The organism is Nocardia coubleae NBRC 108252 (assembly GCF_001612805.1).
Lineage (GTDB): Bacteria > Actinomycetota > Actinomycetes > Mycobacteriales > Mycobacteriaceae > Nocardia > Nocardia coubleae.
The window spans coordinates 1-57,671 of sequence record NZ_BDBD01000029.1; the positions used below are offsets into that span (position 1 = coordinate 1).

Sequence of the window (57,671 nt, forward strand, 5' to 3'; positions counted from 1 at the left end):
CCCCGTCCGTGCGAGAGTGCGGCAGGTACACCCACCAGCACCGCCCGCAACAACGACCACTCCCCCCAACCTCACGGCGCCCAATCCAAAACCTTTCCCAGCGAACGAAACTGAGCACCGGCCGGAGTCATCCGCAAAGCCGCATCACGAACCGCGACCAACGGCCGCGCGGACAATTGAGCGACAACCCCGATCGCCCCCGACCGCCGAGCGATCATCTGCGTACGAGGCCGACGCTCGCAGTCATAGCGCCTCAACCCATCAGTCGTACCGGCCAACCGCGAAAGAACAACCGCATCTTCGAGCGCCTGACACCCACCCTGCCCGAGATTCGGCGTCATAGCGTGAGCGGCATCCCCGAGCAGCGCGAGGCGACCTGCGGTGAACGTCGACAGCGCGGGAAGTTCATAGATGTCATTGTGCAGCACCGTATTCGGATCGGCAGCCGCGAGCAGCGCCGGAATGGGATGGTGCCACGCGGCGAAGCGGGCACGCACGTCGGCGAAACTACCGCAGGCACCTTCCTCCGCGTCGTAGACCGCGAAGCAGTAGATGCGCCCATCGGGCAGCGGCGCCATCCCGAAACGCGCTCCCCGACCCCATGTTTCACCGAACTCGGTCAACGGCTCGGCGATACCGACCACCGCACGCCACACCGTGTACCCCGCATACCGCGGCGCGACCTCCCCACAGACGGCCCGCCGGACAACGCTGCGGATACCGTCTGCGCCGACGACCAGGTCGGCAGTAGAGCTGACCTGGCCCATGCCCCGCCCCGAACCGGCCGAATGCACCACCGTCCCGTCCGGGTCGACCCGATCCACCGAAACCCCGGTTTCGACAACCCCTTCCGGCAGAGCACCCCGCAGGATTTCCAGCAACGCAGCCCGATGGATCATCACCGGCGCCCCGAACCGACGCCGCATGGTCGCCACATCGGTCCGCGACAACCATCGCCCCCGCTCGTCCCGAATCCCCGCCGATACATCGTCCAACCCCTGCGCCCGCACCGCCTCGCCGACACCGAGTGCGTCCAGCGCCCGCAAAGCATTGGGCCACAGCGAGATTCCCGCCCCGACCTCGGTATACCGCGCCGCTCGTTCGAGCACCCGCACCGACCATCCGCGTTCGATCAACCCGAGGGCGACCGCCGTCCCCCCGATTCCGCCGCCGACAACAATCGCTGTAGCCATTCCGAACCCTTCGTATCGAGTGACAATCCCTGTCCGGGTACCACTTGCGGACCGGAGAGGCTCGCGCACGGAGCCTCCCCGGTGCGATGCCACCGTACTACAGCTGTAGTGAACTACACTACGGGTGTAGTGACCATCACTACGCCCGTAGTATCGATCTGTGGCAACCAAACGCGAACAGATCCTCGACGCGGCCATCGAGGTATTGGGCACGCGCGGCTCACGTGGCCTTACCCACCGCGCCGTAGACCAAGCCGCCGAACTACCCGCCGGCTCCACGTCCAACTACTTCCGTACCAGGGAAGCGCTGCTGTGCGGGGTGGCCGAGCGGCTCGAGCAGCGCGATCACGCCGACTGGACCGCCCTGCACCGCGTCCTCGGGCCGCCGACCGTCGACCACCTCGTCGACGCACTCGCCCGATTCATCACCCACGCGACGACCACCGACCGCGTCCGCACCCAGGCCCGCCTCGCCCTCTTCGGCGAATCCCAAGCGATGCCGACCGTCGCCGAATCGCTGCGGCGCGGGCACGGCCGACTACGCGAGCAGGCGGTCGACCTCGCCGCTCAGGCGGGCATCGGTCCGATCGATGCCGGCATCCTGGTCGACTACATGGACGGCGCGGTCATCCACCGCCTCACCGGCGCGGAGCCCGGCAAAGATCCCCGCGAGGCACTCGAACGGCTGACTCGAACACTCTCGCCGACCCGAAAGGCGCGCTGACACACCTCCTGACCGACGACGCCGACTACCCGAACAGCGCGCCGTGGCCTGCCGCATCTTCGCGGCTGAACCCGACACACTCCGAACATTCATCGACGATCGGGTGTGTACAGCGCAGGACGTGGGTCAGGAAATCGATGGTGCGCGTGAGATCACGCACGCGCGCACCCAGTTCGGCCTGCTTGCCCGCGAAGAGTTCGACCCGCTCCGCACGGGACCGCGCCGCGAACAGGTCCTTGATCTCGGCCAGTGAAAGCCCGGCGCGCTGACAAAGCAGCACAAGACGCGCACGAACCACCAGTTCGTCGCTGTAGACCCGATGACCGCCCGGCGCCCGGGGCGGGACGAGCACCCCGACGTCCTCCCAATGACGCAGAACATGGGCGGCGACACCCAGTTCGACGGCGACATCACCGATTCGGCGCGGTTCGGCGGTGTTGGTCACGTTCGCCTCTTTACTTCAGGTCGACCTGAAGTTTTAGCGTAGCTCCATGACAACCGAACACAAGCTCGCACAGGTGGGCGAGCGAGTAGCGACGCCGGATGTGTGGCAATGCTGCCGCGCCGCGACGACGGCGATCACCGGTGCTGTGCTGCCGCGCCGACCCGATCGCCGATTCCTTTCCACACTGCGCGACAACGGATTACCGCGTGGCTCGACAACGGTCGAACTGGTCGCCTTGGCACAGAACGCCCGCAGCGTGCCGACCGCCGCCGTCGTCGAGGGTGTGTTCACTCCGCGCCGGATCGAGTCCGCGATGACGGCCTTCGTTGTGCGGCACCCCCGGGCGACCTTCCTCGTCGACCCGGGCATCTGCGTCGACGTGCGGCGCCGGGCGGTAGCCGAACTACCGCCGATACTGCGGCTCGCGGTGAACCCGCCGAGCGATGTGCTCGATATCCGAGAGTCCTTGCAGCGCAGCGGCATCGATGCCAGTGACATCGACTTCGCGCTGCCCACTCACCTGCACTGGGATCATGTCGCCGGACTGCTCGATCTGCCGGACCTGCCGCTGCGGCTGCATCGACCCGAACACCGGTGGGCGATGACCGGCCCGGTTGCCCCCGTCGGCGGCGTGCGGCAAGCCGTCCGGGATCGCCCGCTCGACTGCTACGAACTCGACGGCCCGCCCGTCCTCACCTTCGCCGCGAGCCACGACGTGTTCGGCGACGGCGCGGTGGTGCTGGTCGATCTGTCCGGCCACACACCGGGCAGCATCGGAATTCTGCTCCGCACCGTACGCGGACCCGTCCTGCTGGCGGGCGACGCCGTCTGGCACAACCTCCAGACCACCGAGCTGCGCCAGAAGTCGGGCTACCCCGGTGCGCTGGCCGACGACGACCGCACCGGGGCCTGGCGAACAATCCATCGCCTGTACGCCGTTCGTGATGCGGTCCGCATCGTGCCCAGCCATGACCACCGGGCCGCGTGCGCATGGACCGAACACAGCGCGACCGGGCTGCCCGCGCAGGACAGCCCGGTTTCCGCCGAACCGCTACACGATCGAGAACAGCAGCGCCGCGACCGCGAAACTCACCACTGACAACACGGTTTCGAGCACCGTCCACGTCTGCAGTGTCTGTTTCACCGTCATGTTGAAGTACTTCGCGATGATCCAGAAACCACCGTCGTTCACGTGGCTGAGGATGATCGAGCCCGCGGCGATCGCCATGGCGATCAGGGCGATCGACATCTGCGAGTAGTTCTGCTCGGCGACCAGTGGGGCGACGATGCCGCCGGTGGTGACGATGGCGACCGTGGCCGAACCCTGGGCGATACGCAGGCCGCAGCTGATGAGGTAGGCGAGCACGATGACGGGCAGGCCGGCCGCCGACATCGTGTCGGCCAGGGCGGTGCCGATACCGGTGGCCGAGATGACCTTGCCGAAGAACGCGCCCGCGCCGACGACCAGCAGCACCATGCCGACCGGTTTGAGCGATTCGGCCGTGATGACGCTGAGTTCCTGCACGGTGGAACCACGCCGGATACCGAGCAGGTAGAACGCGACGAGCACGGTGATGAGCAGCGCCACGGCGGGCGTACCGAAGAAGGTGAGCACCTGCAGCAGGGCCGAATCCTTGTCCAGCAGTTGGTATCCGAAGGTGGCGCCGAGAATCAGTACCAGCGGGATGGCGATGATGGCGCCGATCAACGCCACCGAGGGTGGGGCCTTGGTGACCACACCGGTGGCGACGATGCCGCCCTCCTCGTCGTCGGTGTCGGGTTCGAGCGGCACGAATTCCTCCGGTACCGAGACGATGACCCGCTTGCCGATGTAGGTGCCCCAGAGGATGCCGGAGGCGATGAAACCCGGTATGCCGCAGACGAATCCCATCACGATCAGCCAGCCGAGACTCACGCCGAGCAGTCCGCCGAGCGCGACCGGTCCCGGATGCGGCGGCAGGAACGCGTGCGTCATGGACAGACCGGCCAGCATGGGCATGGCGTAGAGCACCAGCGAGCGCCCACCGCGCTTGGCCGCGACGTAGATCAGGGGTGCCAGGACGAAGATGCCGATGTCGAAGAACACCGGGATGCCGAAAATGAGGCCGAGGATGCCCATCGCGACGGGCGCGCCCTTCTCACCGAACACCCGCAGCAGCTTGTCGGTGAGAACATCGGCGCCACCGGATCTTTCGAGGATCGCACCGAGCACGGTGCCGAGCCCGATGATCACCGCGATGTGTCCGAGAATATTGCCGAAGCCGGTTTCTAGCAGCGACTCACCCGCCTTGAGCGGAGTGCCGACGATCTGGGAGACCGGTAATCCGGCGGCCAGTGCCAGCAGCAGACCGGTGAGCAGCAGCGCGACGAACGGCTCCAGTTTGATCTTGATAATAGCGATGAGCAGTACGGCGATCGCGAGACCGCACAGCACCAGCAACCCGGGGGTGGTGGTGCGCAGCCAGTCGACTGTGGCGCCCATGGACAAACCTCTCAATCCAGCGAATGAACGAAACGTGCGGCCCGCGAGCCGATCTCGGACCAGCGCGAGCTCGCGACGTCCAGGGGCGCGACCACCTCGGTGCCCGCGGTGACGGCGATGGCGCCCGCCTGCAGGTATTCCCGCGCGTTGTGCGCGTTGACGCCGCCGGACGGAATCAGGAACACATGCGGGAACGGGCCGAGCAGGTCTTTGAGATAGGCGGGGCCGAGCGAGCGGGCGGGAAAGATCTTCACCGCTGCCGCACCCAGGTCGACCGCCGCCAGTACCTCGGTGGGCGTGAAAGCACCCATGATGACCGGAATCTGGTTCGCTACAGCGACTTCGGCGACTTCCGGACGCACCGCAGGGGTGACGAGGAACTGCGCGCCGACGTCGACGGCCGCCGCCGCCTGGTCGCGGGTGGTGACGGTGCCGACGCCGATCACCGCGTCGGCGGCGCGGCGCGCCTTCGCGATCGCGTCGAGCACACCGAGGGTGGTGAAGGTGAACTCGACCGCACGCAAACCCGCCCCGGCCAGTGCCTCGGCCAGTGCGACGGGATCGGGGACGGCGGGCGCGCGGACGACGGTGAGCGCCCGGTCGGCCCGGATCACCTCCATCGCCCGTGACGACGAGCTCAGCAGTGGATTCATCGGGTCTCCTCTCGCGTGGCGTCCATGCGCAGGGCACGACCGGCGCGGACTCCGGTCGCGGTGCCGTTCTCCACGGCGAATTCGCCGTTGACCAGCACGTGCTGGATACCACGCGCCTGCTGACGTGGCTGCTCGAACGTGGCCGTGTCGTGGATCGTCGCCGGATCGAAAACCACCAGGTCGGCGGCGAAACCGGGCCGGATCAGGCCGCGCTCGGCCAGCCGCAGCCGAGCGGCGGGACGGCCCGTGAGGTGGTGCACACAGTCCTCGAGACCGAGAACACCGAGCTCACGGACATAGCGTGAGAGGTAGCGCGGGAAGGTGCCCCACGCGCGCGGATGCGGGCGGGCGCCGACCAGCAAACCGTCGCTGCCGCCCATGTGCCCGGCGTCGACCATGATCGCGCGCACGTTCTCCTCGTGGCCGACGTGCTGCAGGATCGTGGTGGCCAGCTGGTCGCGTTCCAGCAACTCGAAGAACACCTCGACGGGCGCGGTGCCGCGCTCGGTGGCGATCTCGGCGACGGTGCGGCCGACGTGCTCGGCGAGTTCGTCGTTGCCGACACCGCTGATCTGGATGGTCTCCCACTCGACGGTGACTCCGTGACACCCGTCGGACCCGTGCACGTCCACATCGGCGGCGATGCGGCTGCGCGCGGCCGGGTCGCCGAGCCGTTCCAGCGCGGCGTCGGGACCGCCCGACATCGCCCAGCTGGGCAGCAATGCCGACAGGGTGGTCGAGCCGGGCAGGTACGGGTAGGTGTCGAGGGTGATGTCGCAGCCGTCGGCGCGGGCCTGGGCGATCATGGCGAGCAATTCCGGTGCGCGACCGCGGTTCACGCCGAAGTTCATGGTGGCGTGGGTCAGGTGCAGGGCGCAGCCGGTGGCCTTCGCCAGACCGATCATCTCGGCGTAGGCCTCCAGCGCGCCTGCGCCGTAGGAGCGGGTGTGTGGGGCGTAGAAGCCGCCGTAGGAGGCGACGACGGCGCACAGGGCGGCGAGTTCCCCGGTGTCGGCATACATGCCGGGCGTGTAGGTGAGCCCGCTCGACATGCCGACCGCGCCCTCCTCGAGCCCCTGCGCGAGCAGCGCGCACATCCGGTCGATCTCGGAGGTGGTCGCCGCACGCTGATCGGCGCCGACGACGAGCAGACGCAGCGTCCCCTGCGGCACCAGATAGGCGGCGTTGGGAGTGATGCCCTGGTCGAGCCGGTCCAGGTACTGGCCGACGGTGCGCCAGGAGAAGTCGAAGTCGGCGGGGTTGCCGTTCCAGCCCGCGATCTGCTTGCGCACCAGCGCGAGTGCGGCGTCGTCGATCGGCGCGTAGGACAGCCCGTCCTGGCCGATCACCTCGGTGGTGACGCCCTGGGTGATCTTCGGGATGTGCTCGGGGTGGGTGAGCAGGTACAGATCGGAATGGGCGTGCATATCGATGAAGCCCGGCGCGAGGACGGAGCCCGGCCGCACATCGATCACGGGGGCGTCGGTGTGGATCGAGTCGGCGATCTCGGCGATGCGGCCGTCGCGGACGAGGACGTCGCCGTGGGTGCGTGGTTCGCCGGTGCCGTCGACGATATCGATGTCGTGAAAGAGCAAGGAGGTCATGGTCGTCCGTCAGAAGTAGGTGCGGATGAGGTCGACCACGCGCGGGTGCGCCGTCTCGGCGGAGTCGATCACGGGAATCAGCCGCCATTTGTCGAAGGCGGTACAGGGGTGCGAAAGCCCCAGCCGCACAACACTTCCCACGGGCAGATCCGCGAACGAGGCGCCGGGCAGACGCAGGAAGGTGTGCTGGTCGTTGAGCGCGCTCACATGCGCGCCCGACGGGAGTGCCGACCCGCCGACCACGAGTTGCGGTGTCGGCAGGCCCTCGTCGAAGGGGAAGTCGCGTTTGCCGCCGTCGAGCAGGGCGAGTTCCGGCTCCGGACGGGAGACGACCCGGGCCCAGCCGTGCATCGCCGAACGCAAGCCGGGGTCGGCGGCGGGGGCGCTCAGCGGGGAGATGCCCGCGTAGAAGCCGTCGTCGTGCACGAGGTACGCGCCGCTGCGCAACACCACGGTGGTCGATCCCGGCGCGGTCGGCAGCTGATCCGAGGCGAGACCGGCCAGTTCTTCGACGACCAGTTCGGGATAGGCACTGCCGCCCGCCGAGACGATAGCGGGCCCGGAGTACAGCTCGCCGAGTTCGCGGTGCAGGGCGGCGAGTTCGCGCAGGTAGTCACGAACCGCGGTCAGCGCCGCGGGGGTGCGATCGTGGGCCAGCGCGCCTTCGTATCCACCCACGCCTGCCAGCACGAGACGTTCGCTGCCGACCAGGGCGTGCGCGACCGCGAGCGCCTCGGCACGGGTCCGTGCCCCGGTACGACCGTGCGCGCCACCCAGTTCGACGAGCACGCGGACCCGCGGACCGGGCGCGGTGTCGCGCAGGATCTTGTCCATCAGCTCGACGGTGGCGACGCTGTCGGCCCAGCAGTAGAACTCGAAATTCTCGTCGCGCGCCGACTCCTCGGCCACCCAGGCCAGCCCGATCGGGTCGACCAGCGCATTGGCCAGCAGGATCCGGCCGACCCCGAAGGAGCGGGCGAGCTGTGCCTGCCAGGCGGTGGCCAGGGTGATCCCCCAGGCACCTGCCCGCAGCTGTGCGCGCCACAGCTGCGGCGCCATGGTGGTCTTGCCGTGCGGGGCGAGCGCGACACCACCGGCACTGCTCCAGTCGGCCATCAGCGCCCGGTTGGCGTCGAGGGCAGCGCGGTCGAGGGTGAGCAGCGGCGTCTGCCAGTGCGTGAGTTGCGGTGTGCCCGTGAGGTATTCGCGGACCGTGTGACCCCACGCGGCGGGTGGGGCGCTCTTGATGTGCGGGCCGAGCAGCTCGGCGGCCAGCGCGTCGACGACATCGTTGTCGATGGTCACAGCATCCCTTTCCCGGTGGGTACACAGCCGGATCGGACATGTCCGGCGGCTATTGCATTATATGCAACGTGAGTTGCACTGAATGTTTCTGCTCGTTATTGTGCATGCAGACAGCAGTGACCGCAACCACGAAAGGTCCGACGAGGTGACCCACGCAACAAAGGCACAGCCCAGGGCGGTCACCGTCGGCGAGGGATTGGCGGTGCTCGTCGCCGAGCCCGGCCCGCTCGAACGCTCCGGGATGTTCGAACGTTGCGCCGGTGGCGCCGAGGCGAACGTGGCCTCGGTGCTGGCCCAGCTCGGGATATCGGCGGCGTGGCTGTCGCGGGTCGGTGACGACGGGTTCGGGCGCTACCTGACGGCCGAGCTGGCCAGTGCGGGGGTGGACGTGGCAGCGGTCGCGGTCGACCCGATGCGGCCGACCGGCATCTACATCAAGGAACGCGGCGGCGGCTCGGACGCGGTACACGACCTACCCCGGGGCGAGAGCCGCATGCATTACTACCGGTCTGGGTCGGCCGCCAGCGCCCTCTCGCCCGCCGACCTCGACGCACCGCCACTGGCGCGAGCCGACCTCGTGCACTTCACCGGCATCACCCCCGCGCTGTCCGAGTCGGCGTGTGCGCTCACCCGTGGCCTGCTCGACCGCCCGCGACACGGTTCGCTGGTCAGCTTCGACCTGAATTACCGTCCGGCCGTGTGGGGTTCGCGTATCGGTGCGGCCGCCGACGAACTCGCCGCGCACGTGCGTGGCGCCGATGTCGTGTTCCTCGGCGCCGACGAAGCCACCGAGATCTTCGGTACCGGTGATCCGGCGGCCCTGCGTAGCCTGTTCCCCGAACCCGGGCAGCTGATCGTCAAGAACGACAAGCACACCGCGATCGGCTTCGACGGTGATCACGTGGTGGAAGTTCCCGCGCTGCACCTCACCGTCACCGAACGCATCGGCGCCGGTGACGCTTTCGCCGGCGGCTACCTCGCGGCGCTGCTGCACGGCGCCGACCTGCGCACCCGTCTGCGCTACGGGCACCTGTGCGCGGCCGCGACTCTCACCGCCTCGGGCGATTCGGCGAAACTTCCACCGTCCCAAGAACTCCGGCGGCTGGCCGCGCTTCCTGACGACGCGTGGACGGGGCTCACCTATCCACCGCGAGCAGATGGGACGATCGGGCCATGAGTCAAAGCGTGTCGCGAGCCCTGTCCATTCTGATCGCGCTCGGCGAGAACTCCCAGTCCCTCGACGAACTGGCGGGCCGGCTCGGGGTGCACAAGTCGACCGTGCTGCGGCTGCTGCAGACCATGCAGGCCGAACGATTCGTGGTCCGCGACGCCGCGCACCGCTACTCGCTCGGCAGTCGCATGTTCGAATTGGCAAGCCACGCACTGGAAAACCGTGACGTGCGCACGGTCGCCCGGCCGCATCTGAGCGCCCTCGGCACGACCACCGGCCAGACGGTGCACCTGGCCGCCTACGAGTCCGGCGACGCGGTCTACATCGACAAGGTCGATGCCGAACAGTCGGTGCGGATGTACTCGCGCATCGGCAGGCCCGCTCCCCTGCATTGCACGGCCGTCGGCAAGGTTCTCGTTGCCGCGCTGCCGCGGACCGAATGGACCACGGTGGCGGCACGTTTGGACTACCACCCGTTCACCCCACGCACCCTGCGTACGCCGGAGCGATATCTCGCCGAACTGGAAAGAGTTGCCGCCCAGGGCTTCGCCGAGGACCACGAGGAACACGAGAGCTTCGTCAACTGCATCGGGGTGCCCGTGCGCGACGGCATCGGCAATGTGGTCGCCGCCGTGTCGGTCTCGGTGCCCGATGTGCTGCTCGATCACGACCAGGTGCTCGCACTGCTCCCCCAGGTGCGCGCGTGCGCCGATGCCATCTCCACCGAACTCGGCTGGGATCCCCGCCGAGCCGTCCCCGCGAGGAAAGGCTGAACCATGTCCGACAAGATCGCCGTCCGCACCTCCGATGCTCCCGCCCCCGCCCACACCTTCTCCCAGGGCGTGCGCAAGGGACCGTTTATCCAGGTCTCCGGGCAGGGTCCGGTCGATCCGGAAACCAACGAGTACCTGCATCAGGGTGACGTGGCCGCCCAGACCACCCGCACCCTGATGAACGTGAAGGCCATCATCGACGCGTCCGGCGCCACCTTCGACGACGTGGTGATGTTGCGCGTGTACCTCACCAAGCGCGAGGACTTCGCGATCATGAACGAGGCGTACGGCGAGTTCGTCACCGAGCACACCACCGACGGAGTGCTGCCGTCGCGCACCACCGTGTTCACCGGTTTGCCGCGCGCCGAGATGCTCGTGGAGATCGATGCCGTGGCGATCGTGACCGATTGAGCGACTGCGTTTCCCGCGATGCGAAGGACACCGGAGCGAGGCTCGTGTTGAGATGGGTCGGGCCCCGCCTGGGGCCTGTTCGACCCGTCCTACCCGAGGATCAGCCTATGTTCGTCAAGACCGCCCGTCCGCTCGCCGTCGCCGCACTCGCCCTGTTCGTCACCGCCACCGGTGCGGGCACCGCCTCGGCCGCCACCGCGACGCCCGTCGTCGGTTCGGTGTCGATCTGCACCGGCATCCCGGTCGGGCCGCTCACCATCAGCGTCTGCCTGTGACCTAGGCCAGTCGAAGCAGCAGGCGGGGTGGCGCCGTACAACGGCGCCACCCCACTGTGCGTTCCGGTTCAGTGTTCCGCGTCGCGAACCAACAGTGCGATTTGTACCCGATTGGCGAGGCCGAGCTTGGTGAACAGGTTGGTGGTGTGTGCCTTGACGGTGGCGACGGTGACCTGTAACCGCGCGGCGATCTCCGGGTTGCCGAGCCCGTCCGCGATGGCTCGCGCGGTGTCGAGTTCGCGTTCCGACAGGGCGGCCAGCCGTTTCCGCGCGGCGTCGCGGGAGTCGCTGCGGGCTTCGGCGGAACCCGGCCCGGTCGCCGCGGCGATCACCCGCGCCGTGACGGTGGGAGACAGGACGGGGTTACCGGCCGCGACGGTGCGCACCGCCTCGGCGATCCGGGCGGGCGGGGTGTCCTTGAGCACGAAGCCGAGGGCCCCGGCGCGTAGTGCACGCAGTACCAGTTCGTCGGAGTCGAAGGTGGTCAGCATGAGTACCGCGGGCGCGGCGGGTTCGGCGCGCAGGGACCGGGTGGTGTCGACGCCATCGCGGCCGGGCATCCGCACATCCATCAGCACGACGTCCGGCCGCTGTTCTCGCACGACCTCGATCGCGGTGTCCCCGTCGGCGGCCTCCGCGACGACGGTCAGATCCGGTTCGCCGTCGATGACGAGTCGTAGCGCCATCCGCACCAGCTGGTCGTCATCGACGATGACGACGCGCACCGTCTCCTGATCACTGTGCACTCATGCTCTTTTCTCGTGATCGTGCTCCGGCCAGGGAAGTTGGGCGGTGAGGACGTACCCGTTGTCGGATGTGTGATGGTGGTCGAGTGTTCCGCCTGCGAGGGTGATGCGCTCGGCGAGGCCGAGGAGACCGAAACCCGAGGCCGGTGGCCGGGCAGCGGCGGTGGTGCCCGCCGAATTACGTACGCTGACGTGTAATTCGCCGCCGGGCGCCCCATCCACGGTGACGCGGACCTCCGCCGCCGGCGCATGCTTCGCGGCATTGGTCAGCCCTTCCTGGATCACCCGATAGCCGGTCCGTCCCACGGTCTCGGGTGGGGTGCCGGTCACCGTGCCGGCGAGCGTGACGTCCAGGCCCGACGACCGGGCGTCGGCCACGAGTTCCGGGATCCGGTCCAGGGTGGGTTGCGGTGGTTCGGGGCGGTCTGGGTCGGCACGGAGCACGCCGAGGACATCCCGGAGTTCTTCCAGCGCTTGGCGGGAACCGTCGGCGATCCCGCGGATCAGCATGCGCTTCTCCTCGGCCGAGAGGTCGTCACGGTGATCGAGGACGCCGGCCTGCATGGCGACCAGTGAGATCCGATGGGCGAGCACATCGTGCATTTCACGGGCGATCCGGTTGCGTTCGGTGGCCCGAGCCTGGGCCGCCCGGGCACCCTGTTCGCGTTCCGCGCTGTCGGCGCGTTCGCGCAGCGATCGCACTTCGACGCGACGGGCGTCGATGGCCACGCCGGTGGCCACGGCGATCCCCGCGGTCGAGACCGTCAATGCGAGTTGCAGCCAGACCGGGGCGGGCGGGGCGTCGACCGGGTAGAGACCCTGAGCGAACTGCGCCGCCGTCACATACGCCGCGACGACCACGGCGATCTCGACCGGACGGCGACGGGTGGACAGCGAACACAGTGCCAGCAGCGCGGCACCGGTGGCGAGCGCCGACGCGGCCGAGGCGATCACGACCACCAGGGCGACGGTGAACGGGAACCGGCGCCGCAATGGCAGCACCGCCAGGCAGCCGAGTGCGATCAGCGGATCACCGGTCACCAGCCAGGAACATGTGTCGGCCGTACAGCCTGCGGGCAGTACGGCGGCGACGGAGAACCAGAGGGCGGCGCCGATTGCCGCGGCCGCCGTCAGCCGCCAGGTCTGCTGCCATGCCCCGAGTCGTGCCGGGCCGTCGGTGTCCACCCGGCCATTATCGCGACGACGACCGGCCTCGAGCACCCACCCAGCGGCTGAGATGTGCTCGACCCGGGGCGAATGGCCGACTCGACTTTCGTCGAACACGGTCGCCGCCACCGGAGCGATGTGCCTGCGGCGCGGACTCGACAGACTCGATCATGTACCAGCCGGACACGAGCCCCCGCTGACGGTCTGCTCGTGGTAGGCGCCATTTCGTCGGGGAGTAGCAGCGAATGAATCGACAACGGACCTGGAGCCTGCTTGCCGTGCTCGGTCTCACCGGAGCGCTGGTCGGGTCGCCCATCGTGGTCGCGCAGCCGACCGACGATCCCACAGCGCAGGTGCGGTGGGGCGCATGCCCGGAGGGGGTCGAAGATCCCGCGGCCGGGCCTGCCCAGTTGCAGTGCGCCACCGTGGCGGTGCCGTTGAACTACAACGAGCCCGAGGGCGTGCGGATCGAGATCATGATCTCGCGGCTGGCGAGCAAGAACGCGGACAAGCGTCGCGGCGTGTTGTTACTCAACCCCGGTGGTCCAGGTGGTTCGGGCTTGGACCAGCCCAAGTTCCTGGCCGCTCACGGATTGCCCGCAGAGGTGCTGGACAGCTATGACGTGATCGGTATGGACACCCGCGGGGTAGGGCATTCGGCACCGGTGAGCTGCGGATTCACCGATGACCAGGCGTACTTCGGCAATATCCCGCCGTACGCGGTGAACGACGCGGCGGTCACCGAACGGGCCGGCGTCGCCGAGGGGGTTGCCGAGCAGTGCGCGGCCAACGACCACGAGGGCCGGTTGCGCCACATCTCGACGGCGAACATGGCTCGCGACCTGGACCGGATCCGGGCGGCGCTGGGTGAGGACAAGGCAAACTTCCTCGGTTACTCCTACGGCACCGCATTGGGCGCCGCGTACGCCTCGATGTTCCCGCAGCAGGCCGACCGCATCGTGCTCGACAGCAATATCGGCGACACCCACCTCGACCACGACGGGATGCGCCTGTACGGCCTCGGCATGGAACAGACGTTTCCCGACTTCGCGCAATGGGCCGCCGACCGCCACGACACATACGGCCTGGGCCGCACATCGGAAGAAGTGCGGCACACGTACTTCACCCTCGCCGAGCGACTCGACGCGAACCCGGTGGACGGAATGGACGGCAGTCTCTTCCGTTTCGGTACCTTCTTCACGCTCTATCGCCCGGCGCTGTACGCGTCGGCCGCCGAGAGCTGGAAGTCGCTGCTCGAAACCGGACATCCCGGGCCCGCGGGCGGCCGCCCGCCGGGTACGGGCGCGCCTTCGCCGAACGACAACGGCTGGTCGGTCTTTCTGGCCGTGACCTGCAACGACGTCGAATGGCCCGAAGACATAGGGACCTACCGGCGTGCCGTCGCCGAGGACCGGGAACGGCACCCGCTCTACGGTGCGGCCGCCGCGAACGTGATGCCGTGCGCCTACTGGAAGCTCGGGCCGTCCGAGCCGCCGGTGCGGATCGACAACACCGGCCCGGCCGATGTGCTGATCGTGCAGAACCAGCGCGACCCGGTCACCCCGCTACGCGGCGGCGAGCTGCTCGACGAGAAGTTCGGTCAGCGGTCCCGCTTGGTCACCGTCGACGGGAGTGGGCACGGGGTCTACCTTCTCGGCGACAACCCCTGCGCGACCGACGTCGTCACCGGCTACCTGGTGGACGGCACCATGCCCGGCCACGACATCACCTGTCACGCGGGCTAGGACCTAACCCGAGTTGCGCAGGGCGGTGGCGAGACCGTTCATGGTGAGCAGGATGCCCCGCTTCACCAGTTCGGAATCGTCGCCCCCGCGCAGCCTGCGCAGCAGGTCGACCTGGAGCTGGTTGAGCGGTTCCAGGTAGGGGAAACGATTGTGGATCGACTCCGCCAGCGACGGGTTGTCGCTGAGGAGTTCGTCGTGGCCGGTGACCGCCTTGTACATGCGGATGGTTCGCGCGTGTTCCTCGCGGATCATCCCGAAGATCGTGTCGCGCAGGTGTTCGTCGTCGACGAGGTCGGCGTAGCGGGCGGCGATGTCGAGATCGCTCTTGGCCATTACCTGCGCCAGGTTCGACAGCACGGTGCGCAGGAAAGGCCAGCGCCGGTAGAGATCGGTGAGCCGGGCCAAGCGCGCCGGATCGTCGCCTACCCAGTCCTCCAGTGCGGTGCCGGTGCCGTACCAACCCGGCAGCATGACGCGGGCCTGGCTCCACGCCATCACCCACGGGATCGCCCGCAGGTCCGACACCGAATTGGTCGGTTTGCGAGAAGCCGGGCGGCTGCCGATATTGAGGTCGCCGACCTCGGCGACCGGGGTGGACTGCCGGAAGTACTCGACGAAGCCGGGGGTGTCGTGCACCAGGTGCGCGTAGGCGGCGCGGGCCCGGGTCGCCAGGTCGTCGAGCAGTTCGTAGGCGGGTTCGGCGTCGTCGCCGAGGCCCTCCACGTCGAGCAGGGTGGATTCGAGGGTGCCCGCGATGAGTGACTCCAGGTTGCGATGTGCCGCACCGGATTCGGAGTACTTCGCGGCGATCACCTCGCCCTGTTCGGTGAGCCGCAACGACCCGCGCACCGCGCCGGCCGGCTGGGCGAGGATCGCGTCGTAGCTGCGACCACCACCACGTCCGACGGTTCCGCCGCGACCGTGGAAGAGCCGCAACCGGATTCCCGATTTGCGCGCCACCTCGACCAGGTCCAGTTCGGCGCGGTAGAGCGCCCAGTTCGCCGCCAGGTACCCGCCGTCCTTGTTGGAATCGGAGTAGCCGAGCATCACTTCCTGCCGCATCCCGGCGGCGGCGACGAGGTCACGGTACACCGGAACCTCCAGTGCGGCAGCAAGAGTCGCCGCGCCCGCACCGAGGTCCTCGATGGTCTCGAACAGCGGGACGATACCGACCGGGCTGTGCGGTGAACCGTCGGGCGTGCCGGGGTCGAGGATCCCTGCCTCCTTGAGCAGCAGGGCGGCCTCGAGCATGTCGCTCACCGAGGTGCACATGCTGATGATGTAGTTCGGCACGGCGGCGGCGCCGAAGGTGTCGATCACGTCCTTGGCGGCCCCCAGCACACCGAGTTCCTTGGCCGCCAGCTCGCTCAGCCGCGCGTTCGGGCCGAGAAGTGGCCTGCGCGTGCGCAATTCGGTGGCCAGCAGGTCGACCCGTTCGGCTTCGCTCAGGCTCGCGTAGTCCTGGTGCGCACCCGACCACGCGAGCAGTTCGGCGACGACCTGTTCGTGCACCTCGGAGTTCTGGCGCATGTCGAGACCCTGCAGGTGGAACCCGAAGGTCTCCACGGCGTGACGCAGGGCGGCGAGGCGGTCGTCGGCGAGCAGGGCGTCGCCGCTGGCGCGCACGGAGGCATCGATCGCGTCCAGGTCGTCGAGCACGGCCTGCGGGGTGGGGTACGGCGCGGCGTCTGTGGTGAGACCGTTGTCCGGGAGCCGGTCCAGCGCGCGGCGCGCGGTGGCACTGAGACGGGCCCGGATCGCGTGCAGGGCACGGCGATACGGCTCGTCGGCGAACACGGCCGGGTCGTCGTAACCGGCCTCCGCGAGCGCGGCGACCGCCGGGCTCACCCGCACCAGCCGCGCCGACTGCGACAGCGACTTCTCCAGTTCCACCAGCTCACCCAGGTAGCGGCCGAAGGCGTAGGCGGCGGCCTGCTCGGCGGCGGTGTGCACGACTTCGGCTGTCACATAGGGGTTTCCGTCGCGGTCGCCACCGATCCAGGACCCGGGGCGCAGGATCGGGCGCTCGAGCAGGTCGACATCGGGCCAGCGGGAACGCAGGGCCGCACGGACCTCGGCGTTGATCGCGGGGATCACGTCGTAGAGGGTCAGGTCGTAGTAGCGCAGGCCCACCGAGATCTCGTCCTGAATCCGCAAGCGCGCCAGGCGGATCAGCGCTGTGCGCCACAGGGTGAGCACTTCACGGCGAATGCGCAGTTCGGTGTCGTCGTAACCGGGATCGCCGGGCTCGAGCCTGCGCCGCAACCGCATCAGAGCGGTGATCTTGGCCTGCACGTCGAAGACCGTGCGCCTGCGCGTCTCGGTGGGGTGCGCGGTGATCACCGGCGACACCAGGGCGTCGGTGAGCTGTTCGGCCACGCTCGTGCCGTCCAGGTCGGCGGCGTCGAGCTTGTCGTAGGTCGCGGCCAGCGAGGAGTCCTGCGGCGGTTCGCCCGCCGCCACGTGCGCGGCGCGGCGGCGGTCGCGCTGGATGTCCTCGGCCAGATTGGCCAGCAGCACGAAGTAGCTGAACGCCCGGATCAGTGGCAGCGCCACCTCGGTGGGGGTGCCGTCGAGCATGTCGGCGACGGCGCTGCGCTCCACTTCCTCACGACGCACCCGGAATGCCTCGATGCGGACCCGCTCGATGAGGTCGAACACCTCGGGTCCTTCGTGGTCACGGATGGTGTCACCGAGGATGCCGCCGAGGAACCGGATGTCCTCGCGCAACGGCCGGGTGGCTTCCTGCTCCTGCACGACTCGCGATTGGCCCATGAACAGACAGTATTGCCGCCGACCCACCGAACGCGACCCGGCGACGCGCGGATCACACCTACAGCGCCCGGATCACCCTGGCCGGATTACCCGCCGCGAACACGCGGTCGGGCAGGTCGCGGGTGACCACACTGCCCGCACCGACCACCACGTCGTCACCGATGGTGACTCCGGGACACACGATGACTCCGCCACCGAACCACACGTTGTTCCCGATCCGGATCGGCGCCGCCGATTCCCAGCGCTGCCTGCGCTTTTCGTGATCCTGCATGGGGTGAAGCGCGGTGAGCAGCTGACAGCGCGGCCCGATCGAACAGTCGTCGCCGATGGTGATCGGCGCGCAGTCGAGCAGGATCGCGTCGTAGTTGAGGAAACTGTTGGCGCCGATCTCGATCAGATAGCCGTAGTCGCACTGGAATCGCGGCATGATCCACGACCCCTCCCCCAGTTTGCCGAGGAGATCGCCCAGCAACTCGGTCCGCCGATCGGTTTCGTCGGGCCCGGTGCGATTGAACTCGTCGCACAGCCGTTGCGCCCGTTGCCGTTCGGCCACGAGTTCCGGATCGTTGTCCTTGTACAGGTCCCCCGCCAGCATGCGCTGCTTCTGTTCGCCCACCCCGCCGAGTGTAGAGGTGGGCGAACAGAAAGCTCCGCGCCTACTTCGCCGGGTCGACGCCGAAGGTCGCGGCGATGTCGTCGAGTACCGCGTGCGCGCCGGTGAGACCGACCGAGGTCAGCCAGACCAGGTCGTCGACCGGGGTGATCTTGCCGCGCAGCTGGTTCCACAGCGGGTTGGCCTCGGCGGCCGCCTTGCGCTGGGTGGCGGCGTCCTCGCCGCTGCTGGTGAGGAAGACGTAGTCGGCGTCGGCGTCGAGCAGTCGCTCCGGGCTCAGCGTGATCGCGAAGTCGTTCTTCGGGTCGGCGGACTTGTCGGGCTGGTTCAGGCCGGTGTCGGCGAAGATGTCGCCGATGAAGCTGACCCGCTGCATGAGCCGGTCCTCCTTGCCCATGAAACGCAGCAGCGAGACGGTGGGCGCGGTGCCGCCGTTCTTCGCCTTGATCGCCGCGCCGATCGCGGCGGCACGGTCCTGGTAGGCGGTGAGTTTGGCCTTGGCGAGGTTCTCCTTGTCGACCGCCTTCGCGAGCAACAGCAGGTTCTCCTTCCAGGTGGCGCCGGTGGTCTGGCTGAACACCACCGGCACCGTGCCCGAACCGAGCTTGATGCCACGGAACTGCTCGTACTGCTTCTCGTGACGCACCTTCGCCGACACGATCAGGTCCGGGCGGGCGCCGGCCAGTTTCTCGATGTCGGGGGTCTGGACGTTGCCGATGTTGACCGCGCGGCCGCCGCAGGTCTGTGCCGACGCACCGAGGAACGCGGGCAGCTTGTCCCCCATGGACTGGTAGGTCGTGTACGCGACGAGCTCGGTATCGAGCACCAGGGCGGCGTCGACGAACGTCTGATCGAGCGCGGCGACGCGGACCGGGCGGGTGGCGATGGTCGCCGGGTCGACGACGGTGCCGACATCCGCACCCGCCGCGTCCTTGACCGCGCCCTTCTCGATGGTGCGCGGATAGGCGCCGCCGTCGAGATTGCTCGCGGTGTCGCAGTCACTGCTCGCGGCGCCGGGGTTCGCGCGTTCCTGGCCGCACGCGGAAAGACTCAGTACGGCAGCGGCGACTGCCGCGGCGGCGGCGAGCCGACGGCTCAGTGGGGTATTCATCGACGTCTCCCGGGTGGTTCGGTTGTCCTCAGGGTTGCTAACGTAGCGAAGCCTTACCTAATTACCAACTATGAAGAGGGAAAGTGACCGCATCGCCGCCCGGAGCCGTGTTCGCCGACACGCGGTCTCGCCGGTTGCTACTCATCGCGGGTCTGCTGGTCGCGGTGCTCGCGGCCGTGCTGCTCAGCATGGCCGTCGGCTCGAAATTCATCGCTCCCCTGGATGTTCTGCAAGCGCTCGGCGGCACCACCGACACCGAGACCGGTGCCATCGTCAACGGCCTTCGGCTGCCGCGCACCCTGCTGGGGATCCTCGCCGGGCTCGCGCTCGGCATCGCGGGCGCGGTGATCCAGGGCCACACCAGGAACCCGCTCGCGGATCCGGCGCTGCTCGGCATCACCCAGGGTGCGGCGCTCGGCATCGTCGCGGCGGTGATGGTCGGTGGCATCTCGAGCCTGTTCGGCTATGTGTGGTTCGGTTTCGCGGGTGCGTTGATCGCCACCGTCACGGTTTTCGTCATCGGGACGACGGGACGGGGCGGGCCGACCCCGGTGACTCTCGCGCTGGCCGGCGCCGCCGTCAGCTACCTACTGCAGGGTCTGATCTCGGCGGTGGTGCTGTTCGACACCGACGTCACCGATATCTACCGCTTCTGGAAGGCCGGGTCGCTGGCCGGAACCAGCCTCGACTTGCTGGGTAAGGCAACACCTTTCGTCGTCGCCGGGATCGTGCTCGCCCTGGCCAACACCTCCGCGCTCAACGCGCTCGGCCTGGGTGAGGACACCGCCCGCGCGCTCGGTCATCGCGTGACCCTGGCCCGCACCGTCGGCATCGGCTCGATCGTGCTGCTCACCGGCGCGGTGGTGGCGATCGCCGGGCCGCTCGGGTTCGTCGGACTCGTCGTTCCGCACCTCGCGCGTGGCATCACCGGACCCGACTACCGCTGGCTGGTTCCGGTCGCCGGGCTGCTCGGTGTGATCCTGGTGCTGGCCGCCGACATCGCGGGACGAGTGGTGCTGGACAAGGGCGAACTACCCGCGGGCATCATGCTCGCCTTCGTCGGCGTGCCGTTCTTCATCGTGCTCGTCCGTCGCCGGAAGCTGGTGACCGTATGAGTACCGTGCGGGCGGTCCGGCTGGGACCGGTGTCCTGGCAGTTGCGATTGCGCACCACGGCGGTCCTGTTGCTCGGCGTGGCGGTGCTCGGTGTCACCAGTTGTGTCGCGCTCGCACTCGGCACCTACACGATGCCCGACGGCGGCCCCGTCACGCCGCTGGATGTGCTCGCGGTGCTCACCGGTGGCGGCGACGACGGGCTGGCATACGTGGTGTGGGATCTGCGGCTGCCGCGGATTCTCACCGGTGCGCTGGTCGGCGCGGCGCTCGCGTTGTCCGGTGCGATCACCCAGGGCATCGCGCGAAACCCGTTGTCCAGTCCCGATATTCTCGGTGTCACCGCGGGCGCGAGCGTCGCCGCGGTCGCGGTGATCGCGCTGTCGGGCAGCCGGGGGCAGGTCAGCGGCGCGGTGGCCGAGATCGGGGTGCCGGTGGCATCCATGCTCGGCGGATTACTCGCCGCGCTGGGAGTTTTCGTGCTCGCCTGGCGCGGTGGGATCGAAGGCTATCGACTCGTCCTGGTCGGCCTCGGCGCCGGTTCGCTGCTGTCCAGCGTGACGTTCTGGCTGCTCAGTGTCGGGGAAGTCGATGTCGCGACGCGGGCGGTGACCTGGCTGACCGGCAGCCTCAACGGCAGCGGCTGGATCCAGGTGACACCGGTCGCCATCGCCCTGGCCGTCCTGGTACCGGTGGTGCTCGCGGGCACCCACCTGCTCGGCGCCCTCCACTTCGGCGACGACACCGCCCGCTCGCTCGGCATCCGGCTCAACACCGCCCGCCTGACCCTGCTGGTGCTGGCGGTACTGCTCGCCGGAGTCGCGACCGCCTCGGCGGGGGCCGTCATCTTCATCGCCCTCGCGGTGCCGCAGGTGGCGCTGCGGCTCACCGGTTCGGCCCAGCCACCGCTGCTCACCTCGGCGATCCTCGGCGCGGCCTTCACCGTCGCCGCCGATCTCGTCGCCCGCACGCTGCTGCCCTCGGGCGAGCTGCCCGTCGGGGTGGTCACCGCCGTGCTCGGCGCCCCCTATCTGATCTATCTGTTGATGCGGCGCAATCGCGCCGGGAAAGCGGGCGTGTGATGACCGTTCGGCTCCAGGCCGACGCCTTGACCCTCGGTTACGGGACGACCACCGTCGTCGACGGGCTGGATCTCGAGGTCACCGGCGGCACGATCACCGCGGTGATCGGACCCAATGGTTGCGGAAAATCCACGCTCCTGCGCGCGATGGCCCGGCTCCTGCGGCCCACCGGTGGTCATGTGCACCTCGACGGCAAACGCATCGACCGGATGTCGACCAGGGACGTGGCGCGCGTACTCGGCATCCTGCCCCAATCCCCGCTCGCCCCGGACGGTCTCACCGTCGCCGACCTCGTCGCGCGGGGCAGGCACCCGCACCAGCGGTGGTACCGCCAGTGGTCCCAGGACGACGAGTCCGCCGTCACCGAGGCGCTGACCTGGACCGATATGGTCGAGTTCGCCGACCGCTCGCTCGACGAACTGTCCGGCGGGCAACGCCAACGCGCGTGGATCTCGATGGCGCTGGCCCAGAACACCGACCTGCTGCTGCTCGACGAACCGACCACCTTCCTCGACCTCGCCCACCAGATCGAGGTGCTCGACCTGGTCCGGCGGCTGCACGCCGAAGCGAACCGCACGGTGGTGATGGTGCTGCACGACCTCAATCTCGCCGCACGCTATGCCCACCGGCTGGTCGCGATGCGGGCCGGACGCGTGGTCGCGGCGGGCACGCCCGCCGAAGTGCTCACCGAGGACGTGGTGGCGCAGGTGTTCGGGCTGCGCGCGAAGGTGATCGAGGATCCGGTCACCGGCACTCCGCTGGTGGTCCCGATCGGACCCGTCGAGGCGGCCACCTCGTAGGGTCGTGGGGTGACATCTGGGCGCACTCGGCACAATTACACCGGCACTTCGGTCGCCGAGCGGCAGGTCGAGCGTCGTGCGCTGTTCATCGAGGCCGGGCTGACCGTCTTCGCGGAGAAGTCGTACGCCAACAGTTCGCTCACCGATGTGTGCGCCGCGGCCGGTCTGTCGCGGCGGCAGTTCTACGAGCAGTTCGCCGGACGCGAGGAACTGCTGGTCGCGGTGTACGACACGGTGCAGGGTAGGGCGCGTGACGCCGTGCTAGCCGCGCTGGCGGCCGTCGGCACCGACGATCTGCGCACCCTCATCGAAGCCGCGCTGCGGGCTTACACGACAACCATCACCGACGACATCCGGGCGGCCAAGGTGGCGTTCGTCGAGATCGTCGGGGTGAGCGCCTCGGTCGAGGAACACCGGGCTCGGGTCCGGGATCAGTGGGGCGAGGTGGTCGCCACCGTCGCGGCCGCGCGCGACGGTGTGCGCACGCCGCCGGGCGGTTGGCGGATGGCGATGGCGGCCTTCATCGGCGCCGTCAACGGCGCCGTGCACCAGTGGAGTCTCGACGACCCCCGGCCGCCCGTCGACGATCTCGTCGATGTCTTCACCACCCTGCTCAATGCCCTGACCGCGCCTGCGTAACCCGCAGCTGATTGCGATCCACACCACACTCGTGCCATAGTAGCCGCCATTGAGACGAAGGCGTCTCAATTCCTGTGAGGACTGTGCACGATGAGATCTCCCCTGATTCCGCGTTGGCTAGCCCTGGCCACGAGCGTGCTCGCGGCGGCAACGCTGGTGGCGGCCGGTCCGGTCGCGGCCGAGCCGGCGGCGATCCCGCCCGCCCCGGTGATTCCGCTGCCGCCCGAGCTCGACCCGGATTTCTACCTCCCGCCCGCCGATGTGGTGGCGGCGACCGAACCCGGCGCGATCATCGCGGCCAGGCAGGTCACCATCGCCGACTTCGGCGTGCTGCCGGTCGAGGTCGACGCGTGGCAGGTGTCCTACCGCTCCAACAACAGCCGCGACGAGGCGATCCCGGCCGTGGCCACGCTGATCAAGCCACGTGGACAGGCGATCTCACCGCGCAAGCTGCTCTCGGTCCAGCTGGCCGAGGACTCGACCGCGGGCTATTGCGCGCCGTCCTATGCGCTGCAACATCTTTCGGTCGCGCCGGTCGCCGGGCAGATCGTGGTGCCCGCCGAATTCCTGTTCGCGCAGGCGGCGCTGGCGCAGGGCTGGGCGGTCGTCGTGCCCGACCATCAGGGTCCGTACTCGGCCTATGCCGCCGGGCCGCTGGCTGGCCGGATCACCCTCGACGGAATTCGCGCCGCAACGGGATTCGCACCGCTCGAGGTGGGGCCCGACGCACCGGTGGGCCTCTACGGGTACTCCGGCGGGTCGATCGCGACCGGGCACGCCGCCGAGCTGCACGCGAGTTACGCACCCGAACTGAAAATCGTCGGCGCGGCCGAGGGTGGGGTCGGCGCGGATCTGGGTGCCGCCCTCACCATGGCGAACAACCAGCTCACCTCCGGCCTGGTCTTCGCCGCCGTCCTCGGCCTCACTCGCGAATACCCTGATTTCGCAACCTATCTCGATCAACGACTGAACCCGCTCGGCAGGGGGCTGATGGCGGTCAAGTCGCCGCTGTGCGTGCAGTACCAGTCGGCGCTGCTGCCGTTCCTCGACCTCACCGGCATGATCGGTTCCGACGGCAACCCGCTCGACGACCCGCCGGTGGCGGCCATGCTCGACGACACACGCATGGGCAAGTCCGTCCCCGATATGCCGCTGTTCCTGTGGCATTCCGCGTGGGACGAGATCCTCCCCCTCGCCGCGACCGACACCCTGGTCGACACCTACTGCCGGGATCCGAACACCTCCCTGACCTACACCCGCGACCACGCCAGCGAACACATCGTCGCCGAGGTCGTCGGCGGCCCCGCCGCCCTGCTCTGGCTGCGCGACCGGCTCGACGGGGTCCCTGCACCGCAGGGCTGCACCACCTCCGACGCAGGGACCATGGCCGCCACTCCCGGCGCCCTGTCCTTCCTCGGCGACACCCTGTCCGCCAAGTTCGCCACCTTCTTCGGAGCCCCGCTGGGCAGCCGCTGAGGCATCGGATGTCGTGGCGGCGCGTGCCATACCGCACCATGCGACACCCTGCCCCACCGCTCCGCCGACCCTGCTCAGCTGACTTCCCGGCGGCGGGGCAGGGCGCGGTGCAGCAGGACCTGCTCGAGGAGTGCCACGAGGATGTCGCGCACGGAGTCGCGGTCGCGGGCGTCGCAGTCCAGGACGGGGATCCAGTCGTCGAGGCCGAGGGCTTCGCGGACTTCGGACAGGTCGAAGTGGGGTGTGTCCGGGAAGCGGTTGACCACGACGACGAACGGAGTGTTGTGGTCTTCGAAGTAGTCGAGGACGGGATAGCAGTCTTCGACGCGGGCGGTGTCGACCACTATCACCGCGCCGAGGGCGCCGTCGACGAGGTCGTCCCACAGGAAGACGAAGCGGTCCTGGCCTGGGGTGCCGAACAGGTACAGGATCAGCGAGCGGTCGAGGGTGATGCGGCCGAAGTCCAGCGCGACCGTGGTCGCGGTCTTCTCGGCGTGGCGGCCGGGGTTGTCGACGCCGATCGACACCTCGGTCATCGCGGCCTCGGTGACCAGTGGCTCGATCTCGGAGATGGCACCGATGAAGGTCGTCTTGCCGACGCCGAAACCGCCGCTGACCACGATCTTCACCGATGACGGCGGCGACGCTGCGCCGCGGATTTCAGAGTGCGCGGACAAGGTCGGTGATCCTTTCGATGGCGGCGGTCGTCAGCTCGGGCGCGTCGCGCACGGTCACCTGACCGGCTGCGGCCAGATCGCTGACGATCACCTTGGCGATACCGGCCGGAACCCGCAGAGCGGCACCGATTTCGGCGATGGAGTGGGGATGCTGGCACAACCGCACGACAGTGTGCTCCTCGAAACGCAACGGTGCCGACAAGGCCGAAGGTGCTGCCACGACCAGGGTTTCGAGGCGCAGGCCGTCGAGGACCGGGACCGTGCGGCCCGCGGTGACGACGAAGGGGCGGACGAACCGATCGTCGTCGGTGTCGTCGGCCGGCCGGCTGACTGGTGGCCCGGCGCTCCAGCTCGTCGGCTGGTTCAGCGGGACCATGCGTGGGTCGGGCAGGCGGGGGCGGTCGGAATCCCTCATCGGCGCAACGTCTCTCGCAGCTCACCGATCAACATCGGGTCCAGCAGAGCGCCCGCTCGTTCGGCGAGCACAGCCATCTCGTAGCCGACCAGACCCACATCGCAGCCACCGTCGGCGATCACGCCGAGGCAGCTGCCGTCGCCCAGCGCCGAGACGAGCAGGAAGCCGCGCTTCATCTCGATCAGGATCAACTTCAGGCCGTCGAAGTCGTAACTGCGCGAGGCACTTCGGGCCAGGCTGGACAGTCCTGACACCATGGCGGCGAGCCGATCGGCGCCCGTACGGTCGAGACCTTCCGACATAGCGATGAGCAGGCCGTCCGACGAAACGGCGACCGTGTCGCGCACCCCATCGGTATTGCGCACGAAATTGCCCAGCAGCCAGTTGAAGGTGTGCGGGTCGGCGGTCGGGAGGTGAGCGGTCACCGTGGCTCCTTGCTGTCAGCGGATCGGGTGGTCTTCGCTTGTTCCGCTACCGCTTTCGTGACCGGTGCGGAACGCGGCGAGCATGCTGCGGGTCTGGTCTGGAGTACGTTCGGTGACCGGCGGGCGGTCGCGCAGCGGGGCTTCGCGGCGGGGACGGTCCGAAGGTGTGGCGCGTTTGGTGCGCTTCACCATGCCGTTGCGGGTACGTTCGACCGACGCCTGACCAGGAACGTCGAGGTCACCGCCCACCCCCTCGCCCCGAGTGCCGCGCGGTTCTTGCGACAGGTTCAAACCGCTCCGGGCGGTCGCGCCTGTGCCGGTGAGGAATTGAATGTAGGGCGAGGGGACGGCAGGGGAACCCTGGTCGGCGCCGGGCGGTTCGGCGGGAAGAACGACGGGCTGCTGAGCCGCGTGGTGGCCGTTCAGCGGATCGACTCGTAGTTGTCGGCCATCATGCTGATCGAAGTTCGGCGGCGAGCCGTTCGGCGTCGGCATCGGCGTCGGCATCGGCATCGGCATCGAAATATGGGCACCCTGCTGGTCGAGGTCCGGCACACGGGCACCGTTCCGGCCCGACTCCGACCGCCGGCCACCCTGCTCGTCGAGGTCCGGCACACGGGCATCGTTCCGTCCTGGTTCGGGGTGACGGTCGTCGGGGCGACCGGCCCCCTCCCGGTCGGACGCGTTGTGGCGGGCGCCGCGTCGGGGGGGTTCCGGCACGCGGTCGACTCCGCTCGCCGCCAGCTGTCCTCGGCTGTGCCGCGCATCGTCGGGCGAGCCGTTGACGTCGTCATGGCTACCCGTGGACTGTCGCCCCATTCGGGCACCGCCGGAATCCCCACGCCCGGAGGAGCTTTCGTCCACGATCAGGCTCGACGGCAGCAACAGCCGGGCGACGATGCCGCTCACCGGTGAGGTGTTGAGTTCCACGTCTATACCGAGACGGCCGGCGAGGCGGCCGACCACGTAGTGGCCGAGGTAGCGGGTGGAGGCGACGATGAAGTCCTGCTCGCCGCGTAGGCGGGCATTGGCCTCGGCGAGCACATGCCGACGCCGTGGTCGACCACCGCGAGCAAGTACCCGCCGGCCACCTTGCGCCCGTAGATCTCCACTTCGAGGTCGGGTGGGGAGAACGCCAGACCGTTCTCGATGAGCTCGGCCAGAGCGTGCGCGAGTTCGCTGACCACCGCACCGGTGATCGCGACCTCGTCGACGCGACGCAGCACCACCCGCCGGTAGTCGTCGACCTCCGAGAGCCCGGCGCGGATGACGTCGGTGAGCGCGATCGGTTCGGCCCACCGGCGCGGGCTCGCCTCGCCGACCAGGACGAGCAGGCTTTCGGCATTGCGACGCATGCGGGTGGCGAGGTGGTCGAGTTCGAACAGGTTGGACAGGGTTTTCGGGTCGAGTTCCTCGCGTTCGAACTCGCTGATGAGGCCGAGCTGTCTGCGCACCAGATTCTGATTGCGCCGGGCCAGGTTCGCCATCGACTCGGTGGTGTTGCGTCGCACCAGCGCCTGTTCGGAGGCGAGGTCGAAGGCGGTGCTCTGCACGCGGTCCAAAGCGCCTGCGACAGCACCGATCTCGACACTCGAGCCCGGTGGGGTGCGGACGGGCGCGGGTGGGTCGGGGCGGGCGTCGGCGGAGCCGCGCCATGCGGCGATCACTTCGGGCAATCGGGTGGAAGCCACGTCGTCGGCCTCGGCCGCGAGCTCGGCCAGGGGTCGCACGATGGCCCGGACACTCGCGAACACCAGCGCGACCTCGGCGGCGATCGCCAGCAATGCGGCAAGCGCGAAGGCGGCCAGCACGATGGCCGCGGTGCGGCGCAGGTCGGCGGCGCGGGCCCGCACATCGTCGCCGACTGCCTGCTGCACGGTGCGCTGTGCGTCGATCACCTCGGTCATCTGCGACCACCACACCGCCGGGTCGACCGGAACGGTCAACGGTCCGGCGGTGGACGCGATCGCGATGTTCTCCGATTCCGCTGCCCGCATGGCACTTTCACCGCCCATGACGGCGGCGAGTCGGTCGCGCTGCGCCGGAGTCGCCTCGCGGTCGAACTGGGTGAGCGCGGCGGTGCGGGCCGCGCGGATGTCGAGGAATTGCACGTACTCCCCCGCCACGAACTCCCCCGCCGCGAACACACCGTTGAGGAAGCCACGTTCGCGGGCGGTGAACTCCTTGGCGTCACCCAGGGCGTAGAGGGCTTGCATGCCGTGGCGCACGGCGGGGTCGCGGGCTTGATCTAGGCCGAGGGCGAGCCGGTTGAGCGCGTCGATGCTGTCGGAATAGAACTGGAACGCGGCCTGTCGGGAAACGGTCCTTGTGTCGATCTGCGACCGGACGCCGGGCAGACCGCCGAGATGACCGAGCGCCGAGCGCACCTCCCCCGCGCCGGGTGGGTCGGTGGTCAGCGCGGCGCTCAGGATGCGCAGCGCCGCGTCGGTGGCGGGACGCTGGTCCCCGACCGCCTGCACCAGCCGCGCGTCACCGCCGAGCAAACCGTTGCTGAGCCCGCGTTCGCGCTGCACCTGGTGCACCAGATCCTGTGCGGCCAGGGCAACCGCGACCGCGTCCACGGTTTCCCCGCTGCGCCGGAACGCGGTGATCTGGGTCGACATCGTCACTCCGAGCAGCACGAGCACGAGCACCAGCGACACCGCGAGAATCCGGGCGAGCTGCCCGGAAATGGTGCGCGGCCGGATCAGCCCGCCACCCGCGGCCCGCCGACGGGAATGTGAACGCACCACCTGCTCCTCTGAAACACCACACGCGGTATTTCGCGGCGGCCCACCGAAAGTCAGGTGTCAACTTGCACTGCCACGGGTGCACGGTCAATCCGGGACAGCGTAAGAACGGGATTCGTGCATTGATCTCAACATGCCGGAAATGAACGGGGCTCTCTGTGTCGGAAAGCTCACCGCTCCCACCGTAATTCGGTGACGGATTCGTTCGATGTCCGACTTGTTTCGCACAGTTTCCGCTGTGACGCCACCCACATTTGCCGAGCCATAAAGCCGAGAAGACTTGCGGTGAACCGGATACGAACGATAACCGTCCACTGCGATAATTCGGGCAATTCGCCGAAATTACCGCAACGCCGCCGCGGCCACATCCTTCTGCGCGAGCTTCGGACTCGCCCGGTGCCGGTAGTGGTCGACCGCGATCAGGACGGCACCCCGCTGAACCGAGATCGAGGTGGCAGCGGTGTCCTCACCCGAGTCGACCCTCGCCAAGGCACCGAAACCCGCATGCGGCTGGAAGGAACCTTCGCCCTCCGGCCCGCTTCGAGTGGGGATCGACACTCATTCCCCGGCGAGAATACCGAGGACCTGATCGGAGTAGTAGAAGGGTTCGAGGCGTTCGCGCAGGAGTTGGGCGAGGACTCCGTTGCGCTTGGCCGCTTCGATGACGGCGGGCCCGTAGCGCAGGATTTCGGTGCTGATGTCGTCGGCGTTCAGACCGAGTTCGGGAAGCATCGAGGACAGGGTGTGGTCGGCATAGCGGGTGTAGAACACCTCGACGCATTCGCGGACCAGCAGGCCGAAGTATTCCTTCTCCCTGGTGGTGACCGCGATTTCGTAGCAGATCTGGACCAGTTCGTTGAGGTCCTTCTGGGTGAGGTATTCGCGCAGGCCCGCCACCGGTTCGTCGGCGTGCAGGTCCCAGAATTCCATCGCCGCCGAGTGCACGGGGGCGTCGCGCAGCATGTCGCGGATGGCGTTGTTGGTGCGCTTGAGAGCGAACAGCGCGCCCTTGCCCGCGAGATCACCGACGAAGGTGCTGTCGGCGGCGACCTTCTTGGCGCGGTTGGCCGCGGACTGGCCGAGCGACATCAGCGAGGACACACCCGGAATCTTCTCGGCGCGTTCCCGATTGGCCTGCATGAAGTCGCCGATCAGCTTGTCGACGAAACGCGACGCGACGGTCGCCACGAGCGGGCTCTCGGTGAGCCGGTCCAGAATGCGTTCCTGGGCCTGGTGCATGCCGAAGATCTTCTCCAGCAGCGCTTCCACCGGCTCGCGGTCGACGACATCGCCGAGGGTGTAGTCGGTGTTGGTGGCGATGTGGTCGTAGATGGCGTCGGAGAACACCCCGACCGTGTCGGCGATGACCGGCGAACCGCCGATGCGGTCGAAGACCCGTGCCACCGTCTCCTCGCCGTCGGCCAGGGAGACCACATCACCGAACCGGATGGTGTCGCCGACGGCGAGTACGGCCGCCACGTCGCGGGCGATCACCTCGGCGAACCGTTCGCCGGTCACCTCGCCGAGCAGGTAGTCGACCTGCGCGTCGAGCAGTCGTTCGGCGATCTGGCGCGCCTGCGTCATGTATGTCCACCCAATCACGGTTGTCGCTCGGTTGGGAGGACGCGAGGTTAGGCGCCGGAATCGTTGTCCCGCATCGCCTTCCGGATCTGATCCAGACGCTCGCGCGCGGCCTTGCCCCGCGCCTCCCATTGTTCGTCGGCGCTGCGGCCCGCCGGGGTCTGCCGGTCGAGTTCACCCATGCCCTGGGCGGTGCCGAAACGCTGCTCGACCTTATCGCGAACCGCGTCGAATGTCGGCACTCCAGAAGTGGAATATCCGCCGGTCACAGCGTTCGCGGCGGGTCCGGAACCCCCGAACGGTACCGGCGGTACCGCATGACCATCTCCGACCTGCTCGGATGCCACAGGCTCCGCGTCGACGATCTCGGCCTCGGTGTCGAGCATCACAGGCGGGCCGACCTCGGCATGACCGGCCTCCACCTGAGCCAGCGCGGCGGCGACGGCGCCGAGCCCCGGTCTGCCCGACACCGCCGCGCGCAGCAGCGATACCAGCTCGGCGTCGGGCAGCGCGGCCAGCCGGCCGAGGATCTCGCTCGTTTCGCTCATACCGCCAGGCTACGCAGCCGAGCTCACCTGTCGAGGAACTCACTCCACTGCGCGATGAGCTGTGGCCAGCGCGGTCCGAGCGTGTCGATGACATCGTTGTGGCCCGCACCGGGAACCACGATCAACTGCTTGGGCTCGTTCGCGGCCGCATACAGGCGTTCGGCGTGGCGCAGCGGCAGTAGTTCGTCGTGTTCGCCGTGCATCATCAGCACCGGCACCCGCAGCGCGGAAATGCGGCGCAGGTTCGGGTAGGCGTCGGGAACCAGCGGTGCGGGCAGGAACGGATAGACCGAGCGGGCGGCGTCACGCATACCGCTGAAGGTCGACATCAGGACCATGCCCGCGGGCGGGTGCTCGCCCGCCAGCTCGAGCAACACCCCACCACCGAGCGATTTGCCCAGGTAGACGACCCGTGCGGGGTCGACCTCCGGCTGCTCGAGCAGGGCGGTGCGCGCCGCACGCGCGTCCAGGTAGGTGCCGTGCTCGCCGGGGGCGCCGCTGCTGTGCCCGAAACCTCGGTAATCGAAGGCGAGCACGTCGAAACCGGCGGCGACCAGCAGCGCGATGATCGACACCCGGTCACCGATGGTCCCGGCGTTGCCGTGGGCGTAGAGGATGTGGGCGCGCGGGCGTTCGGCACGCACGAACCAGCCGTGCAGATCGATGCCGTCGGCGGTGCGCATGTGCAGATCGCGGTAGTCCAGGCCGAGCGCGGCCGGGGTCTGCGCGAGGTGCCGCTCGGGGTGATAGACCAGTGCGTTGAGCACCCTGGTCGCCGGATGCCGCATCACTTACCGCGTCCCGCTTGAAAACCGAAGTCCCAGTTGTAGAGTCGCGCGATCTCCATCACGCCGCCACCCGGCTGCCCGGCGGGCGGCCGGACGAAGACACCTTCGCGGCGCACCACGAGTTCACCGTTGACGTTCTCGAGCACCGCGAGCACGGCGTCGCGGGAGTTGTCGGTGCACCCGTCGAGTGTCATCTCGATCGGCGCCGAATTCACCGGGTGCAGGGTGACGGTGGCGTGGACGTTGCGGAAATCGCTTGCCCCGTCGTAGATCGAGGCGAACACGAGGATGCGGCGGAAGAACCGGGTGTAGTCGAGATTGATCGACAGGTTCTCGCCGGTGATGCTCGCGCCGGTGCGGTCGTCCTGGTCGAGGTGGATGAACGGCGGTTCGTAGAGCGCGCCGAAACGCCGATCCAGCGCCCGCACGGACCCGATCGCGCCGTTGACCAATTCGAAGAAGCAGCACAGGTCGAGATCGATGTTCTTGCCGCGCAGTTTGCCGAAGATGCGGCCGGTGGCGGCCATCGAGGTCCAATTGAGATTCACCCGCATCACACCGCCGGTGGCGCCGTGCTTGGTGAGCGAGACGCTCGGGGATTCCTTGGTGAGGGAGACTTTCGCGAGGTTCACCGGCGGGCCGGATGGTGTTGCGGGAGCGGGGAATTGAGCGGCCGGATGCGGCGCGGCGAACGGCTGGCCCGGATGCGGTTGACCGGATGGCGCGGAGAACGGCTGGCCATGCGGAACCGGATTCTGCTGACCGGGCGGCGTGGCGAATGGTTGAACCGGCGGCGGAACAGCGGGCTGCGCCGGCGGGACAGGTCGAGATGGGCTCTGTGGGGGAATGTATGGCTGGGTCGGCACCACCGCTGACTGCGGATGGGGTGCGGGGCTCGGGGGCGGAGTGAAGGGCTGGTCGACCGGGGCATCGTCGACGGTGATTCCGAAATCCGTTGCGAGCCCGGCCAGTCCGGTGTCGTACCCCTGGCCCACCGCACGGAACTTCCACGCACCCTGGCGGCGGTACAACTCGCCGAGGACGAACGCGGTCTCGGTGGTGGCGCCGGTGCTGTCGAATCGGGCGACCTCCCCACCGGTCGCCGCGTCGAGCACCCGGATGCAGAGGTCGCGGAACTGGCCGAAGGTGCCGCCGTCGGCGGAGGCGGCCAGCACGATCTTCTCGATCTGCGGTTCCACCTGCGCCAACCGCACCGACAGAGTGTCGACAACCGTCGGGCCCTGGCGTTTCCCGGCGTGGCGCACCGCCCCGGAGGGGTGCACCGCCTGGTTGTAGAACACGAAATCGTCGTCGGAGCGCACCTTCGTCCCGGCGAGCAGCAGGGCGGACGCGTCCGCGTCGGGCACCCCCGGCCCCGCCTGCCAACTCACTTCGACCCGGACCTCGGCGGCGGGCACCACGACATTGGCGCCTTTCATCATCGACACGCTGCCAACCTATCCCGCCCCGCCACCGGCCCACCACCGATCCGGCTACGGCTTGGCGAACTCGGTGATGAGCACCGGGTACTGCTCGGCCCCGTGACCGGCGGCGATCGCCCTTTCGGCCATCGCCTTCAACAGTTTCGGCAGCTCCGCGTTCACCCCGAGCGCTTCGCACTCCTCGACGAGGTGTGTCATCGACGCGGCATCGGTCGACAGGGCCGCGACCTCGGCGGGATAGGCGCCGTTGTCGACCTGTTCGGCGTATCCGGGCAGCCAGGTTGCCACGCCGGTGGCGATCTGCGCGGCGAACGGCGCGAAGGTGCGTGCGTCGACACCGGCGGTCCGCAGCATCGCGGTGCCCTGCAACCAGGCGTTGAGCACGCTCCACATCATGGCCAGCCCGGCGCCGTCGTAGAGGGCGGCCAGACCGTGATCGGCGCCGAGATGGGTGACGGTGCCCAGTGCCGCGAGTACCGGCGCGGCCGCATCGAAGTCGGCCTGCGCGCCGCTGTGCAGGAGGACGGCGTCGGCGGTCCCGATCACCGTCGGAACGGCCATGATCGCGCCGTCGAGATACCGGGCGCCACGCTGCTCGGCCCAGCGGGCCGCCGCCCTGGCCTGGGCGGAGTCGCCGGAGGTGAGGTTGACGACGATGGTTCCGGCCAGGTCGGCCTGCTCGAGCACCGCGTAGACGGCCGGGTAGTCGGTCAGGCAGACCACGATCAGCCGTCCGGCGTGCACGGCATCGGCGACGGTGTCGGCGTGCCGGGCGCCGCCTGCGACCAGCTCGTCGGCGGCGGAAGGGGTGCGGTTCCAGACGGTGGTCGGGTGCCCGGCGGAGAGGAAGGCACGGGCGAGTGCCCGGCCCATCCGGCCCAGGCCGAGAACGGCGACAGGAGTGGTTGTTTCGGTCATGGCACCATCGTCAACGTTGATACCGGTGTGAAGGTCAAGTGAGGATGTCGTGCGGATCGGCGAATTGAGCAGACGAACCGGCGTGCACACGCACCAGCTGCGCTACTACGAGGCCCAGGGGCTGCTCGAGGCGAACCGCCGCTCGAACAGTTATCGCGATTACGACGAGAGCGCAGTCCTGCGGGTGACCCAGATCAGGCACCTGCTCGCCGCGGGCCTCTCCTCGGCCGACATCGCCTACCTCCTGCCGTGCGCCCACGGCGAGGTACCGGACCTGCCGGGCTGCCCGGAATTGATCGGGGCGATGCGGTCACGACTCACGCGCATCGAGGAACAGATGGCCGCACTCGCCCGCTCCCGCGACGCCCTCACCACCTATATCGGCGCAGCGGAAGAGATGGGCGGTGAACACTACCCGCCCTTGACGGGAACCGAGGCGCTGCGATCCTGAACCACTCGGGTCCGGCTGATGCGACGGCCAGCAGTCGCGCCGTGCGACCGTCGCCGCGCGCACAGCCCCGCCCAGGGCCGGGCCAACGCGACGATCCGTCAGCGGGTTGACGCTGCCCGAAGCCGACTGAGGCCGCCCGGATACCGGACGGCCTCAGCTTCAGCTGGAATCTCAGGCGCGCAGTTCGGCGCCGACCGCTGCCGTGGCCGAGGCGACGGCAGCATCGCGCGCCGCGCTCGCCTCGTCCTCGGTGAGGGTGCGGTCGGGAGCGCGGAAGCGCAGGGCGTAGGTGAGGGATTTGCGGCCCTCCCCTGCCTGGGTGCCCTCGTAGACGTCGAACAGGGCGATGTCTTCGAGCAGGTCACCACCGCCGGTGCGCAGGGCGGTCTCCACCTGGGCGGCGGGGACGGCCTTCTCGACGCTGATCGACACGTCCTGCAGCACGGCGGGGAACGCCGAAACCGTTGGAGCGGGACGGGATTCGACCAGCGGGAGCGCGTCGAGGTCGAGTTCCAGCGCACAGGTGCGCGGGGGAAGACCGGCGCGTTCCAGGACGGCGGGGTGCAGTTCGCCCGCGTGGCCGACGACCACGCCGTCCACCAGCAGTTCGGCGCAGCGGCCGGGATGCCACGGCAGGTAGGCGGCGGCGCGGCGCTCGATCACCACACCTGCGGCGTCGGCCACCTCGTCGACCAGCGCGAACGCGTCAGCAGCCTCGGCCGGACGACCCGGCCCCCACGGTCCGCGCGGATCGCGCTTACCGCTCAGCACCGCCGCGACGTGTACCGGCTGGGCGGGCAGCGAGGCGTTCAGCTCGGCGATCTGCTCGTCGGTCGGCCGGCGATCCACCGGCAGCGCCTCCACCGCACGGGTCTGCGCACCCGGCAGGACCACCTGGGCGATGCCGTAGATGGTGAGGTCGCGTGCACCGCGAGAGATATTGCGGGCAGCCACTTCCAGCAGTCCGGGCAGCAGCGTTGTCGCCAGTTCCGGACGCTCGGCGTCGAGCGGGTTCAGCACGCGCGTGGTGTTGCGGCGCGGATCGTCGGCATCCAGCCCCCACACGTCGAACACGCCACCCGGCAGGAATACCGGCGCGGGCACTTCGACGGCACCGGCGAACGCCAGCGCCCGGCTCACCGCACGTCGACGCTTCTGCTGCGCGGTCAGGCCGCGACCGGCGGGCGCCGACGGCAGCACCGACGGGATCTGCTCGAGCCCCTCGAGCCGCAGCACCTCTTCGACCAGGTCGGCGGGCTGGGACAGATCGGGACGCCAGCTCGGCGGAGTCACCAGCAGCTGGGTCTTGCCCGCGTCGTTGACCTCGATGTCGACGTGCGCGCCGATCTGGGCCAGCCTGCGCACGGCGGTGCCCGCCGGGTAGGTGACGCCCGCGACGCGGTCGGGCAGGTCGATGTCCATCGCGATCGGCGCCGCCGCTTCCAGCGGCACCCGGATGTCGGTGAGCGTGGATTCGATGGTGCCACCGGTGATTTCGGCGAGCAGGGTGGCGGCGCGATCGAGGGCGACGATATTGATCTCGGGATCGACGACCCGCTCGTAGCGCTTGGCTGCCTCCGAGGACAGCTTGTGCCTGCGCGCGGTCCGGTAGACGCGCAACGGGTTCCAGGTGGCGGCCTCGAGGATCACGTCGGTGGTGTCGGCGCCGACCTCGGTGCTGGCCCCACCCATCACGCCGGCCAGCGAGATGACACCGGAATCGTCGGCGATCACCACGTCCTCGGCATCGAGGGTGCGCTCGGTGTCGTCGAGGGTGCGCAGGGTCTCGCCCTTGTGCGCGGAGCGAACGACCAAGCCGCCGTTGAGTTTCGCGGCATCGAAGGCGTGCAGCGGCTGCCCCAGTTCGAGCATCACGTAGTTGGTGACGTCGACGGCCGGGGAGATCGGGCGCATGCCTGCCAGCATCAGCCTGCGCTGCAACCACAGCGGGCTCACCGCGTTCGGGTTCACCCCGGTGACGCGTCGGGCCCCGAAGCGGGTGCACTCGGAGTCGGCTTCCAGCCGCACCGGCCAGGCCTCGGACTCGCCGTCGGGCAGCGTGCGCACGGCGGGGTCGGCGTATTCGAGATCGAAACCGCAGGCCAGCTCGCGGGCCAGACCGCGCACCGAGAAGCAGTAGCCGCGGTCCGGGGTGATGTTGAGTTCGATGATCGTGTCGTCGGTGCCGAGCAGTACGTTGGCGTCGTCACCGGGCTGCGCGGAACCCGGCTCGAGCACCAGGATGCCGTCGTGATCCTTGCCGATGCCCAGCTCGGCGACCGAACAGATCATGCCGTTGGAGGTGTGGCCGTAGGTCTTGCGGGAGGAGATCTTGAACCCACCGGGCAGCTCACCACCCGGCAACACGACGACGACGAGGTCGCCGACCGCGAAATTGCGGGCGCCACAGACGATTTCCTGCAACTCCGGGTTGCCGACATCGACCTTGCAGAAGCGGATCGGCTTCTTGAACTCGGTGAGTTCGGTGATCTCGGCGACGCGGCCGACCACCAGCGGCTTGTCGATGTCACCGCCGATCGGGGTGAGCTTGTCGACCTCTTCGACCTCGAGGCCGACCCGGACGAAGCCCGCGTCGAGTTCCTCGGCCGACACCGACCACTCGGGGGTGGTGCGCTGCAGGATCTCGGTCAGCCAGGACTGTGCTACTCGCACGTTTTCGCTCTCTCTCTACGACCGGATACCGAAGGGCAGGGTGAACCGCACGTCACCCTCGACGATGTCGCGCATGTCGGGAATCCCGTTGCGGAACTGCAGGGTTCGCTCCATGCCCATACCGAACGCGAATCCGGAATACACCTCGGGATCGATGCCGCTGGCGATGAGGACCTTCGGGTTGACCATGCCGCAGCCACCCCACTCGACCCAGCCCGCGCCGCCCTTCTTGTCCGGGAACCACACGTCGACCTCGGCCGAGGGTTCGGTGAAGGGGAAGTAGTTGGGGCGCATGCGGGTTCGGGTGTCGGGGCCGAACAGGGCGCGCGCGAAGGCGTCGAGCGTGCCACGCAGGTGGGCCATGGTCAGGCCCTTGTCGATGGCCAGACCCTCCACCTGGGAGAACACCGGGGTGTGGGTGGCGTCGAGCTCGTCGGTGCGGAAGGTGCGACCGGGGCACACGACGTAGATCGGCAGCTCACGTTCCAGCATCGAACGCACCTGCACCGGGGAGGTGTGGGTGCGCAGCACCTGGCGCGACCCCTCGGGGGCGATGTGGAAGGTGTCCTGCATGGTGCGCGCCGGGTGGTCGGGCAGGAAGTTCAGCGCGTCGAAGTTGAAGTGCTCGGTCTCGACCTCGGGGCCCTCGGCGACCTCCCAGCCCATGCCGACGAACACGTCGGCGATCTGCTCGGAGATGACCGTGATGGGATGCCGGGCACCGGCCGGACGGCGACGAGCGGGCAGGGTGACGTCGATCTTCTCGGCCACCAGCACGGCCTGATCGCGCTCTTCCAGCAGCGCCGCGCGGCGCGCCTCGAAGGCGTCGGAGACCCGCTTGCGCGCGATATTGACCCGCTTGCCCGCGTCGGCCTTCTCTTCCTTGGGCAGACGACCCAGCTCACGCTGCGCCAGCGCGATCGGCGACTTGCCGCCGATGTAGTCGGTCTTGGCGACCGCGAGCGCGTCCAGATCGGCCGCCGCGGCGAACGCCTTCTCGGCCTCCGCCGCCGCTGCCGCGAGTGCCTCCTCGGTCAGTTCGGCGCCCAACGGGCCTGCGCCCTGCTCGACTCCACTGTTGTCGTCGGCCACGATTGTTCGACTCTCCCCTGGGGATCGGTTCACGGGTGCGTCATTGCCTACCCGTATCGGTGCTGCATAAATCCTATGGGATGGGGTTCGCTCGGTTCATCCGGATTACCGGGGGGCACAGCGGGGACCTGCGTGGAGTCGCAATCAGGACTGACAAGTCCAGGTCAGACCGGTTTTCGGAGGGTTCTCACCAAGATCGACACCGAACCGCGATCCGAGGGAACCGAATCGTCCCCGGTTCCGTCCAACCGATCAAACACATCCGCCGTGTTCGACGCGAGACAGGACGAATCGATGCCTGAACAGACCCGCGATTCCACCCCACCCCAGGGTCGGCGCACGCGACGCACCGCGCCTGGCAGCGGCCTGGCACTGTGCGGCCTCGGCATCCGCCCCATCCGCCCCCGCCCGTTCCCGCGTGCGGGCGGACTGTGCCCCGAGGTCCACCCGCAAACCCCACCCGACCAGGATTAGGCACTCACCAGCCCATCGCTCCTTGCTGCGATCGATGGTGCGCGCGTACGGCTCTATCCGTAGAGCGGCAGGCAGGCTGTGTCGACGGCTGTCGACAGCGGCTCGGGGAGGACGAGGGGGTCACCGAACGTCCCCTCGACCGGATCGGGGTACACACCGGCGTCAGGATCGCGGTAGAGCGCCCAACGGCCGAACCGCGGGTCGACGACCAGAAGAGTGCGTACCCCTGCCGCGCCGTACCAGCCGTTCTTGCCGGTGATCTGGTGCGCTTTCTCCGACTTCGAGATCACCTCGACGGCGAGTTCCACGTCGGCGGGATCGGCGAGCCATTCGTCATCGGTGTCCCAGGAATCGGGCAGAACGACGAGGTCCGGTGTGCAGTAGTCGTCTGTATCGCCTGGCATCGCGATCGATGTCACCTCGTAGGCAGCGAGCCCCTTCGGGCATGACCGATTCGAGTTGGTGACGCAGTCGACGGATCGTGCCCGCGTGTTTTCCACACCCGGGCGGTGACATCACGAGCACCCCTCCCAGAATCTCGACCTGCAGGCCCGTCGCGCGTTCGATCGCCTCGGCAACTTCGCGAAGATTGCCGGGTCGGGGATGCATCGAGCGGACGATCATGCGGTCGCTCCATTCGTGCGGATTGCCGGCTAGACGATAGCCCCGACCCCCCACCGCAGGTCAGGCAGTCGGTCGGGTGTGCCGGGGCAGGAAGGCGGCGATGATCGCGGCGGCGGCGACCAGGGCGGCGCCTACCCAGACTGCGGGGATCAGGCCGTCGACGTAGGACTGGGGGTCGGTGTAGGAGCCGGCGGTGGCGAAGACCGAGGCGAGGACCGCGATGCCCATCGCGACGCCGACCTCGCGGACGGTGCTGTTGATGCCCGAGGCCATGCCCTGGTCGGCGGGTGAGGCGCTGGCCATGACGATGGTGGACGACGGGGCGAAGGTGAGGCCCATGCCGATGCCGCCGAGGACGAAGGGCGCGACGAAGGAGATGTAGGGGACGTCCGTGCTCGTGATCAGCGCCATCCAGGCCAGGGACACGGCAAGACAGACCTGGCCGGTGGCGATGAGGACGCGCGGGCCGACCCGGTCGACGACGAGTCCGGCCAGCGGGGCGACGACCATCGGAACCATCGTCCACGGCATCGTGCGGATACCGGACTCCAGCGGCGAGTACCCCTGCACCACCTGGAAGAACTGCGCGAGCAGGAAGATGGCACCGAACACACCGGCGGAGAACCCGAACGACACGAGGTAGGTCAGGCTCAGGCCACGGTTGGCGAACATGCGCAGCGGCAGCATCGGTTCGGCGGTGCGGTGCTCCCAGGCGACGAACGCGACCAACAGCGCGATACCACCGACCAGGGCGGTGAGCACCTGCGGAGCGGTCCAGCCGTCCTCGGCGCCGTGGATCACGCCCCACACCAGTGCGAGCACGCCAGCGGCGGACAGGACGAGACCGAGCAGGTCGAGTTTGCGTGCGGCACCGCGTGATTCGCTCAGCATGCGGGCGGCGAAAGGCAGCGCGAGCAGGCCGACGGGCACGTTGAGCCAGAAGATCCACTGCCAGTTCAGCCCATCGACGACGGCACCGCCGACCACCGGCCCGACAGCCACACCGAGCCCGGCCAGACCGCCCCAGATCCCGATCGCGGCGCTGCGCATCCGCTCGGGCACGGCCGCGGCGAGCAGTGTCAGCGACAACGGCATCACCGCGGCGCCACCGGCGCCCTGAATCGCGCGGGCGAAGATCAGCATCCACGGCTCGGTGGCCAGCGCGCAGGCAGCCGATGCGACGACGAACACCGCGATTCCCGCCAGGAACATCCGGCGGCGGCCGAGGCGATCGCCGAGCGCCGAGGCCGTGAGCAGCAGAGCCGCGAACGACAGTGTGTAGGCGTTGACGAACCATTGCAGGTCCGAAAGCGACGCTCCCAGTTCAGTTTTGATCACCGGCAGGGCGTTGGTCACCACGAGGTTGTCCAACGTGACCATGAACATCGGGATACCGACGGCGGCAACGACCGCACCGATCGGCTTGGCCTTCCCGCCGGATGACGGCGCGCCGGCGAGAACGGCATCGCCGGGATCGAGTGTCTGAGTCATGACCCACCCTTGTTGTAATCCACTGATAACTTGATTCCAATGGTTATGCATCCGCTGATAACATGTCAAGAGGAATCCGCGTACCGACCGGAGGCGAATGCATGAGCGAGACGACGAGAACCCGGATGACCGCGGCCGAGCGCAGCGCCCAGGTCCTCGCCGCCGCCGTCGGCGCCTTCGCCGAATCCGGGTACGCCGCAACGAAAACCGATGAGGTGGCCCGCCGTGCGGGGGTGTCGCAGCCGTATGTGATCCGACTCTTCGGCAGCAAACAGCACCTGTTCGTGGCGGTGTTGCAGCACGTGTGCGCACGCATCGAGGACGTGTTCCGCAGCGCCGAGATCGCGCCCGACGCCGACACCGCCGAAGCGCTGCGCAGCCTCGGGACGAACTTCGACGTATTCCTCTCCGAACGTCAGCTACCGCTCGTGCTGCTGCACGGCGTCGCCGCCAGCGCCGACCCGGAGATCGGCGATCACGTGCGCGAACACTTCGGCCGCATCTACCAGCTGATCGTCGACCGCACGGGCGCCGACGCCCTGCACGCCCGCCGCTTCCTCGCCACCGGCATGCTGCTCACCATCATGACCGCGATGCAGGTGGCAGGGCCCGACGCCATCGAACTCCCCTGGTCGAGGGCCGTCCTCGACGAACTGCAGTGCGCCGTGGAACTGTGAAGACCTACTTCGCGTGCTGGACGCGGGCGTTGGCGTAGAGGCAGATCGCCGCTGCCGCAGCCAGATTCAGGCTTTCGGCGCGGCCGTGGATGGGGATGCGGATGCGATGGTCGGCGCGGGCGGCGACGGCGGGGTCGAGGCCGTGGGCCTCGTTGCCGAAGAGCCAGGCGACCGGCCCGGTGAGGATGTCGTCGGCGTCGTCGAGGTCGACCTCACCGTGAGCGGTGGTCGCCAGCAGCGTGATTCCGGCCGAGGACAGCGCGTCGAGGGTGGCGTCGATACTGCGGCTGCGCGCGATCGGGACGTGGAACAGGCTGCCCGCGCTGGCGCGGACGCATTTGCCGTTGTGCGGGTCGACCGCGTCACCGGCGAGCACGACACCATCGGCGCCGACGGCGTCGGCAACCCGGATGAGGGTGCCCGCGTTGCCGGGTTCGGCGATCTCCACGGGCACGGCGAGCATGCGCGGTGCACCGTCGAGGATCTGGCCGAGCGGCACATCGAGCTGCTCGCACACGGCGACCAGGCCCGGCGCGGTGACGGTTTCGCCCAGGTGCTCGGCGGCGCGATCGCTCACCAGCGTGGTGCGCACACCGTCGGCGTCGGCACCGGCGATCAGCGCGACATCGCGTTTGGCCGCGGCGAGCGAGTAGAACAGCTCACGCACTCGGCCGGTCTCCAGCGCGGCGGTGACGGCATTGGCGCCTTCGGCCAGGAACAGGCCGGTCTTGCGGCGGTGCGCGGCGCGCTGGAGCTTGACAGCCGAAACGACCCGCGGGTTGCGCTCGGAGAGCGCGTCCACGGGTCGTTCCGACAGATCGTTGTGCGTCGTCAAGCTCAGGCAGCCGAGGCCGGGGCGTTGACGTCGGCGGGCAGCGCGGCCTTGGCGACAGCGACGAGACCGGCGAAGGCCTCGGCGTCGGAGACGGCGAGCTCGGCGAGGATCTTGCGGTCCACCTCGACACCAGCGGCCTTGAGGCCCTGGATGAAGCGGTTGTAGGTGATGTCGTTCAGACGCGCGGCGGCGTTGATACGAGCGATCCACAGCTTGCGGAAGTCACCCTTGCGAGCCTTGCGGTCGCGGTAGGCGTAGGTCAGCGAGTGGAGCTGCTGTTCCTTGGCCTTGCGGTACAGGCGCGAACGCTGGCCCCGGTAGCCCTTGGAGGCCTCGAGGATGGAACGGCGCTTCTTCTGAGCGTTGACAGCCCTTTTGACGCGTGCCACTTTTCAGTCCTTGATCATCTGGGGGGCGCGGCGGCGCCCGAATTCGGTAGTTGTCGGCGTCCGGTCATCCCGGCCGCGCAGTCGTCGGGGTGCGACGGTCTGCCTGGATCAGGCGAGACCGAGCAGCCGCTTCACGCGGGGGGCGTCGACGTCGGCAACGGACTCCGTGCCTTCCAGACGACGAGTCCGGCGGGAGGACTTGTGCTCCAGGAGGTGGCGACGGTTCGCCTGCTCGCGAAGCAGCTTGCCCCGGCCGGTCACCTTGAATCGCTTCTTGGCGCCGCTGTGGGTCTTGTTCTTCGGCATGGATTCCTCTATCTAGTCGGTGAAATCGGTGTTACTGCGGGTCGGCCTGCGCCTGCTCCGCGGGCGCGGCCTGCTCGGCGGCGGCCGGAGCGGTCGGCTGAGCCGGTGCCGGTGCGGTCGGTTCGGCCGGACGCGGGGCCGGTGCCGAGTCCTGCTGCGCCTTCACCCGCGTCTTCGCACCCTTGTGAGGGGCGAGGACCATGGTCATGTTGCGGCCGTCCTGCTTGGCCGAGGTCTCGACGAAGCCGAGTTCGGCGACGTCGGAGGCCAGCCGCTGCAGCAGCCGGAAGCCGAGTTCGGGGCGCGACTGCTCGCGACCGCGGAACATGATCGTGACCTTGACCTTCGACCCGGCTTCGAGGAAGCGAACGACGTTGCGCTTCTTGGTCTCGTAGTCGTGGTCGTCGATCTTCGGGCGGAGCTTCTGCTCCTTGATCACGGTCTGGACCTGGTTCTTGCGGGACTCGCGCGCTTTCTGCGCGGTCTCGTACTTGAACTTGCCGTAGTCCATGATCTTGCAGACCGGCGGACGGGCATCGGGTGCCACCTCGACCAGGTCGAGATCGGCTTCGAGCGCGACGCGAAGTGCATCTTCAACACGCACGATCCCAACTTGTTCGCCGCCGGGTCCGATGAGTCGAACCTCGGGAACTCGGATGCGATCGTTGATGCGGGTCTCAGTGCTGATGGGGCCTCCTAGGTCAAGCGGTGTCGTCTTAACGACCGCACGCAATAACTGCAACCCCTGATTCAACGCGAAAGCCCCGTTGCGGTATTTCTCCGCGACGGGGCCCGAGTCGACCGATCATCGGACACCACGCCCGAGGGCACGGTGTCGACCCTCGCGCGAACAACACGCGAGGAACCCGCCACAACGAGCGGGTGACCGGGACCGTTTGTCCAGTACGATTACTCGCCGGCAACGGTGGGAGTCGGGCTCCACTTATCTGCCCCAGGAAGTGCATGACACGACCAGGGGCGGTCGTCAGCGAAAAGTCTAGCATCGCATTCCGCTATCGCCGAATCGGCCCGGCGGCGGTGGCCCGCACGGGGCTGGCGATAGCCTGATCCCCATGACTGACGAGCTCGATCCTCCCGTGCGCGACCTGGCCGACATTCCCGCGGTCGAGGTGATCAGCCGGGCCGCTGTGATGCTGATGAGTTCGGCGGCGGAGAAGCTCGGCCTTGCCGAGGAGAACCCGAACACCGGCGCCAATGTCGACCTCGACGAGGCGCGCCGGGTCATCACCGCGCTGGCCGGCCTGGTCACCTCGTCGGTGGAGTACCTCGGGCCGCACGCCGGGCCGATCCGCGAGGGCCTGCAGGCGTTGCAACGCGCCTTCCGTGAGGCGTCGTCGGTGCCGGACGCGCCGGGTGCGGGCCCGGGCGAGAAGTACACCGGCCCGGTGCACTGAGCCCTGAAACGCGAAGATCCGCCGGCACCTGCGTGCCGGCGGATCTTTTTACGTCGTGAGCGCCGCTCAGACCGTAGGGGTCGGAGTCGGCGGCTGACCGGGGGTGACCGAGACGGCCGAGCCGGAGGAGATCATGTTGGCGAGGGCGGTGAAGATGGCCGCGCTTCCGGTATCCATTGCTGGTGATCCTTTCGGGGCTGCCGGGTCAGGCAGTCGGCGTCGGCGTCGTGGGCTCGTAGGCCAGCGAGGACCCGCCACTGAGGAAATTCAGAATCTGGCCGATGAGCGCCATCGTGGCTTCATCCATGGGGACGTTCCTTTCGTACTGCACGACATCCGCGACCGCGCTGCCCACGCCGCGCGTGACACCACTGGATGTCGATCGACAAACCGCTACTGACCGGTCTTCCGGCGACGGCGAGGCGAATGTTACCTATGGCCGTTTCACTTCGTAGGGTTTTCGGGAAGTCCCGGGCGGAACGGTAACCCGTTCCGCCCCGACACACCTGCCGGTCAGCGCAATGCGGCCGCTTTCCTGGCCAACCGCTTGGCCGTCGCCGTCTCGGCGGGCGCCTTCTTCGCCGCCGGTGCGGTCTTCTTCTTCGCCGCGGGCTTCTTCGGAGCCGGTGCCGCGAGGACTTCCTTCAGGAACTGACCGGTGTAGCTGTCGGCGACCTGGGCCACCTCCTCGGGAGTGCCCGTGGCGACGACCGTGCCACCGCCGGAACCGCCTTCCGGGCCCATGTCGATGACCCAGTCGGAGGTCTTGATGACATCGAGGTTGTGCTCGATGACGATCACCGTGTTGCCCTTGTCGACCAGGCCGTTGATGACCTTGAGCAGTTTGCGGATGTCCTCGAAGTGCAGACCGGTTGTCGGCTCGTCGAGGATGTACACCGTGCGACCGGTCGAGCGTTTCTGCAGCTCGGCGGCCAGTTTCACGCGCTGCGCCTCACCGCCGGACAGGGTCGGGGCACTCTGACCGAGGCGCACGTACCCGAGACCGACCTCGACGAGGGTCTTGAGGTACCGGTGGATCGAGGTGACCGGTTCGAAGAACTCCGCGGCCTCGTCGATCGGCATGTCCAGGACCTCGGCGATGGTCTTGCCCTTGTAGTGCACCTCGAGCGTCTCGCGGTTGTAGCGGGCGCCGTGGCACACCTCGCACGGGACGTACACGTCCGGCAGGAAGTTCATCTCGATCTTGAGCGTGCCGTCACCCGAGCACGCCTCGCACCGGCCGCCCTTGACATTGAAGGAGAACCGGCCCGGCTGGTAACCGCGCACCTTGGCCTCGGTGGTCGAGGCGAACAGGGTGCGGATCTTGTCGAAGACACCGGTGTAGGTGGCCGGGTTCGAGCGCGGGGTACGCCCGATCGGTGACTGGTCGACCTGCACCAGCTTGTCGAGCTGGTCGACACCGTTGATCCTGGTGTGCCTGCCCGGCACCTGCCGCGCGCCGTTGAGCTTGTTCGCCAGCGTGGTGGCCAGGATGTCGTTGACCAGCGTCGACTTGCCCGAACCGGAGACGCCGGTGACCGAGGTGAGCACACCGAGCGGGAACGCCACATCGATGCCCTGCAGATTGTGCTCGGTAGCGCCGACGACGGTGAGCTTGCGCTTCTTGTCCACCGCGCGGCGTACCAGCGGCAGCTCGATCTGCTCGCGGCCGGAAAGATAAGCGCCGGTGAGGGATTCGGGCTCGGTGAGCAGTTCCTGGTAGGGACCCGAATGCACCACGCGACCGCCGTGCTCACCGGCGAGCGGACCGATATCGACCACCCAGTCCGAGGCGCGGATGGTGTCCTCGTCGTGTTCCACAACGATCAGGGTGTTGCCCAGCTTCTTGAGCCGCAGCAGTGTTTCGATGAGCCTGCGGTTGTCACGCTGATGCAGGCCGATCGACGGTTCGTCGAGCACGTAGAGCACGCCGACCAGGCCGGAACCGATCTGGGTGGCCAGCCGGATGCGCTGTGCCTCGCCGCCCGACAATGTCGCCGCCGCGCGCGAGAGCGTGAGGTACTCCAAGCCCACGTCGAGCAGGAAGCCGAGCCGGGCCTGGATCTCCTTGAGCACCTGACCGGCGATCGCGGTCTCGCGCTCCCCCAGCGTCAACGAGTTGAGGAAGTGCGCGCACTCCCCGATCGACAGGTCGCTGACCTCGGCGATCGACCTGTTCTTGCCGTCGGCGGCCAGGGTGACGGCCAGGATCTCCGGGCGCAGGCGGGCACCCTTGCACACCGGGCACGGCACATCGCGCATGTACCCGTCGTAGTGCTCCTTCATCTGCTCGGACTCGGTGTTGTCCATGCGCCGCTGCAGGAACGGCATCACGCCTTCGAAATCGGCGTAATAGGAGCGTTTGCGTCCGTAGCGGTTGGTGTAGGACACGTGCACCTGGTCGGAGCTGCCCTCGAGGACCGCCTTGCGTGCCTTCGCCGGAAGTTCACGCCAGGGGGTGTCCATGGAGAAGCCGATGGCCTCGGCCAGACCCGACAGCAGGCGGTTGAAGTATTCGGCCGTCTGACCGCGCGACCACGGCGCGATCGCGCCCTCGGCCAGGCTCAGATCCGGATCGGGGACCACCAGTTCGGGGTCGACCTCCTTACGGATGCCGAGACCGGTGCAGTCGGGGCAGGCGCCGTAGGGCGAGTTGAAGGAGAACGAGCGCGGCTCGAGATCCTCGATATCGAGCGGATGGCCGTTCGGGCAGGCCAGGCGCTCGGAGAAACGGCGCTCCCGGTCGTGCGCGTGTTCGTCCCGGTCGACGAAATCGAGCACGACGATGCCGTCGGCCAGCCGCAACGCGGTCTCGATCGAGTCGGTGAGGCGCTGCTTGGACGCGGCCTTCACCGACAGGCGGTCGACGACCACCTCGACGTCGTGCTTCTCCTGCTTCTTGAGCTTGGGCGGATCGGTGAGCGGATACACCACACCGTCCACCCGCACACGCGAGTAACCCTGGGTCTTGAGCTGGTCGAACAGGTCGACGAACTCACCCTTACGGGTACGCACCACCGGCGCGAGCACCTGGAACTTCAGGCCCTCGTCCATGGCCAGCACCTGGTCGACGATCTGCTGCGGGCTCTGCTTGGCGATCAGCTCGCCACAGACCGGGCAGTGCGGCGTGCCCGCGCGGGCATACAGCAGGCGCAGGTAGTCGTAGACCTCGGTGATCGTGCCGACCGTCGAACGCGGGTTGCGGTTGGTCGACTTCTGGTCGATCGACACCGCGGGCGAGAGGCCCTCGATGAAGTCCACATCCGGCTTGTCCATCTGCCCGAGGAACTGGCGCGCGTACGCCGACAGCGACTCGACATACCGGCGCTGTCCCTCGGCGAAGATCGTGTCGAACGCCAGACTCGACTTACCCGAACCGGACAGACCGGTGAACACGATCAGGCTGTCGCGCGGCAGATCGAGGTCCACACCTTTCAGGTTGTGTTCCCGAGCTCCGCGCACAGTGAGGCGTTCCGCCACCTGGTGAATCCCTTCTCCATCGTCATCCGCTCGCCGGACATGAACCCCCAGGAATCAATGCTAGGTGGACCCACCGACAGAAACGCTCGAGCGCTTGCGCCCCGGGAGGTGCTGGCTGTGTTTTTGGAGCGCTGGCGCGCTCGAGCGCGGCCCCTGGGGGGCCACGCGATAAGCGCTCGAGACTCGCGCTTCGCGCATGCGCTTCGAGCGCTTATCGCGCGGCCGGGCCGCTGCGCCGCTTCGCGGCGGACCCTCCTCGAGGTCGGGTCGTGCGGGGTTGGGAGTGCGGTCATGGCGGACTTGGGTGAGCGAGTTTGCTGTCTGTGCACAGGATTTGGGTGGGTGATTGTCTGTCTCTGCACAGGATTCGGGCGGGCGGATTATGTTGGACCGAACAGGGGGACGTTCTACGTGATGAAGGGGCCGCCGTGCTCGAGGTGTTTCTGGTCGACGACCACGAGATCGTGCGGCGCGGGTTGATCGACCTGCTCGAGGGTGATCCTGAACTCACTGTGATCGGTCAGGCAGGTGGCGTGGCCGAGGCGATGGTGCGGATCAGGGAGACCCGGCCCGATGTGGCGGTGCTCGATGTCCGATTACCCGACGGCAACGGCATCGAGCTGTGCCGCAATCTGCTGGCCGAGTTCGAAGACCTGCGCTGCCTGATCCTCACCTCGTTCTCCGACGAGCACGCCATGCTCGACGCCATTCTGGCCGGTGCCAGCGGATATGTGGTGAAGAACATCGACGGGATGAAGCTGGCCGACGCGATCAAGCAGGTCGGCGCCGGTCACTCCCTGCTCGACACCCGCGCGGCCGACGCGCTGCGCGCCCGGCTGCGCCGCAGCACCGAACCGACCGGTCCCCTCGCGGGTCTGACCGACCAGGAACGCCGCCTGCTCGAACTCCTCGGCGAGGGGCTGACCAACCGTCAGATCGCGGCCCGCATGTTCCTGGCCGAGAAGACGGTCAAGAACTATGTCTCGCGCCTGCTGGCCAAACTCGGCGTCGAACGCCGCACCCAGGCCGCGGTGCTGGCGACCAAGCTGCGCGAACCGTAGAAATCAGGACGGGACGACGATGGTCAGGTCCCCGTCGTAGCGGCGGTAGAGCAGGTTGCCCCGGCCGCTGTGACTGTCGGTGAAGAACAGATACGGCAGGCCGCCACGGCACAGCACGTCCGATGCCTCGTCCTCGGCATAGACCGGGGCCGCGTCCTGCACCACCCGCACCGGCATGGCGCTGGCGGTGAGCGGCAGGTGCGCCGAGTCGCCCGCGGCGACGGTGCGGTGCTGGCGGGCCAGGCGCACGCCGTGCGGGTCGGCCCAGGTGACGATGGCGTCCTCGCCGGTATCGGCGTCGGTGAACAGATACGCGTCGTAATCCATCGCGTCCAGGACAGTGCTGGCTTCCAGCGGGGTACCGGTCATCAACGCGCAGTCCTTGCGGCGGATGATCGGGCGGGTCTCGGTGACCTGGGCCAGCGGGCGCCGGGCCGGGTCCGGCCAGGCGCCACGTGCTTCCTTACCCGCGCGGCGCGCCAGCTGACGGTCCAGACGTTCGGCGGCGAACGTCACCGCGAACCCGCCCGGCCCGGTGACCTGCACGCGGGTGAGGGTGTCGTTGGTGCGGATGTTGGCCTGCACGAGGGTCGGCTCGTCGTTTCCGCGCGGAGCGGTGACGCGCACCCGGGCCGGACTGTCGAGATGATGGCGCCGCATCACGCGGGTGATGGCACGCACCGCGCGGGTGACGTCTTGAGCCGGTACCTCGCCACGGGTGGTCACCGCGAGCTCGGGGTCGGCGGCGGTAGTCCAGTGCTGGGTGCTCGACAACGAATACATCTCTTGCCCCACTTCTCGATCCGGCGTCCCCCCGCTGCCCTATGCCACCACTGTGCGCGGTGCGGTAGAAGGGCCGAAAGTCCCCAACCTCGAGGACTAGACTTCTCCTGACTCGGTACGAAGGTGGGCGGCGACGGGATACGGCGATGGCGAATGACGGTCGGAGCGGCCGATATTCGGCCGGCCGCACCGCGTCTCAGCAGCGCCTGCGCGCCCTGCTCGGCGAGGTGGCCGACCGGGTCGAGGTGATGATCGGCTCGCGCGACCGGATGGACGGCCTGGTCGAGGCCATGCTCACGGTCACCGCGGGCCTCGATCTCGACGAAACCCTGCGCACCATGGTGCGCACGGCGATGAACCTGGTCGACGCCCGCTACGGCGCGCTCGCGGTCCGCGGGCACGGGCAGCAGGTCGCGCAGTTCATCGATGAGGGTATGCCCGAACACATCCGCGACCGGATCGGGCGATTACCGGCGGGCCGCGGTGTGCTCGGTGCCGTGTTCGCGGAGAAGGCACCGCTGCGGCTCGACGATCTCACCGAGCACGAGTCCTCGGTGGGCTTCCCGCCCGGCCACCCGCCGATGCACTCGTTTCTCGGTGTCCCCGTGCGCATCCGGGACGAGGTGTTCGGCAGCCTGTACCTGACCGAGAAGTCCGACGGGCAACCGTTCACCGAGGAGGACGAGGTGCTCGTCCTCGCGCTGGCCGCGGCGGCGGGTATCGCGGTCGACAACGCGCGCCTCTACGAGCAGGCGCGCACCAGACAGGCCTGGATCGAGGCGACGCGCGACATCGCCACCGAATTCCTGGCGGGCACCGAATCCGACCGTGTGCTCGCCCATGTGGTCGATCACGCCCGCGGGCTGACCGGTTCGCACCAGGCGTTTCTGGCCTCGGTACCGGTGCCGGACGAATCCCCGGGTGAGGTCAGCGAATTGGTCGTCACCCAGTGGACCGGCCCCGACGCCGGCCAGGACTGGCAGACGATCCCGATCGCGGGCACGGTACTCGGCGACGCCTTCAGCAGGCGCACACCGCTGCGCTTCGACGACGTGTCCGAGGTGGTCCTCGGCGTCGACTTCCCGGTCGCCGAATTGCCCGGTGCCGGACCGGCTCTCGTCCTTCCGTTGTGCACACCCGACGCCACGCTCGGCGTGCTGGTGACCATCCGCCCGCCCGGTTTCGCACCCTATTCCGACGAGATGCTCGAACTCACCGCCGCGTTCTGCGATCAGGCGGCGTTGGCGGTGCGCCTGGCCGACGCGCAACGGCGGATGCGTGAGCTCGATATCGTCGCCGACCGCGACCGCATCGCCCGCGACCTGCACGACCATGTGATCCAGCGCCTGTTCGCGATCGGCCTCACCGTGCAGGCCACCATGCCCAAGGCGGTGGTTCCCGAAGTGCGGCAACGACTTTCGACGGTGATCATGGATCTGCAGGAGGTGGTGCAGGAGATCCGCACCTCCATCTTCGACCTGCACGCCAGCGGTTCGGGCCACAGCGAGGGGTTACAGCAGCGGCTCGAACTGGCGATCCGGCGCCAGACCGCCGACATCGCGATGCGCGCGACCATCCAGGTATCCGGCCCGCTCTCGGTGCTCGATCCACAACTGGCCGATCACGCCGAAGCCGTTGTGCGCGAGGCGGTGAGCAACGCGGTGCGTCACTCCGGCGCCGACACCGTGGCCATCGTGATCGAGGTGGCCGACGACCTCACGATCACCGTGAGTGACAACGGATGGGGCATCCCGAACCACGTCGTCCGCAGCGGGCTGCGCAACCTCGAGCAGCGCGCACTGGAAGCGGGCGGCCGGTTCCAGATCGCGCCCGCGGTGCGAGCCGACGCCGACGGCGATCATTCGGAAATGCCGGGCACGCGACTGCGCTGGGCGGTGCCGCTCCCGCAGGACCAACCGACCACCGGCGGTTTCGCCCTGGCGGGCGGGCCGGAGGCGGGCGAGGACTGAACCTCAGGCCGGACCGACGACGAGGGCGGAGTTGTTGCCGCCCATCCCCATCGACAGATTCACGGTGAGGCCACCGCGCATCGGGGTCGGCCCGTCGAGCAATCGCGGATGCGCGGGCGCGACGACCGGTGCCGACGCGACGACGCCGGTGTCGTAGGACAGCGCGATCAACGCCAGTTCCACGGCCGCTGCGGCCCCCTGGCAGTGACCGGTGAGCGGCTTGACCGAGATGATCGACGGGTGGTCGTCGAAAACGGTAGTCAGTACGTCGCGTTCGGCGTCGTCGCACTGGCGGGTGCCGGTGCCGTGCGCGTTCACATAGTTCACCTGCGACGCCGCTACCCCACTGTCGCGCAATGCTTTCCGCACGCATTCGAGGTACTGCTCGTGCGTCGGCTCGACCGAGACCACGTGGTAGGCGTCGTTGTTCATGGCGCCGCCGAGCACCCGCGCGTAAGGCTGATCCACCGCGTCGGTGAGCAGCACGGCCACCGACGCCTCCGCCATCACGAACCCCAGGCTGCCCTCCTGGAACGGGCGGCACGCGGTGAACGGATCGACATCGGACACGGCCGCGCCCATCCCGACGAAATGCTCGAGCATCTCCGGGGTGGCCGACAGGTCGGTGCTCACGCAGAGCACGTCGTCCACCAGGCCCGCGTCGCGCCACTGCCGCGCCGTGAGCACGGCGACATTGCCCGAACTGCACGCCGCCGACACGTTCATGGCTGGGCCGTGGAAGCCGTACTGCTGCATCACCACCGAGATGGGGGTCGAGGGCAGCATCGGCAGGTAGTCGCGGGAGCGGCGGTGCCCGCCGTCGCGCAGGTAGAAATCGCGCCAGTCGGCCACGTCGCCGAGGGTGATGGCGTGCACCAGGCCGACCGTTCGGCCCTCGTCGCGCCAGCCACGCGCGCGGGCGTCGGCCACCGCCTCGGCAGCCGAGGCGACCACGGCGCGCCCGAACAATCCGCGACCGTGCGCCGGGTCGCCGCCGTCCGGAATCCGGCCGACCCAGGCGTGCTCGTCACGTCCCGGCCCGTAACCCGGATACAGACCGGCGGCCGGTTTTCCCCCCAGCACCCCCTGAAACAATTGTTCACGGCCCCAGCCGTAGCCGGAGACCACACCGATACCACCGATCGACATAGAATCGACTCGGTGGGCCATGCCGCCGGGACGTCCTTCCGGTCTCACGTCGCTCCTCGCGGATCTCGTCGAGGGTCACCACGATAGTCCGGTGCGTCATCCGAAGACCAGGCCGAGATCGGGGGTATCGCAGTGAGAAAACCCAACACCGACGCGGCGAACGCCGAGCTGCTCGCGCAGCGGTACCGCTCGCTGGTCGAACACACTCCCGATGCCATCTGCGTGCACGAGGCGGGCGTCATCGTCTACGTGAACCCGGCGATGGTGCGACTGCTCGGCGCGCACACGGCCGAAGACCTGCTCGGATTGCGGATCACCCATTTCGTGCATCCCGACTCCATTCCGGCGATGCTCGACCGGATCGCCCAGCTCACCGCCGAGGGCGCGGCGTCACCACCGACCGAAATGGACCTGTTGCGCATCGATGGGCAGAAGGTGCCCGTGCAGACGGTGTCGGTGCTCACGGCCTGGCAGGGCGAGCTGGCCTATCAGGTGGTGGTGCACGACCTGACCGCGCAGCGGGCCGCCGAGGCCTCCGCACGGCAGGCCGAGGCGTACTTCACCACCGTGGTCTCCCAGCTCGAGGAGGGTGTGCTGGTCGTCGACCGGCGGGGCAGGCTCGAATCGATCAATCCGGCGGGCAGGCGCATCCTCGGCATCGCCGACTCCGCGCCGGTCCTCGGTGCGCGTTTCGACGAGCTGCCCGTCACGATGATCGACTGGGAGGGTCAGCCGCTGCCCGTGGGCAGGCATCCGATGGCGCACACGTTGACGACCGGCGAACCGGTGACGCGGTTCGTGTTCGGGGTGCGCCGGGCCGACGGTCAGCAGGTGTGGCTGTCGTGTAACTGCCGGCTGCTCAACCCCGACAGCCCGGACTCGGCGGGGGTGTCGTCGTTCGCCGATGTCACCGAATACCGGGCAAGCAAGATGCAGCTCGAGTACCAGGCCACCCACGACGCGCTGACCGGACTGGCCAACCGGTCGCTGATCCTGTCGCAGTTGTCGGCGGCACTGGCCGACGAGGGCGGCGCCCTGGTCACCACCGTGCTGTTCATCGATCTCGACGGCTTCAAGGCGATCAACGACACTCTCGGCCACGCCATCGGCGACACGGTCCTGCAGATCGTCGCCCAGCGCCTGCAACGCGCGCTGCGCGCCGAGGACGTGGTCGGCAGGCTCGGTGGGGACGAGTTCCTGGTGCTGCTCGCCGGGCACCCGCAGCGCACCGATCTGCCACGTCTGATCGAACGGCTGCGCGTCACCATGGCCGAGCCGATCATCGCGAGCGGGCACCGTCTCGAAGTGAGCGCCTCGATCGGCGTCACCGAACTCGGCCCGCACGAGCGCCGCACTCCCGAAGCCGTACTGCACGACGCCGATCTGGCCATGTACCGCGACAAGCCCTCCGGTCGCCGCAACCACACCACGCACGCGTCCTGACAAACTGGTCGGCGTGATCGTCGAACACTTTTCACGGGTCGCCGGAATATCGGCGCTGGCGTGCGCTGTTACATCACTTCTATGAGCCTTTCCCGGTGGTCGAGCACTTCACGCCGGTGACCGGTGACGAAGTCTTCCCCGCGACGGGCGCGCTGCCGTCCGGGGGCAAGTAGACTCGACAACTCTGTTCTCAACGCGGTGACAAAGGAGTCCTGTTTTGCCCGACCGCCTCGCCGACGACCGCGCAACCGCCGACCAGGGCGGGCGCGGCCGCGAGATCGAACAGGAACAGCAGTACCTCACGGTGCTCTACGACCGCCTCGACGCCATGCGCGACTACGCGCAGAACCGGCTCAAGACCGTGCTGCTGGAAGCGGGCGGCACCCCGCAGGCGCGCAGCGAACGCGAGTCGTTCACCGCGCTCTACAGCGAAGACCTGGCCAAATACGACGCCGCCGAGCACGGTTTGTGCTTCGGCCGCATCGACCTGGACGCCACCGAGGACGCCGCCCGCTACATCGGGCGCCTCGGCATCCTCGACGAGGACAACGACTACGAGCCGCTGCTCCTGGACTGGCGCGCTCCCCTGGCGCGCCCGTTCTACCTGGCGACCACCGCCAATCCCGAGGACGTGGTCCGCCGCCGTCACATCCGCTCGCGCAACCGCACGGTCACCGCGATCAACGACGAGTACCTCGACCTCGGCGCCGCCGAACGCGACGGCGCGGTGGGTACCGACGACGGCGTGGGCGGCGAGAGCGCCCTGCTCGCCGCGCTGAACGCGGCCCGCACCGGGCACATGAACGACATCGTCGAGACGATCCAGAGCGAACAGGACGCGATCATCCGCTCCGAGCACAAGAGTGTGCTCGTGGTGCAGGGTGGGCCGGGCACCGGCAAGACGGCGGTGGCGCTGCACCGGGCCGCCTACCTGCTCTACACCTTCCGCCAGCAGCTCGCCAAGAGTGGTGTGCTCATCATCGGCCCGAACGCCACCTTCCTCGACTACATCGGGCAGGTACTGCCCTCGCTCGGTGAGACCGGTGTGCTGCTGTCCACCATCGGTGACCTGTATCCGGGGGTGAAGGCGGTCCGCGAGGATTCGCTGCGCGCGGGTGAGATCAAGGGCTCGCTCGACATGCTCGAGGTGCTCAAGCAGGCGGTGCGCGACCGGCAGGAAGTGCCCGCGGAACCGGTGCGGCTCACCTTCGACGGCTACCCGGTGCTGCTCGACCGCAAGATCGCGACCCGGGCGCGTGGCCGGGCTCGTTCCTCGCGCCGTCCGCACAATCTCGCGCGGCCGATCTTCGCCTCGTCGGTGATCGACGCGCTCACCGATCAGCTGGCCGCGACGATGGGTGCCGATCTGTCCGGCGGCACCAGCCTGCTCAGCTCTGCCGATCTGAGCGAGATCGGTGACGAGATGCGCGCCGACCCGCAAGTGCAGGCCGCGATCAGCGCGCTGTGGCCGGTGCTCTCACCCCAGGAGGTCCTCGCCGATCTGCTCGCCGACCCGGCCCGGCTCGACCGCGCCGCCAAGTCGCTGAGCCCCGAGGACCGCGCCGAACTCGTCCGCCCCGACGACGGCACGTTCTCGGCCGCCGACGCACCGCTGCTCGACGAACTGGCCGAACTGCTCGGCGTGGACGACACCGAGGAGCGCGAACGGGCCCGCCGCCGGTGGCGCGCGCAACTGGCCGAGGCCCAGGACGCACTCGACATCCTCACCGGTTCCGCACCCCAGGACATCGAGGACGAACTCGACCCCGAGATCCTGATGGCCTACGACCTGATCGACGCCTCCCAGCTGGCCCAGCGCCAGGAGTTCGGCAACCGGCAGACCACGGCCGAACGCGCCGCGGGCGACCGCACCTGGACCTACGGGCACGTGATCGTCGACGAGGCGCAGGAGCTGTCGGAGATGGCGTGGCGAATGGTGATGCGCCGCATCCCGAATCGGTGGATCACCGTCGTCGGCGACGTGGCCCAGACCGGCGACCCGGCGGGCGCGTCGTCGTGGCAGCGGGTGCTGGAACCCTATGTGGCCAAACGCTGGAAGCTCACCGAGCTCACGGTCAACTACCGCACGCCCGCCGAGATCATGGCCGTGGCCGCCGACGTCCTCGCCGCCATCGACCCCACCGCCAAGGCACCGCGCTCGGTCCGCGAAACCGGCAATCCCCCTCGCGCACATCGTGTTTCACCTGCGGAAGTGCAGGACGAACTCGCCCGGCTGATCGCCGCCGAGCAGGCCCCCGGCACCGCCGCCGTCCTCGCCCCCGCCGCTCTCGTCCCCGAATTGTCCCCGCTGGCAGGCGAATCGGTGCAGGTCCTCACGGTGCACGACGCCAAGGGCCTGGAGTTCGACCGCGTCTACTTGGTGGAACCCCAGGCCATCGTCAAGGAGTCCCCGCGCGGTCTCAACGACCTCTACGTCGCACTCACCCGCGCCACCCAGCGGCTCTCGGTGGTGCACACCGAAGAGCTCCCCGAGGTGTTGTCCACGCTCGCGTGAAGCGCGCCGCGCGGGTCAGCGGGGCGCGGACAGCAGCCCGTCGACCAGCGCGGCCAGTCCGGCGCCAAAGGAACTCGTCGCGTCGAAATCGGTCCAGCGAGAACCGATTTCGGCCAGACGTGGCGTCGTCTCGGCGTCCAGGTTCGCGAACACCTCGTCCCGATAGGTCGGCCCCTGCGCGGCCCGGCGAGTGGACCGCGCGGTGATGATGAGCGCACCCGCGGTGTAGTGCCAGACCGCGCGATAGGCCTCGGCCGCCCGGTCGAGCGACAGTCCCGCCGCGACCCCGGCGTCGATGATGGTCTCGGGAAACCACAGCGCCGAGCGCCCGAAAAGATCGCCGTCGACGAGGACCTCGACCACCCACGGCCGGGCGGCCAGCACATCGTGCATCGCCGTGGCGGCCACCAGAATTCGCTGCCGTGGATCGTCGGGCAGCTCCGGCCACTCGACCTGGTCGGCGTAATCGTCGAGGAGTAGCCGCAGCAGCGCGTCCTTGTCGCGGACGTGGTGATAGAGCGCCATCGGCGTACAGCCGAGTTCGGTGGCCAGCCTGCGCATCGTCAGCTTCTCGACGCCGTCGGTGTCTATCACGCCGTGGGCCGCGGCGACGATGTCGGCGCGAGAGATTCGGGCCGGTCTTCCGGTGCGCGACGAGGTTGCCATAGGTCCATCTTGACCCATCAGCCGGCGCAGGCCTGGACACAGGTCCGCCGTCGAGTTAGTTTTTATACATGTATAAAAACTCTTCACCCCCGCGCTCCGGCGCCGCATTAGCCGCCGTTGCCGTCGCGCAGTTCATGGTCGCGCTCGACATGGCGGTCGTGAATGTCGCACTCCCCTCGATCGGCGACGCACTCGGTTTCACGCCCCTCGACCTGGCCTGGGTCGTGCACGTCTACGCGCTGACCTTCGGCGGATTTCTGCTGCTCGGAGGTAAGGCGTGCGATCTGTACGGTCGGCGACGGCTGTTCACCGCCGGTTTGCTCGCCTTCGG

At 68.6% G+C, this 57,671-nt stretch carries 55 protein-coding genes (1 of these 55 running past the window's edge); 21 read left to right on the forward strand and 34 right to left on the reverse strand.

All coding sequences use genetic code 11. The features are described 5' to 3' along the window. Positions 1–71: 71 nt before the first annotated feature. On the reverse strand, positions 72–1,391 hold the full coding sequence (locus NCO8_RS28700) for an FAD-dependent monooxygenase (RefSeq protein WP_369689849.1): 1,320 nt from the start codon (positions 1,389–1,391) through the stop codon (positions 72–74). On the opposite strand from NCO8_RS28700, the gene NCO8_RS28705 reads away from it, so the two are divergent. Further along, on the forward strand, positions 1,354–1,917 hold the full coding sequence (locus tag NCO8_RS28705) for a TetR/AcrR family transcriptional regulator (protein ID WP_067644475.1): 564 nt from the start codon (positions 1,354–1,356) through the stop codon (positions 1,915–1,917). The genes NCO8_RS28700 and NCO8_RS28705 overlap by 38 nt on opposite strands. Before the next feature lie 25 nt (positions 1,918–1,942). On the opposite strand, the gene NCO8_RS28710 is transcribed toward NCO8_RS28705, so the two are convergent. Next, a complete protein-coding gene (locus NCO8_RS28710) occupies positions 1,943–2,362 on the reverse strand; it encodes a MerR family transcriptional regulator (RefSeq protein WP_067644478.1) in 420 nt (139 codons plus the stop codon). Between the two features lie 46 nt (positions 2,363–2,408). Between NCO8_RS28710 and NCO8_RS28715 the strand changes: the two genes are divergently transcribed. Further along, positions 2,409–3,461, forward strand: a complete 1,053-nt coding sequence (locus NCO8_RS28715) for an MBL fold metallo-hydrolase (protein ID WP_084457566.1) — start codon at positions 2,409–2,411, stop codon at positions 3,459–3,461. Here NCO8_RS28715 and NCO8_RS28720 read toward each other — a convergent pair. The 4 genes from NCO8_RS28720 to NCO8_RS28735 are packed head-to-tail and all read right to left on the reverse strand — an operon-like array spanning position 3,414 to position 8,406. Then, positions 3,414–4,844, reverse strand: a complete 1,431-nt coding sequence (locus tag NCO8_RS28720; protein WP_067644481.1) for a GntP family permease — start codon at positions 4,842–4,844, stop codon at positions 3,414–3,416. The genes NCO8_RS28715 and NCO8_RS28720 overlap by 48 nt on opposite strands. A gap of 11 nt (positions 4,845–4,855) precedes the next feature. After that, positions 4,856–5,497 (reverse strand): bifunctional 4-hydroxy-2-oxoglutarate aldolase/2-dehydro-3-deoxy-phosphogluconate aldolase, encoded by a 642-nt coding sequence (locus tag NCO8_RS28725; RefSeq protein ID WP_067644484.1) that lies wholly within the window; start codon positions 5,495–5,497, stop codon positions 4,856–4,858. Beyond that, positions 5,494–7,101, reverse strand: a complete 1,608-nt coding sequence (locus NCO8_RS28730) for an N-acyl-D-amino-acid deacylase family protein (protein ID WP_067644487.1) — start codon at positions 7,099–7,101, stop codon at positions 5,494–5,496. The genes NCO8_RS28725 and NCO8_RS28730 overlap by 4 nt, the downstream gene beginning before the upstream one ends. A 9-nt stretch (positions 7,102–7,110) precedes the next feature. Beyond that, positions 7,111–8,406, reverse strand: a complete 1,296-nt coding sequence (locus tag NCO8_RS28735; protein WP_067644490.1) for a type III PLP-dependent enzyme domain-containing protein — start codon at positions 8,404–8,406, stop codon at positions 7,111–7,113. Positions 8,407–8,551: 145 nt separating this feature from the next. Between NCO8_RS28735 and NCO8_RS28740 the strand changes: the two genes are divergently transcribed. The 4 genes from NCO8_RS28740 to NCO8_RS31955 all read left to right on the forward strand — a co-directional run bounded on the left by NCO8_RS28740 (position 8,552) and on the right by NCO8_RS31955 (position 11,036). Beyond that, a complete protein-coding gene (locus NCO8_RS28740; RefSeq protein WP_067644493.1) occupies positions 8,552–9,583 on the forward strand; it encodes a sugar kinase in 1,032 nt (343 codons plus the stop codon). Beyond that, on the forward strand, positions 9,580–10,350 hold the full coding sequence (locus NCO8_RS28745; protein ID WP_067644496.1) for an IclR family transcriptional regulator: 771 nt from the start codon (positions 9,580–9,582) through the stop codon (positions 10,348–10,350). The genes NCO8_RS28740 and NCO8_RS28745 overlap by 4 nt, the downstream gene beginning before the upstream one ends. Positions 10,351–10,353: 3 nt before the next feature. Next, the gene (locus tag NCO8_RS28750; protein WP_067644498.1) at positions 10,354–10,761 is read left to right on the forward strand and encodes a RidA family protein; all 408 of its coding nucleotides are present in this window, start codon (positions 10,354–10,356) and stop codon (positions 10,759–10,761) included. Positions 10,762–10,868: 107 nt separating this feature from the next. Further along, complete coding sequence (locus NCO8_RS31955; RefSeq protein WP_166655834.1) at positions 10,869–11,036, forward strand: hypothetical protein; 168 nt, start codon at positions 10,869–10,871, stop codon at positions 11,034–11,036. A 68-nt stretch (positions 11,037–11,104) separates the two neighbouring features. Here NCO8_RS31955 and NCO8_RS28755 read toward each other — a convergent pair whose 3' ends face one another. Together NCO8_RS28755 and NCO8_RS28760 are read right to left on the reverse strand one after the other, a co-directional pair. After that, complete coding sequence (locus NCO8_RS28755; RefSeq protein WP_067644501.1) at positions 11,105–11,782, reverse strand: response regulator; 678 nt, start codon at positions 11,780–11,782, stop codon at positions 11,105–11,107. After that, entirely contained in the window at positions 11,783–12,967 is a 1,185-nt protein-coding gene (locus NCO8_RS28760; protein WP_067644842.1) for a sensor histidine kinase, read from the reverse strand. 227 nt (positions 12,968–13,194) lie between these two features. Here NCO8_RS28760 and NCO8_RS28765 point away from each other — a divergent pair, with 227 nt between their 5' ends. Next, complete coding sequence (locus NCO8_RS28765; RefSeq protein ID WP_067644504.1) at positions 13,195–14,694, forward strand: alpha/beta hydrolase; 1,500 nt, start codon at positions 13,195–13,197, stop codon at positions 14,692–14,694. Positions 14,695–14,697: 3 nt separating this feature from the next. Here the strand turns inward: NCO8_RS28765 and ppc are convergent, their stop codons facing one another. The 3 genes from ppc to NCO8_RS28780 all read right to left on the reverse strand — a co-directional run bounded on the left by ppc (position 14,698) and on the right by NCO8_RS28780 (position 19,193). Beyond that, positions 14,698–17,469, reverse strand: coding sequence for a phosphoenolpyruvate carboxylase (gene ppc, locus NCO8_RS28770; RefSeq protein ID WP_067644506.1), 2,772 nt, complete (start codon positions 17,467–17,469; stop codon positions 14,698–14,700). A 58-nt stretch (positions 17,470–17,527) separates the two neighbouring features. Further along, positions 17,528–18,064 (reverse strand): sugar O-acetyltransferase, encoded by a 537-nt coding sequence (locus tag NCO8_RS28775; RefSeq protein WP_210740905.1) that lies wholly within the window; start codon positions 18,062–18,064, stop codon positions 17,528–17,530. A gap of 61 nt (positions 18,065–18,125) precedes the next feature. Further along, positions 18,126–19,193 (reverse strand): ABC transporter substrate-binding protein, encoded by a 1,068-nt coding sequence (locus NCO8_RS28780; protein WP_067644516.1) that lies wholly within the window; start codon positions 19,191–19,193, stop codon positions 18,126–18,128. 83 nt (positions 19,194–19,276) lie between these two features. On the opposite strand from NCO8_RS28780, the gene NCO8_RS28785 reads away from it, so the two are divergent. From NCO8_RS28785 to NCO8_RS28805, 5 genes are all read left to right on the forward strand, one after another. Then, positions 19,277–20,308 (forward strand): FecCD family ABC transporter permease, encoded by a 1,032-nt coding sequence (locus NCO8_RS28785; protein WP_210740880.1) that lies wholly within the window; start codon positions 19,277–19,279, stop codon positions 20,306–20,308. Further along, entirely contained in the window at positions 20,305–21,387 is a 1,083-nt protein-coding gene (locus NCO8_RS28790; protein ID WP_067644525.1) for a FecCD family ABC transporter permease, read from the forward strand. Before NCO8_RS28785 ends, NCO8_RS28790 begins: the two co-directional genes overlap by 4 nt. Further along, a complete protein-coding gene (locus tag NCO8_RS28795) occupies positions 21,387–22,187 on the forward strand; it encodes an ABC transporter ATP-binding protein (RefSeq protein ID WP_067498488.1) in 801 nt (266 codons plus the stop codon). Before NCO8_RS28790 ends, NCO8_RS28795 begins: the two co-directional genes overlap by 1 nt. A 9-nt stretch (positions 22,188–22,196) precedes the next feature. Further along, entirely contained in the window at positions 22,197–22,826 is a 630-nt protein-coding gene (locus tag NCO8_RS28800) for a TetR/AcrR family transcriptional regulator (RefSeq protein WP_067644528.1), read from the forward strand. Between the two features lie 90 nt (positions 22,827–22,916). Next, entirely contained in the window at positions 22,917–24,302 is a 1,386-nt protein-coding gene (locus tag NCO8_RS28805; RefSeq protein ID WP_067644532.1) for a lipase family protein, read from the forward strand. Between the two features lie 74 nt (positions 24,303–24,376). Here NCO8_RS28805 and NCO8_RS28810 read toward each other — a convergent pair whose 3' ends face one another. From NCO8_RS28810 to NCO8_RS28860, 11 genes are all read right to left on the reverse strand, one after another. After that, on the reverse strand, positions 24,377–24,979 hold the full coding sequence (locus tag NCO8_RS28810) for a GTP-binding protein (protein WP_210740879.1): 603 nt from the start codon (positions 24,977–24,979) through the stop codon (positions 24,377–24,379). Then, positions 24,963–25,394: a DUF742 domain-containing protein gene (locus tag NCO8_RS28815; RefSeq protein WP_067644537.1), complete on the reverse strand. Its 432-nt coding sequence runs from the start codon at positions 25,392–25,394 to the stop codon at positions 24,963–24,965. Before NCO8_RS28815 ends, NCO8_RS28810 begins: the two co-directional genes overlap by 17 nt. After that, positions 25,391–25,819 carry a roadblock/LC7 domain-containing protein gene (locus NCO8_RS28820; RefSeq protein WP_067498499.1) on the reverse strand — a complete coding sequence of 143 codons (429 nt, stop codon included), beginning with the start codon at positions 25,817–25,819 and terminating at the stop codon, positions 25,391–25,393. The genes NCO8_RS28815 and NCO8_RS28820 overlap by 4 nt, the downstream gene beginning before the upstream one ends. 15 nt (positions 25,820–25,834) lie before the next feature. After that, the gene (locus NCO8_RS32665) at positions 25,835–26,863 is read right to left on the reverse strand and encodes a hypothetical protein (protein ID WP_067644540.1); all 1,029 of its coding nucleotides are present in this window, start codon (positions 26,861–26,863) and stop codon (positions 25,835–25,837) included. Then, complete coding sequence (locus tag NCO8_RS32670; protein ID WP_245655544.1) at positions 26,752–28,569, reverse strand: sensor histidine kinase; 1,818 nt, start codon at positions 28,567–28,569, stop codon at positions 26,752–26,754. Before NCO8_RS32670 ends, NCO8_RS32665 begins: the two co-directional genes overlap by 112 nt. Positions 28,570–28,911: 342 nt before the next feature. Further along, the gene (locus NCO8_RS28835; protein ID WP_067644544.1) at positions 28,912–29,127 is read right to left on the reverse strand and encodes a hypothetical protein; all 216 of its coding nucleotides are present in this window, start codon (positions 29,125–29,127) and stop codon (positions 28,912–28,914) included. After that, positions 29,128–30,153 (reverse strand): hypothetical protein, encoded by a 1,026-nt coding sequence (locus NCO8_RS28840; protein ID WP_067644546.1) that lies wholly within the window; start codon positions 30,151–30,153, stop codon positions 29,128–29,130. It abuts the gene before it with no gap. A gap of 47 nt (positions 30,154–30,200) precedes the next feature. Next, positions 30,201–30,698: a hypothetical protein gene (locus NCO8_RS28845; RefSeq protein ID WP_067498513.1), complete on the reverse strand. Its 498-nt coding sequence runs from the start codon at positions 30,696–30,698 to the stop codon at positions 30,201–30,203. A 23-nt stretch (positions 30,699–30,721) separates the two neighbouring features. Then, the gene (locus NCO8_RS28850) at positions 30,722–31,486 is read right to left on the reverse strand and encodes an alpha/beta hydrolase (protein WP_067644549.1); all 765 of its coding nucleotides are present in this window, start codon (positions 31,484–31,486) and stop codon (positions 30,722–30,724) included. Continuing rightward, positions 31,486–32,928 carry a TerD family protein gene (locus NCO8_RS28855; RefSeq protein ID WP_167353351.1) on the reverse strand — a complete coding sequence of 481 codons (1,443 nt, stop codon included), beginning with the start codon at positions 32,926–32,928 and terminating at the stop codon, positions 31,486–31,488. Before NCO8_RS28855 ends, NCO8_RS28850 begins: the two co-directional genes overlap by 1 nt. 51 nt (positions 32,929–32,979) lie before the next feature. Further along, complete coding sequence (locus NCO8_RS28860) at positions 32,980–33,846, reverse strand: NAD(P)-dependent oxidoreductase (protein ID WP_067644562.1); 867 nt, start codon at positions 33,844–33,846, stop codon at positions 32,980–32,982. 64 nt (positions 33,847–33,910) lie between these two features. Between NCO8_RS28860 and NCO8_RS28865 the strand changes: the two genes are divergently transcribed. Next, a complete protein-coding gene (locus NCO8_RS28865; RefSeq protein ID WP_210740878.1) occupies positions 33,911–34,297 on the forward strand; it encodes a MerR family transcriptional regulator in 387 nt (128 codons plus the stop codon). Positions 34,298–34,468: 171 nt separating this feature from the next. Here the strand turns inward: NCO8_RS28865 and pheT are convergent, their stop codons facing one another. After that, entirely contained in the window at positions 34,469–36,970 is a 2,502-nt protein-coding gene (pheT, locus tag NCO8_RS28870; RefSeq protein WP_067644564.1) for a phenylalanine--tRNA ligase subunit beta, read from the reverse strand. A 15-nt stretch (positions 36,971–36,985) separates the two neighbouring features. After that, positions 36,986–38,062 carry a phenylalanine--tRNA ligase subunit alpha gene (gene pheS / locus NCO8_RS28875; RefSeq protein ID WP_067498526.1) on the reverse strand — a complete coding sequence of 359 codons (1,077 nt, stop codon included), beginning with the start codon at positions 38,060–38,062 and terminating at the stop codon, positions 36,986–36,988. A 294-nt stretch (positions 38,063–38,356) separates the two neighbouring features. Here pheS and NCO8_RS31710 point away from each other — a divergent pair, with 294 nt between their 5' ends. Beyond that, positions 38,357–38,536 (forward strand): hypothetical protein, encoded by a 180-nt coding sequence (locus NCO8_RS31710; protein ID WP_157105158.1) that lies wholly within the window; start codon positions 38,357–38,359, stop codon positions 38,534–38,536. A 53-nt stretch (positions 38,537–38,589) separates the two neighbouring features. Here the strand turns inward: NCO8_RS31710 and NCO8_RS32205 are convergent, their stop codons facing one another. Together NCO8_RS32205 and NCO8_RS28885 are read right to left on the reverse strand one after the other, a co-directional pair. Then, positions 38,590–39,036 (reverse strand): Uma2 family endonuclease, encoded by a 447-nt coding sequence (locus NCO8_RS32205; protein ID WP_281201993.1) that lies wholly within the window; start codon positions 39,034–39,036, stop codon positions 38,590–38,592. Positions 39,037–39,220: 184 nt separating this feature from the next. Beyond that, complete coding sequence (locus tag NCO8_RS28885; RefSeq protein ID WP_067644567.1) at positions 39,221–40,651, reverse strand: MFS transporter; 1,431 nt, start codon at positions 40,649–40,651, stop codon at positions 39,221–39,223. A 101-nt stretch (positions 40,652–40,752) separates the two neighbouring features. On the opposite strand from NCO8_RS28885, the gene NCO8_RS28890 reads away from it, so the two are divergent. Continuing rightward, a complete protein-coding gene (locus tag NCO8_RS28890; RefSeq protein WP_067644570.1) occupies positions 40,753–41,328 on the forward strand; it encodes a TetR/AcrR family transcriptional regulator in 576 nt (191 codons plus the stop codon). A gap of 4 nt (positions 41,329–41,332) precedes the next feature. Here NCO8_RS28890 and NCO8_RS28895 read toward each other — a convergent pair whose 3' ends face one another. The 4 genes from NCO8_RS28895 to infC form a co-directional block, all read right to left on the reverse strand. After that, on the reverse strand, positions 41,333–42,130 hold the full coding sequence (locus NCO8_RS28895) for a TrmH family RNA methyltransferase (protein ID WP_067644845.1): 798 nt from the start codon (positions 42,128–42,130) through the stop codon (positions 41,333–41,335). A 35-nt stretch (positions 42,131–42,165) separates the two neighbouring features. Then, entirely contained in the window at positions 42,166–42,552 is a 387-nt protein-coding gene (gene rplT, locus NCO8_RS28900; RefSeq protein WP_067498536.1) for a 50S ribosomal protein L20, read from the reverse strand. Positions 42,553–42,660: 108 nt separating this feature from the next. Continuing rightward, on the reverse strand, positions 42,661–42,858 hold the full coding sequence (gene rpmI / locus NCO8_RS28905) for a 50S ribosomal protein L35 (RefSeq protein WP_067498539.1): 198 nt from the start codon (positions 42,856–42,858) through the stop codon (positions 42,661–42,663). A 31-nt stretch (positions 42,859–42,889) separates the two neighbouring features. Continuing rightward, the gene (infC, locus tag NCO8_RS28910) at positions 42,890–43,600 is read right to left on the reverse strand and encodes a translation initiation factor IF-3 (protein ID WP_174550374.1); all 711 of its coding nucleotides are present in this window, start codon (positions 43,598–43,600) and stop codon (positions 42,890–42,892) included. A gap of 331 nt (positions 43,601–43,931) precedes the next feature. Here infC and NCO8_RS28915 point away from each other — a divergent pair, with 331 nt between their 5' ends. Next, a complete protein-coding gene (locus NCO8_RS28915) occupies positions 43,932–44,273 on the forward strand; it encodes a DUF1844 domain-containing protein (RefSeq protein WP_067498543.1) in 342 nt (113 codons plus the stop codon). A gap of 513 nt (positions 44,274–44,786) precedes the next feature. Here the strand turns inward: NCO8_RS28915 and uvrA are convergent. After that, entirely contained in the window at positions 44,787–47,753 is a 2,967-nt protein-coding gene (gene uvrA / locus NCO8_RS28920; RefSeq protein ID WP_067644580.1) for an excinuclease ABC subunit UvrA, read from the reverse strand. A gap of 428 nt (positions 47,754–48,181) precedes the next feature. On the opposite strand from uvrA, the gene NCO8_RS28925 reads away from it, so the two are divergent. Continuing rightward, a complete protein-coding gene (locus NCO8_RS28925) occupies positions 48,182–48,814 on the forward strand; it encodes a response regulator transcription factor (protein WP_067498562.1) in 633 nt (210 codons plus the stop codon). A gap of 3 nt (positions 48,815–48,817) precedes the next feature. Here the strand turns inward: NCO8_RS28925 and NCO8_RS28930 are convergent, their stop codons facing one another. Then, positions 48,818–49,597, reverse strand: coding sequence for a sigma 54 modulation/S30EA ribosomal C-terminal domain-containing protein (locus NCO8_RS28930; protein WP_067498565.1), 780 nt, complete (start codon positions 49,595–49,597; stop codon positions 48,818–48,820). A 146-nt stretch (positions 49,598–49,743) separates the two neighbouring features. Between NCO8_RS28930 and NCO8_RS28935 the strand changes: the two genes are divergently transcribed. Continuing rightward, positions 49,744–51,567 (forward strand): sensor histidine kinase, encoded by a 1,824-nt coding sequence (locus NCO8_RS28935; RefSeq protein WP_067644582.1) that lies wholly within the window; start codon positions 49,744–49,746, stop codon positions 51,565–51,567. Between the two features lie 3 nt (positions 51,568–51,570). Here the strand turns inward: NCO8_RS28935 and NCO8_RS28940 are convergent, their stop codons facing one another. Beyond that, positions 51,571–52,716, reverse strand: a complete 1,146-nt coding sequence (locus NCO8_RS28940) for a beta-ketoacyl synthase N-terminal-like domain-containing protein (RefSeq protein ID WP_067644586.1) — start codon at positions 52,714–52,716, stop codon at positions 51,571–51,573. Positions 52,717–52,848: 132 nt separating this feature from the next. Between NCO8_RS28940 and NCO8_RS28945 the strand changes: the two genes are divergently transcribed. Next, on the forward strand, positions 52,849–54,159 hold the full coding sequence (locus NCO8_RS28945) for a diguanylate cyclase domain-containing protein (RefSeq protein WP_067644589.1): 1,311 nt from the start codon (positions 52,849–52,851) through the stop codon (positions 54,157–54,159). 217 nt (positions 54,160–54,376) lie between these two features. After that, positions 54,377–56,674 carry a HelD family protein gene (locus NCO8_RS28950; protein ID WP_067644592.1) on the forward strand — a complete coding sequence of 766 codons (2,298 nt, stop codon included), beginning with the start codon at positions 54,377–54,379 and terminating at the stop codon, positions 56,672–56,674. A 15-nt stretch (positions 56,675–56,689) separates the two neighbouring features. Here NCO8_RS28950 and NCO8_RS28955 read toward each other — a convergent pair whose 3' ends face one another. Beyond that, positions 56,690–57,340: a TetR/AcrR family transcriptional regulator gene (locus tag NCO8_RS28955; protein WP_157105159.1), complete on the reverse strand. Its 651-nt coding sequence runs from the start codon at positions 57,338–57,340 to the stop codon at positions 56,690–56,692. Positions 57,341–57,408: 68 nt separating this feature from the next. Between NCO8_RS28955 and NCO8_RS28960 the strand changes: the two genes are divergently transcribed. Next, positions 57,409–57,671, forward strand: partial view of an MFS transporter gene (locus tag NCO8_RS28960; protein ID WP_067644597.1) — the 5' end (the start) only. It continues 1,171 nt past the right edge of the window; the window shows 263 of its 1,434 coding nt (coding positions 1–263); its start codon is at positions 57,409–57,411; the stop codon falls past the right edge of the window.

Bases quoted from the DNA above. Each gene is read 5' to 3' on its own strand.
- NCO8_RS31710 (WP_157105158.1), top strand. From the start codon at position 38,357: ATGCCTGAACAGACCCGCGATTCCACCCCACCCCAGGGTCGGCGCACG.
- NCO8_RS28885 (WP_067644567.1), bottom strand. From the start codon at position 40,651: ATGACTCAGACACTCGATCCCGGCGATGCCGTTCTCGCCGGCGCGCCG.
- NCO8_RS28805 (WP_067644532.1), top strand. From the start codon at position 22,917: ATGAGATCTCCCCTGATTCCGCGTTGGCTAGCCCTGGCCACGAGCGTG.
- NCO8_RS28715 (WP_084457566.1), top strand. From the start codon at position 2,409: ATGACAACCGAACACAAGCTCGCACAGGTGGGCGAGCGAGTAGCGACG.
- NCO8_RS28935 (WP_067644582.1), top strand. From the start codon at position 49,744: ATGGCGAATGACGGTCGGAGCGGCCGATATTCGGCCGGCCGCACCGCG.
- NCO8_RS28850 (WP_067644549.1), bottom strand. From the start codon at position 31,486: ATGCGGCATCCGGCGACCAGGGTGCTCAACGCACTGGTCTATCACCCC.
- NCO8_RS28815 (WP_067644537.1), bottom strand. From the start codon at position 25,394: ATGAGGGATTCCGACCGCCCCCGCCTGCCCGACCCACGCATGGTCCCG.
- NCO8_RS28955 (WP_157105159.1), bottom strand. From the start codon at position 57,340: ATGGCAACCTCGTCGCGCACCGGAAGACCGGCCCGAATCTCTCGCGCC.
- NCO8_RS28930 (WP_067498565.1), bottom strand. From the start codon at position 49,597: ATGTATTCGTTGTCGAGCACCCAGCACTGGACTACCGCCGCCGACCCC.
- NCO8_RS28725 (WP_067644484.1), bottom strand. From the start codon at position 5,497: ATGAATCCACTGCTGAGCTCGTCGTCACGGGCGATGGAGGTGATCCGG.
- NCO8_RS28845 (WP_067498513.1), bottom strand. From the start codon at position 30,698: ATGAGCGAAACGAGCGAGATCCTCGGCCGGCTGGCCGCGCTGCCCGAC.
- NCO8_RS28855 (WP_167353351.1), bottom strand. From the start codon at position 32,928: ATGATGAAAGGCGCCAATGTCGTGGTGCCCGCCGCCGAGGTCCGGGTC.
- ppc (WP_067644506.1), bottom strand. From the start codon at position 17,469: ATGGGCCAATCGCGAGTCGTGCAGGAGCAGGAAGCCACCCGGCCGTTG.
- NCO8_RS28775 (WP_210740905.1), bottom strand. From the start codon at position 18,064: ATGCTGGCGGGGGACCTGTACAAGGACAACGATCCGGAACTCGTGGCC.
- NCO8_RS28840 (WP_067644546.1), bottom strand. From the start codon at position 30,153: ATGACGCAGGCGCGCCAGATCGCCGAACGACTGCTCGACGCGCAGGTC.
- NCO8_RS28940 (WP_067644586.1), bottom strand. From the start codon at position 52,716: ATGTCGATCGGTGGTATCGGTGTGGTCTCCGGCTACGGCTGGGGCCGT.
- NCO8_RS28780 (WP_067644516.1), bottom strand. From the start codon at position 19,193: ATGAATACCCCACTGAGCCGTCGGCTCGCCGCCGCCGCGGCAGTCGCC.
- NCO8_RS28860 (WP_067644562.1), bottom strand. From the start codon at position 33,846: ATGACCGAAACAACCACTCCTGTCGCCGTTCTCGGCCTGGGCCGGATG.
- NCO8_RS28750 (WP_067644498.1), top strand. From the start codon at position 10,354: ATGTCCGACAAGATCGCCGTCCGCACCTCCGATGCTCCCGCCCCCGCC.
- NCO8_RS28890 (WP_067644570.1), top strand. From the start codon at position 40,753: ATGAGCGAGACGACGAGAACCCGGATGACCGCGGCCGAGCGCAGCGCC.
- NCO8_RS28700 (WP_369689849.1), bottom strand. From the start codon at position 1,391: ATGGCCGCGTCGAGGATCTGTTCGCGTTTGGTTGCCACAGATCGATAC.
- NCO8_RS28730 (WP_067644487.1), bottom strand. From the start codon at position 7,101: ATGACCTCCTTGCTCTTTCACGACATCGATATCGTCGACGGCACCGGC.
- NCO8_RS28795 (WP_067498488.1), top strand. From the start codon at position 21,387: ATGACCGTTCGGCTCCAGGCCGACGCCTTGACCCTCGGTTACGGGACG.
- NCO8_RS28720 (WP_067644481.1), bottom strand. From the start codon at position 4,844: ATGGGCGCCACAGTCGACTGGCTGCGCACCACCACCCCCGGGTTGCTG.
- rpmI (WP_067498539.1), bottom strand. From the start codon at position 42,858: ATGCCGAAGAACAAGACCCACAGCGGCGCCAAGAAGCGATTCAAGGTG.
- NCO8_RS28790 (WP_067644525.1), top strand. From the start codon at position 20,305: ATGAGTACCGTGCGGGCGGTCCGGCTGGGACCGGTGTCCTGGCAGTTG.
- NCO8_RS28765 (WP_067644504.1), top strand. From the start codon at position 13,195: ATGAATCGACAACGGACCTGGAGCCTGCTTGCCGTGCTCGGTCTCACC.
- NCO8_RS31955 (WP_166655834.1), top strand. From the start codon at position 10,869: ATGTTCGTCAAGACCGCCCGTCCGCTCGCCGTCGCCGCACTCGCCCTG.
- NCO8_RS28915 (WP_067498543.1), top strand. From the start codon at position 43,932: ATGACTGACGAGCTCGATCCTCCCGTGCGCGACCTGGCCGACATTCCC.
- NCO8_RS28745 (WP_067644496.1), top strand. From the start codon at position 9,580: ATGAGTCAAAGCGTGTCGCGAGCCCTGTCCATTCTGATCGCGCTCGGC.